At 61.3% G+C, this 57,539-nt stretch carries 49 protein-coding genes and 2 tRNA genes (2 of these 51 cut by a window edge); 34 read left to right on the top strand and 17 right to left on the bottom strand.

Features of this window, described 5'->3' with window-relative positions; translation table 11 throughout:
* The 5 genes from ASD83_RS01345 to ASD83_RS01360 form a co-directional block, all read left to right on the top strand.
* Positions 1-635, top strand: partial view of a PhzF family phenazine biosynthesis protein gene (locus ASD83_RS01345; protein WP_056307213.1) — the 3' portion only. Its footprint begins 250 nt before the window's first position; 635 of the gene's 885 nt are visible here — the last part of the coding sequence; its start codon lies beyond the left edge, outside the window; its stop codon occupies positions 633-635.
* Positions 636-768: 133 nt separating this feature from the next.
* Positions 769-891 (top strand): hypothetical protein, encoded by a 123-nt coding sequence (locus ASD83_RS21430; RefSeq protein WP_274532556.1) that lies wholly within the window; start codon positions 769-771, stop codon positions 889-891.
* Positions 892-1,008: 117 nt separating this feature from the next.
* A complete protein-coding gene (locus ASD83_RS01350) occupies positions 1,009-2,568 on the top strand; it encodes a 2-isopropylmalate synthase (protein ID WP_056307215.1) in 1,560 nt (519 codons plus the stop codon).
* A gap of 91 nt (positions 2,569-2,659) precedes the next feature.
* Positions 2,660-3,109 carry a GNAT family N-acetyltransferase gene (locus ASD83_RS01355; protein WP_056307217.1) on the top strand — a complete coding sequence of 150 codons (450 nt, stop codon included), beginning with the start codon at positions 2,660-2,662 and terminating at the stop codon, positions 3,107-3,109.
* Positions 3,110-3,134: 25 nt separating this feature from the next.
* Complete coding sequence (locus ASD83_RS01360; protein ID WP_056307219.1) at positions 3,135-4,085, top strand: endonuclease/exonuclease/phosphatase family protein; 951 nt, start codon at positions 3,135-3,137, stop codon at positions 4,083-4,085.
* On the opposite strand, the gene ASD83_RS01365 is transcribed toward ASD83_RS01360, so the two are convergent.
* Entirely contained in the window at positions 4,070-5,182 is a 1,113-nt protein-coding gene (locus ASD83_RS01365; protein WP_056307221.1) for a pyridoxal phosphate-dependent aminotransferase, read from the bottom strand. The two genes, ASD83_RS01360 and ASD83_RS01365, sit on opposite strands and share 16 nt — an antisense overlap.
* Before the next feature lie 282 nt (positions 5,183-5,464).
* Between ASD83_RS01365 and ASD83_RS01370 the strand changes: the two genes are divergently transcribed.
* The 6 genes from ASD83_RS01370 (at position 5,465) to ASD83_RS01395 (ending at position 9,684) form a co-directional block, all read left to right on the top strand.
* Positions 5,465-5,662: a hypothetical protein gene (locus ASD83_RS01370; RefSeq protein WP_056307223.1), complete on the top strand. Its 198-nt coding sequence runs from the start codon at positions 5,465-5,467 to the stop codon at positions 5,660-5,662.
* Positions 5,663-5,846: 184 nt separating this feature from the next.
* Positions 5,847-5,922, top strand: a tRNA-Lys gene (locus ASD83_RS01375).
* A 155-nt stretch (positions 5,923-6,077) separates the two neighbouring features.
* Positions 6,078-6,153 (top strand) — tRNA-Lys (locus tag ASD83_RS01380).
* A gap of 220 nt (positions 6,154-6,373) precedes the next feature.
* Complete coding sequence (locus tag ASD83_RS01385) at positions 6,374-7,075, top strand: YjbE family putative metal transport protein (protein ID WP_056307225.1); 702 nt, start codon at positions 6,374-6,376, stop codon at positions 7,073-7,075.
* Between the two features lie 117 nt (positions 7,076-7,192).
* Positions 7,193-8,365 carry a lipid II:glycine glycyltransferase FemX gene (locus tag ASD83_RS01390; protein WP_162249107.1) on the top strand — a complete coding sequence of 391 codons (1,173 nt, stop codon included), beginning with the start codon at positions 7,193-7,195 and terminating at the stop codon, positions 8,363-8,365.
* Positions 8,362-9,684 (top strand): lipopolysaccharide biosynthesis protein, encoded by a 1,323-nt coding sequence (locus ASD83_RS01395; RefSeq protein ID WP_056307229.1) that lies wholly within the window; start codon positions 8,362-8,364, stop codon positions 9,682-9,684. Before ASD83_RS01390 ends, ASD83_RS01395 begins: the two co-directional genes overlap by 4 nt.
* Positions 9,685-9,689: 5 nt before the next feature.
* Here ASD83_RS01395 and ASD83_RS01400 read toward each other — a convergent pair whose 3' ends face one another.
* The gene (locus ASD83_RS01400) at positions 9,690-10,256 is read right to left on the bottom strand and encodes a hypothetical protein (protein WP_056307231.1); all 567 of its coding nucleotides are present in this window, start codon (positions 10,254-10,256) and stop codon (positions 9,690-9,692) included.
* Between the two features lie 151 nt (positions 10,257-10,407).
* Here ASD83_RS01400 and acs point away from each other — a divergent pair, with 151 nt between their 5' ends.
* From acs to ASD83_RS01430, 6 genes are all read left to right on the top strand, one after another.
* Complete coding sequence (gene acs / locus ASD83_RS01405; protein WP_056307233.1) at positions 10,408-12,357, top strand: acetate--CoA ligase; 1,950 nt, start codon at positions 10,408-10,410, stop codon at positions 12,355-12,357.
* Between the two features lie 279 nt (positions 12,358-12,636).
* Positions 12,637-13,728: a glycoside hydrolase family 3 protein gene (locus ASD83_RS01410; RefSeq protein ID WP_156385683.1), complete on the top strand. Its 1,092-nt coding sequence runs from the start codon at positions 12,637-12,639 to the stop codon at positions 13,726-13,728.
* A gap of 65 nt (positions 13,729-13,793) precedes the next feature.
* Entirely contained in the window at positions 13,794-14,594 is an 801-nt protein-coding gene (locus ASD83_RS01415) for a UDP-2,3-diacylglucosamine diphosphatase (protein WP_056307238.1), read from the top strand.
* A gap of 89 nt (positions 14,595-14,683) precedes the next feature.
* A complete protein-coding gene (locus ASD83_RS01420) occupies positions 14,684-15,745 on the top strand; it encodes a glycosyltransferase family 4 protein (RefSeq protein WP_056307240.1) in 1,062 nt (353 codons plus the stop codon).
* A 124-nt stretch (positions 15,746-15,869) separates the two neighbouring features.
* On the top strand, positions 15,870-17,078 hold the full coding sequence (locus ASD83_RS01425; protein WP_056307242.1) for an MFS transporter: 1,209 nt from the start codon (positions 15,870-15,872) through the stop codon (positions 17,076-17,078).
* A gap of 56 nt (positions 17,079-17,134) precedes the next feature.
* Positions 17,135-18,325 (top strand): MFS transporter, encoded by a 1,191-nt coding sequence (locus ASD83_RS01430; RefSeq protein WP_056307244.1) that lies wholly within the window; start codon positions 17,135-17,137, stop codon positions 18,323-18,325.
* Positions 18,326-18,592: 267 nt separating this feature from the next.
* On the opposite strand, the gene ASD83_RS01435 is transcribed toward ASD83_RS01430, so the two are convergent.
* Positions 18,593-24,031 (bottom strand): hypothetical protein, encoded by a 5,439-nt coding sequence (locus tag ASD83_RS01435; protein ID WP_056307246.1) that lies wholly within the window; start codon positions 24,029-24,031, stop codon positions 18,593-18,595.
* Positions 24,032-24,385: 354 nt separating this feature from the next.
* On the opposite strand from ASD83_RS01435, the gene ASD83_RS01440 reads away from it, so the two are divergent.
* From ASD83_RS01440 to ASD83_RS01485, 10 genes are all read left to right on the top strand, one after another.
* Complete coding sequence (locus ASD83_RS01440; protein ID WP_056307248.1) at positions 24,386-24,781, top strand: Hpt domain-containing protein; 396 nt, start codon at positions 24,386-24,388, stop codon at positions 24,779-24,781.
* A gap of 138 nt (positions 24,782-24,919) precedes the next feature.
* Positions 24,920-26,521 (top strand): peptide chain release factor 3, encoded by a 1,602-nt coding sequence (locus ASD83_RS01445; protein ID WP_056307249.1) that lies wholly within the window; start codon positions 24,920-24,922, stop codon positions 26,519-26,521.
* A complete protein-coding gene (locus ASD83_RS01450) occupies positions 26,518-27,687 on the top strand; it encodes a class I SAM-dependent methyltransferase (RefSeq protein WP_056307251.1) in 1,170 nt (389 codons plus the stop codon). Before ASD83_RS01445 ends, ASD83_RS01450 begins: the two co-directional genes overlap by 4 nt.
* Before the next feature lie 96 nt (positions 27,688-27,783).
* A complete protein-coding gene (locus ASD83_RS01455; RefSeq protein ID WP_056307254.1) occupies positions 27,784-28,104 on the top strand; it encodes a 2Fe-2S iron-sulfur cluster-binding protein in 321 nt (106 codons plus the stop codon).
* 311 nt (positions 28,105-28,415) lie between these two features.
* The gene (cysG, locus tag ASD83_RS01460) at positions 28,416-29,810 is read left to right on the top strand and encodes a siroheme synthase CysG (RefSeq protein ID WP_056307256.1); all 1,395 of its coding nucleotides are present in this window, start codon (positions 28,416-28,418) and stop codon (positions 29,808-29,810) included.
* Complete coding sequence (locus tag ASD83_RS01465; protein ID WP_056307258.1) at positions 29,807-30,136, top strand: DUF2849 domain-containing protein; 330 nt, start codon at positions 29,807-29,809, stop codon at positions 30,134-30,136. Before cysG ends, ASD83_RS01465 begins: the two co-directional genes overlap by 4 nt.
* On the top strand, positions 30,123-31,781 hold the full coding sequence (locus ASD83_RS01470) for a nitrite/sulfite reductase (protein ID WP_056307260.1): 1,659 nt from the start codon (positions 30,123-30,125) through the stop codon (positions 31,779-31,781). Before ASD83_RS01465 ends, ASD83_RS01470 begins: the two co-directional genes overlap by 14 nt.
* Positions 31,768-33,042 (top strand): phosphoadenylyl-sulfate reductase, encoded by a 1,275-nt coding sequence (locus ASD83_RS20555; protein WP_082560894.1) that lies wholly within the window; start codon positions 31,768-31,770, stop codon positions 33,040-33,042. The genes ASD83_RS01470 and ASD83_RS20555 overlap by 14 nt, the downstream gene beginning before the upstream one ends.
* A 154-nt stretch (positions 33,043-33,196) precedes the next feature.
* Positions 33,197-34,222, top strand: coding sequence for an NAD(P)/FAD-dependent oxidoreductase (locus ASD83_RS01480; protein ID WP_056307261.1), 1,026 nt, complete (start codon positions 33,197-33,199; stop codon positions 34,220-34,222).
* Between the two features lie 185 nt (positions 34,223-34,407).
* On the top strand, positions 34,408-34,731 hold the full coding sequence (locus ASD83_RS01485) for a 2Fe-2S iron-sulfur cluster-binding protein (protein WP_056307263.1): 324 nt from the start codon (positions 34,408-34,410) through the stop codon (positions 34,729-34,731).
* Between the two features lie 27 nt (positions 34,732-34,758).
* On the opposite strand, the gene ASD83_RS01490 is transcribed toward ASD83_RS01485, so the two are convergent.
* Positions 34,759-35,334 carry an NADPH-dependent FMN reductase gene (locus ASD83_RS01490; RefSeq protein ID WP_056307265.1) on the bottom strand — a complete coding sequence of 192 codons (576 nt, stop codon included), beginning with the start codon at positions 35,332-35,334 and terminating at the stop codon, positions 34,759-34,761.
* Positions 35,335-35,430: 96 nt separating this feature from the next.
* Between ASD83_RS01490 and ASD83_RS01495 the strand changes: the two genes are divergently transcribed.
* Positions 35,431-35,856: a winged helix-turn-helix transcriptional regulator gene (locus ASD83_RS01495; RefSeq protein ID WP_056307267.1), complete on the top strand. Its 426-nt coding sequence runs from the start codon at positions 35,431-35,433 to the stop codon at positions 35,854-35,856.
* A 12-nt stretch (positions 35,857-35,868) separates the two neighbouring features.
* Here the strand turns inward: ASD83_RS01495 and ASD83_RS01500 are convergent, their stop codons facing one another.
* The 4 genes from ASD83_RS01500 to ASD83_RS01515 form a co-directional block, all read right to left on the bottom strand.
* Entirely contained in the window at positions 35,869-36,885 is a 1,017-nt protein-coding gene (locus ASD83_RS01500; protein ID WP_056307269.1) for a YcjF family protein, read from the bottom strand.
* A complete protein-coding gene (locus tag ASD83_RS01505; protein WP_056307271.1) occupies positions 36,882-38,333 on the bottom strand; it encodes a YcjX family protein in 1,452 nt (483 codons plus the stop codon). The genes ASD83_RS01500 and ASD83_RS01505 overlap by 4 nt, the downstream gene beginning before the upstream one ends.
* Positions 38,334-38,428: 95 nt before the next feature.
* Positions 38,429-39,340, bottom strand: a complete 912-nt coding sequence (locus ASD83_RS01510; protein ID WP_056307273.1) for a homoserine O-succinyltransferase — start codon at positions 39,338-39,340, stop codon at positions 38,429-38,431.
* A gap of 66 nt (positions 39,341-39,406) precedes the next feature.
* Complete coding sequence (locus ASD83_RS01515) at positions 39,407-40,273, bottom strand: hypothetical protein (protein ID WP_056307275.1); 867 nt, start codon at positions 40,271-40,273, stop codon at positions 39,407-39,409.
* 430 nt (positions 40,274-40,703) lie between these two features.
* Here ASD83_RS01515 and ASD83_RS01520 point away from each other — a divergent pair, with 430 nt between their 5' ends.
* The 3 genes from ASD83_RS01520 to ASD83_RS01530 all read left to right on the top strand — a co-directional run bounded on the left by ASD83_RS01520 (position 40,704) and on the right by ASD83_RS01530 (position 47,130).
* Positions 40,704-42,821, top strand: coding sequence for a flagellar hook-basal body complex protein (locus ASD83_RS01520; protein ID WP_056307277.1), 2,118 nt, complete (start codon positions 40,704-40,706; stop codon positions 42,819-42,821).
* 215 nt (positions 42,822-43,036) lie between these two features.
* Positions 43,037-44,899 (top strand): flagellar hook-associated protein FlgK, encoded by a 1,863-nt coding sequence (gene flgK, locus ASD83_RS01525; protein ID WP_056307279.1) that lies wholly within the window; start codon positions 43,037-43,039, stop codon positions 44,897-44,899.
* Between the two features lie 14 nt (positions 44,900-44,913).
* Positions 44,914-47,130, top strand: coding sequence for a hypothetical protein (locus ASD83_RS01530; RefSeq protein ID WP_056307281.1), 2,217 nt, complete (start codon positions 44,914-44,916; stop codon positions 47,128-47,130).
* A 294-nt stretch (positions 47,131-47,424) separates the two neighbouring features.
* Here ASD83_RS01530 and flaF read toward each other — a convergent pair whose 3' ends face one another.
* The 3 genes from flaF to ASD83_RS01545 all read right to left on the bottom strand — a co-directional run bounded on the left by flaF (position 47,425) and on the right by ASD83_RS01545 (position 51,131).
* The gene (flaF, locus tag ASD83_RS01535; RefSeq protein WP_200946441.1) at positions 47,425-47,766 is read right to left on the bottom strand and encodes a flagellar biosynthesis regulator FlaF; all 342 of its coding nucleotides are present in this window, start codon (positions 47,764-47,766) and stop codon (positions 47,425-47,427) included.
* Entirely contained in the window at positions 47,738-48,175 is a 438-nt protein-coding gene (flbT, locus tag ASD83_RS01540) for a flagellar biosynthesis repressor FlbT (RefSeq protein ID WP_056307285.1), read from the bottom strand. The genes flaF and flbT overlap by 29 nt, the downstream gene beginning before the upstream one ends.
* A gap of 205 nt (positions 48,176-48,380) precedes the next feature.
* A complete protein-coding gene (locus ASD83_RS01545; protein ID WP_082560895.1) occupies positions 48,381-51,131 on the bottom strand; it encodes a flagellin in 2,751 nt (916 codons plus the stop codon).
* Between the two features lie 516 nt (positions 51,132-51,647).
* Here ASD83_RS01545 and ASD83_RS01550 point away from each other — a divergent pair.
* Positions 51,648-52,751 (top strand): flagellin, encoded by a 1,104-nt coding sequence (locus ASD83_RS01550; RefSeq protein WP_056307289.1) that lies wholly within the window; start codon positions 51,648-51,650, stop codon positions 52,749-52,751.
* Positions 52,752-52,959: 208 nt separating this feature from the next.
* Here ASD83_RS01550 and ASD83_RS01555 read toward each other — a convergent pair whose 3' ends face one another.
* The 4 genes from ASD83_RS01555 to ASD83_RS01570 form a co-directional block, all read right to left on the bottom strand.
* On the bottom strand, positions 52,960-53,286 hold the full coding sequence (locus tag ASD83_RS01555; protein ID WP_056307290.1) for a hypothetical protein: 327 nt from the start codon (positions 53,284-53,286) through the stop codon (positions 52,960-52,962).
* Between the two features lie 249 nt (positions 53,287-53,535).
* Positions 53,536-54,006 (bottom strand): hypothetical protein, encoded by a 471-nt coding sequence (locus tag ASD83_RS01560; RefSeq protein ID WP_056307292.1) that lies wholly within the window; start codon positions 54,004-54,006, stop codon positions 53,536-53,538.
* A complete protein-coding gene (locus ASD83_RS01565) occupies positions 54,006-54,326 on the bottom strand; it encodes a rod-binding protein (protein WP_056307296.1) in 321 nt (106 codons plus the stop codon). Before ASD83_RS01565 ends, ASD83_RS01560 begins: the two co-directional genes overlap by 1 nt.
* Entirely contained in the window at positions 54,326-55,450 is a 1,125-nt protein-coding gene (locus ASD83_RS01570; protein ID WP_056307298.1) for a flagellar basal body P-ring protein FlgI, read from the bottom strand. The genes ASD83_RS01565 and ASD83_RS01570 overlap by 1 nt, the downstream gene beginning before the upstream one ends.
* Positions 55,451-55,696: 246 nt before the next feature.
* On the opposite strand from ASD83_RS01570, the gene ASD83_RS01575 reads away from it, so the two are divergent.
* Both ASD83_RS01575 and dksA read left to right on the top strand, forming a co-directional pair.
* Entirely contained in the window at positions 55,697-56,116 is a 420-nt protein-coding gene (locus ASD83_RS01575) for a flagellar assembly protein FliX (RefSeq protein WP_274532557.1), read from the top strand.
* Between the two features lie 230 nt (positions 56,117-56,346).
* Positions 56,347-56,763 carry an RNA polymerase-binding protein DksA gene (dksA, locus tag ASD83_RS01580; RefSeq protein WP_056307304.1) on the top strand — a complete coding sequence of 139 codons (417 nt, stop codon included), beginning with the start codon at positions 56,347-56,349 and terminating at the stop codon, positions 56,761-56,763.
* Between the two features lie 43 nt (positions 56,764-56,806).
* Here dksA and ASD83_RS01585 read toward each other — a convergent pair whose 3' ends face one another.
* Positions 56,807-57,226: a YciI family protein gene (locus ASD83_RS01585; protein ID WP_056307307.1), complete on the bottom strand. Its 420-nt coding sequence runs from the start codon at positions 57,224-57,226 to the stop codon at positions 56,807-56,809.
* Between the two features lie 143 nt (positions 57,227-57,369).
* On the bottom strand, positions 57,370-57,539 hold the final stretch of the coding sequence (locus ASD83_RS01590; RefSeq protein WP_056307308.1) for a hypothetical protein. Its footprint extends 238 nt past the window's final position; 170 of the gene's 408 nt are visible here — the last part of the coding sequence; the start codon falls outside the window, past its right edge; the stop codon is at positions 57,370-57,372.

A 57,539-nucleotide genomic window follows, 5' to 3' on the forward strand; every position in this document is an offset into this window, starting at 1 on the left:
TGCTCGGCTTGCAAAACGACCGGACTGCGGTTCGCCTGGAAGAAAAAATCGGTCTCGTGACCGCGCTTTTCGAAAAGGCTGACAAGCGCTCGGGCGAGGCGCGCTTTGCGCTGCCGCGCTTGCCGACCAAGGTGGCTGACCTGACGGACAAGCTGGGCATCGCGCAGGCGCTCGGCATCGAGGTCGAGGAGATCGGCTGCGATGTCTTCGCGCCGGCCGTTTATACGGCGGGGGTGACGTTCCATCTCATTCCGGTGCGTGATGCGGGTGTGTTGGCCCGCGTGCGCGCCAACATGGCGATGTTCGAGGATGTTTTCTTCCACGATCATAACTCGGCTTATGTCTTCACACTGACGCCGGAAGAGCCGGAGAACGATATTGCCGCGCGCATGTTCAGCATAACTGCGGGGGAAGATCCGGGTACCGGTTCGGCAGCCGCTGCACTGATCGGGCTTTTGTCGGACAAGGCGGATTTTGGGGCGGGGCAGGCGGATTATGCGCTGCGCCAGGGCAAGGAGATGGGGCGGCTATGCCGAATCTCACTGCAATTGCGTCGCGAGGGTGAGGTGCTGACGCGCGGCGCGATTGGCGGGCACGCGGTCATTGTGGGCGAGGGTGTGCTGGACCTGGGGTAGCCCAGTAGCCCTCCTCCCGAGGTGAAGAGGTCTACTGGCTTACGATCCGATAAAATCACACCAATTGCCGCTTCGAGGCTTGCACGATGCGGCGAATTCGATCATGCTGTTGTCAAATTAGAGAGTTTTCTCCATGCAGCGCCGTCGCGCCAAAGCTATCGCCATCACTCAGCAGCAGGTCCTCAAGACCCGGATGCTGATTGCTGCTGGCATGCTGCTTTTGCCCGCGCTTCTCCTCCTTCTTATCAGCCCCTGATCACCGGCAGCTCGGATTAGCGAGCGGGTCGTCAGGGGATATCGCCATAAACCGAACATCTAGATATGTCCGGTCCAGCGAGCCATTGCCTCGGGGCCGATAGGAAAGAATAGAAAAATGTCCGTTGCCAGCAACAGCAACAAAGAACGCGTCTTCATTTTCGACACCACGCTGCGTGACGGCGAGCAATCGCCCGGCGCGACGATGACGCTGGAAGAAAAGCTGCAGGTTGCCGATGCGCTCGACGAAATGGGCGTCGATATCATCGAGGCCGGTTTTCCGATCGCTTCCAATGGCGACTTCGAGGCTGTCGTCGCCGTCGCCAAGCAGGTGAAGAACGCAACTGTGGCGGGTTTGGCGCGTGCCATCACCGCCGATATTGACCGCGCTGCCGAGGCCGTGCGCCACGCGCAAAAGGGCCGTATCCATACGTTCGTTTCAACCTCGCCGATCCATCTGGCGCACCAGATGAAAAAGACCGAGGACGAGGTGATCGAGATCATCGCCCGCACCGTGGCGCAGGCGCGCAATCTGGTCGAGGATGTCGAATGGTCGGCGATGGACGCGACCCGCACGCCGCTCGAATTTTTGAAGCGCTGCGTCGATACCGCGATCAAGGCCGGGGCGACGACGATCAACCTGCCCGATACCGTGGGTTATGCGGTGCCGGAAGAGCATTTCCAGATGTTCAAGACCATCATCGAAAGCGTACCGAACGCCGACAAGGCGATCTTCTCGGTGCATTGCCACGATGACCTCGGGATGGCCGTCGCCAATTCGCTGGCTGGTGTGGCTGGCGGCGCGCGGCAGATCGAATGCACGATCAACGGTTTGGGCGAACGCGCCGGTAATGCGGCGCTGGAAGAAGTGGTGATGGCACTGCGCACCCGCGGCGATGCCATGCCGTTCTTCACCGAAATCGAAACCACGCAGCTCTCGCGCGCCAGCCGCATTGTATCGGCGGCGTCGAATTTCCCGGTGCAGTACAACAAGGCCATCGTGGGCAAAAATGCCTTCGCGCATGAAAGCGGCATCCATCAGGATGGCATGCTGAAGAATGCCGAGACCTATGAAATCATGACCCCGGCCAGCGTCGGCATCAAGGAAACTACCTTGGTGATGGGCAAGCATTCGGGTCGCGCCGCCTTCAAGGACAAGTTGAAGGAACTGGGCTATGAGGTTGGCGACAATGCCTTCCAGGAAGCTTTCCAGCGATTCAAGGATCTGGCTGATCGCAAGAAGCATGTTTACGACGCCGATATCATCGCTCTTGTGGATGACGAAGTTGGCTCCGCCGGCGATCGGATCAAGCTCGTGGACATGGAAGTCGTCAGCAAGACGGGCGGCGTGCACCGCTGCAATATGATCCTGTCGGTCGATGGCACCGAAACGTCTGTGACCTATGATGGTACAGGCTCGGTGGACGCGATCTTCAATGCCATCAAGGAGGCCGTTGGGCAGGACCCCAATCTGGTTCTCTATGCCATCGACGGCGTGACCGGGGGAACCGACGCGCAGGCATCGGCGCATGTGCGCCTCGAAATGAACGGGCGGATCGCCTCGGGCAATGCGGCTGAACCGGACACGCTGGTGGCTTCGGCCCGCGCCTATCTCAACGCGCTCAACCGCGTGATGATCGAACGCGGCGCAGCCGCGCAGGGCGCACTGGCCGGCTGAGATATTGCCCGGCAGACAGCTTTGACTATTGTGATACTGCCCGGCATCGCCGGGCAGTTTTTTGTGATGTTGACGCTGGGGTGGGTTGCCGATGGACTACGCGCTTGTCGCTGTCGAAGAGCCGCTCGACTGGATCAATTTCCATGCCATTCGGCGGGTTGAACTCTTCGAGGCCAAAGGCCGGTTTGGGGTCTATAACGATAAGCACGCCGACGACTATGCGGACTTCGCGCATCCCTACTTGTTGACGCTGGATGGACGGGCGCTTGGTACGGCGCGGCTTGACCTTCTTGGCGCTGGCAGGGCCGCGATCCGCCTCGTTGCCATCACGGCTGGCGAGCAAGGACGCGGACACGGCCGTGTGTTGGAAATGCTGGTGTCGGAGCGGGCCCGGGCGCTCGGGGTAGCGGTGTTGCTGGTCAATGCGGCGGAAGACGCAGTGGGATTTTACCGGAAGACGGGTTGGGAGCCCTTCGACTGGGACGCTAGCGAACTTGTCAACAGCGCGGTGTCTTGCGTGCAGATGAGGAAGCTGCTCTAGCCTTTGTCCGAAGAGAACGGGGGCTATGATGCTGAGCAAGGCAGAGTTTCGGGGCGCTGTCCTCGCCCTTGGCGGCGTTCTCGCGCTCATTCTTGCCATCACTTCAGTTACGCCGGGCCTGCCCGGCGAACTCTTGTTGCAGACCCTACGGTTTCATCTCGTGGGGCTGGGGTTGGTGCTCACCTTCTTCATGGTGCTGTTTGGCGCCAGGTGGCGGGCGCTGCTTTTCGTGGGCGTGCTCGCTATCGCCTTTGCTCATGGCGCTTATTACATCTGGGAGTTTCAGGCGCGGCGAAATGAGCCGGTCGGCGCGCTTCGGGCCGAGATGACCTTCCTCAACTACAATGTGCTGAGCGGCAATCGAACGGCGAAGGACGTGGCCGATTTTATCGTGACAAGGGCGCCCGATGTGGCGCTGATCATGGAAACGCCTGGCGTCGTCGAATATATCCCTGAGATCGAGGCGGCGTTGCCCTATCGACTGGGCTGCGAGCGGGTTGCGACCTGCGATATTTCGCTGTTTTCACGGCACCCCATAACGGACGGGAAAGTGCTGGAGATTCCGCCCTTCCGGCGTTCGCGGCTGGTGGTGGCGCCGATGGCTATCGAGGACGTGAGCCTTACCGTAGTCGGCATTCACCTCTCAAAGCCTTATTTCGACGAGGCTTCGATGCAGGAACTGGGATATCTGCGCTATGTGCTCTCGCAGGTGACCGGGCCTGTTGTCGTGGCGGGCGATTTCAACTCGGCCCTATGGACGGCGCCGATCGCCTGGCTCGGACGGGCGCAGAACCTCGTTCCCGGGCCGACTTATCCCGCGACCTGGCCTGTGGAGCTTGGGCCGCTGGGTGTGCCCATCGACAATATTTTTACGCGCGGCGATGCGCGAATTATCGATGTTGCGGTGGGCGAAGACAGCTTTGGGTCCAACCATCGCTATCTCTTGGCGCGCATTGGACTTTACGCGCCGCTCTGAGCCGCGCGGATGGCCTTGGGCAGGGATTCTGCGAGGAGGGCCATGTCCGGCTCGGGGCCGACGCTGATGCGGATGTGCTTATCGAGCCCGGGCGCACCGGGTTTGCGGATGAAGACGCCAAGCAGGGCCAGTTCTTCGAGAATTTTCGTCGCATAGGCGCCGTCGCGGCCGCAATCGACGGCGACAAAATTGGTCGCTGAGGGCAGGGCGGTGAGGCCGTTGTCTCGGGCGATGCCGGCGATGCGGGTGCGGGCAGCGGCGATGTTGGCTTTTGCCTCGCGCAGATAGTCCTGATCGGCCAGGGCCGCCATGGCGGCGGCCTGGGCGAGGCGATTGACGCCAAAATGGTTCCGCACGCGGTTAAAGGCGCCGATGATCTTCTTGGGGCCGATGGCGTAACCAACGCGGATGCCGGCAAGGCCATAGGCCTTGGAAAAACTGCGGAGACGCAGGAGATTGCCCTTGCTGGTGTCGATGGGCGGCAGGGCGTCGTCGGGCGCCAATTCGCCATAGGCCTCGTCGAGCATGATGAGGGTTTCTTCGGGCACGGCGGCGATGAATTTTTCGATGTCGGCCGCCGGCCAGTAGGAGCCCATGGGGTTGTCCGGATTGGCGACATAGACGATGCGCGGCTTGAGGCGCTGGGCGGCCTCGGCGAGGGCGGTCAGGTCCTCGTGTGCCCCTTGGTAGGGCACGAATTCAAGGCGGCCGCCATGGCCGGTGACGTGATAGTTGAGCGTCGGATAGGCGCCGAGCGAGGTCAGCAGCACATCGCCTTCGGCCATGAAGAGGCGCACGATCAGGCCCATCAGGCCATCGACGCCTTCGCCAATGGCAACCTCATCGGGGGCAATGCCGTGGAAGTGGGCGAGGGCGGTGCGCAGGTCGTAATTTTCCGGGTCGGGATATTTCCAGATGCCTTCGGCGGCCTCGCGAATGGCGGCCAGAACTTTTGGGCTGGGGCCGAAACCGGATTCGTTGGCGCCGATTCGAGCTCGAATTTTCACCCCGGTCTTGCGCTCGATGGCCTCAGGGCCGACGAAGGGGACGGTTTCGGGGAGTTTTTCGGCGATTGCCGTGAGTTCGGGCAGAGGCAATTGAAGGCTCCGACAAGAGGTCGGTTGTTGTTTTATCGCATCTCTGCGCCCAAGCCAGCGATAGATCGAGACATCGCCGCGAAGTTCTCAACAGCCAGATTAGATGTTCAAAACCGGCAGAGGCCCTTGGGCCGGGGCTCTCGCGGGGGACTTCGGGGTCGGTGGCATTTGAACTAAATCGCAATGAAGTCAGCAAGTAGCCGACAACTATGCGCGTTCACCCTTGGTCATGCGCCGATTCCATCGGCCGTCTCCACTAAGCCCACTTACAAGGAGCAAAAAGTGAACCCCACCTATTTGCTTGCTCGCGATCATCTGCAGCGTGCTGCAGTCATCCTGCAAGGCGCCGACCAGCAATCTCGCCAACTGCGTCACATCATCGAGCGGACAATCGGCCTGATGGACGATTTCCGGCCCGAAGGTGGGCCGCAGGGCGACAACGTGTTCGAACTAAACGCCTACCGCCACCTGCGGTCGTGAAAATCTGCTCTCCTGGCCAGAAGGGCCGGGATTGAGCAGGATCGGTTGCGGCGACTTGTCAGGCCGCAAGAAGGGGATCCAGAAAGATCCCGGAAGTTTATCCACATATTGTGACGCAAGAGGCTGGACAGCGGAAAAGTCGCTTGGTAGAGAGGCGCCACTTTGGTGCCGGTCTTGCTAAGACGGGCGCATAGCTCAGATGGTAGAGCAGCTGACTCTTAATCAGCGGGTCCAAGGTTCGAGCCCTTGTGCGCCCACCAAAGTCTTCCTTGTTTACAAGGATCTACGAGAGGCGACCTTCGGGTCGCCTCTGTCGTTTCAGCCCTGAAAACGGACGGTATGGACGGCGCAACAGACTAGACAGCGGAAAACTCGCTTGCTAGAGAGGCGCCACTTTGGTGCCGTCGTCAAAGACGGGCGCATAGCTCAGATGGTAGAGCAGCTGACTCTTAATCAGCGGGTCCAAGGTTCGAGCCCTTGTGCGCCCACCAAATCCAAAACATGACAATGCCTTAAAACAGGGCGCCGCCAGTCAAGCGGCGCCTGTTTTGTTTGTGGTTGACGAGGATCAGGCGGGGCTTTGCGTGTCGCGAGATCAACTCTGGCCCGAGAGCACAACTATCCATTGTGTGTACGGAACAGACGCTATCTTCCTTCCCTCAAGCATCGTATAGCCGCAGAAGATTTTTCTGAGTGGAAGGCGCCTCCTTCATGTTCGGTATCGATCCGAGTTTCTTCAGCTCGCTGCTTCAGGTCATCCTCATCGACCTGGTGCTGGCGGGAGACAATGCTGTCGTCATCGGCCTCGCTGCTGCCGGACTTGCGTCCGACATGCGCCGCAAGGCTATTCTGATCGGCATCGCGGCAGCGACCATACTGCGTATCTTCTTTGCCTTGATCACCACCCAGCTGCTGTCGCTGGGCGGCGGTCTGCTGATCGCTGGTGGCGTGCTGCTGCTCTATGTCTGCTGGAAAATGTACCGCGAGCTGGCGGTCAGCCACGAGGAAGAGGGCGAAGCGACCGAGGCGCTGGCTGGCCACGATCTCAATGCCGATGGCACTGTCGCTGGCAAGGCGCCGCGCAAGACGCTGCGTCAGGCGGTCATCCAGATCATCATCGCCGACGTTTCCATGTCGCTCGACAACGTGCTGGCCGTGGCCGGTGCGGCGCAGCATCACTTTGAAGCGCTAATCTTTGGGCTGGCGCTCTCCGTCGTGATGATGGGCGTCGCGGCGACCTTCATTGCCCGCCTGCTGCATCGCTTCCGCTGGATTGCCTGGATCGGCCTCGCCATTATCCTCTTTGTTGCCGTTCGCATGGTGCTCGAGGGTGCGGGGGCGTTCATCACTATCCCGGAAATCCCGCTGCTCTACACGCCGCACGCGCCGGCTGCTGCTGCCGCAGCCCATTAAGGCTTGAGCATTCGCTAACCAATGCCCGCGATTGCAGGCATTTGGTGTGGTGAGATAGGGATTTGCTCACTTCGAACCTTTAGCCTCCCCGCAGATGAGCAATCTGCGGGGATTTTCATGTCCACTATCGCCGGGGAGATGATGGAACCAGCGCGGGCGGCGAATGCCCCCGCGGGCACGCATGGCATTGTGCTGGCGACGAAACGGGTTTCCGGCGCCGATTGGGATGCGATCATCGGTGGTTTCGACGAAGTCTGCCAGGAGCAGATGCATGCTTTTGCCGCGACCCGCTGGCCGGGTGTGGGGCAGGAGCCTGTGGTTTTTCAACGCGGCAACACCGTCATTGGCGGCGCGCTGGTTATGATCCAGCCTTTGCCCCTCAAACTGAGCCAGATGGCCGTGGTCAAATGGGCGCCTATGCTAGCAGTGGCGAGCGCGCCCGATGCCGAGGCGCTGCGGGTGGCCATGGTGGATTGCCTCGTTAGGGAATATGCCGAAAAGCGCGGCATGATGCTGTCGGTGCTGCTGCATGCTTCGCCGGGGGAGACGCACAGGGGCTATCGGGCGCTGCGCCAGCGCGGCTTCAAGCGCGGTTCGACGCTGCTGTTTCCCAATCGCTATATGGTGAAACTGCGCCTGTCCGATGACGAGTTGCGCAAGAGTTTTCACCAAACCTGGCGGCGGCAGCTCAACAAGGCGGAAAAGTCGGGGCTCGAATTCGAGCGGGTCGAGGCGGATCAGATCGACGCGTTCAAGACGCTCTATGCCTCGATGACCGAGCGCAAGCAGTTCCCCGACCATTCGGCTTATGAAACGCTCGATGCGCTGATGGCCCTCGACGAGCCGTTGCGGCCGGAACTGTTTTTCGTGCGTCACGAGGGCGAGACGGTTGCGGGGGCGCTGGTCTTCAAAGCCGGCGAGCGCGCCGTCTATCTCTATGGCGCGACCAATGACAGGGCATTGCCGCTACGGGCGGGCTATTTCCTCCACTGGCAGGTGATCCGCTGGTTGCGCGATCATACGCGGGCGCAGTGGTATGACCTCGGCGGTACCGACGGGTTTCAGGGGCTGCACCAGTTCAAGAGCGGCATGGTGGGTACTGCGGGGGTTATTCGCCCGGTGCCGCCCGTGCTGAATTTTGCGGCGTCACCCTGGGCGGGTTTCGTCGGCAATGCCGCTTTTAGGGCGCGCGATGTGGTCCAGCATACGCGACGGAGGATCGACTGGGTGTTGAGCCGCAAGGCGCGACCGGACCAGGCGCCGCATGTCTGGGACGCGGATCTAGAATGAGCCTTGCCCGGAAACTTGCCTCGCAATCTTCCATCATTTTTGCGGCCCGCATTTTCGGGGCCGGCTTCATTTTCGTCGCCCAGGCGCTGATTGCGCGGCTCTGGGGCGCCGACCTGCTTGGTGAATTTCTGCTGGTGGTCGCCAGCGTCAACCTGGTCTCGGTGGTGATGCCGCTCGGCTACCACACGGTCGGCACCTATTTTGCCGCTGAGTACCGGGCGCGGGGCAATCGCCGGCAATTGCTGGCCTTTCTCACGCGGTCCTATGGCTTTGTGGCGCTGAGTTTTGCCGGGCTGATCGTCATTGGCCCCTTGCTGCTCGAAGCGATCGGGCAGGGGCAGAGTGCCGTGGCGCTGCATTTCGTGCCCTTTGCGCTGCTGACGCTCGGCACAGCGGTCGTCTATGTGAACAGCGCCACGCTGATCGGGCTTAAGCGGCCGTTTGCTGGATTTTTTGCCGATACGCTGTTGCGGCCGATGATCGTGTTGGCCTCGTTCCTCGTGGCGCTCGGCGTGGGCGTTCCCGAGGCGGGCTTTACGCAGATGCTATGGTGCATCGGCGTCGGCTACGTGGCCGTGTCGCTGGTGCAGTTCGGCTTTGTGGTCACGAGCCTGCCGAAAATTCCGGTGGGTGAGGACGATATGCCGGCGGAGAGCCGGCGCTGGTGGCGCTTCGCATTGCCCTGGGTGGTGATCAGCCTTGCGACCGACTTCTTCTTTGATATCGATCTCTTGCTGTTGAGCCATCAGCTGGGCCGCGAGGAACTGGCGATCTTTGGCGTTTGCACGCGCATCTTCTCGCTCGTGTCCTTTGGCGTGGCGGCGGTCTATGCCGTGACCATGCCGGACATGTTCGAAAGCGAGGCCAAGGCCGATCGCGGCGAGTTCAACCGCAAGGTGGGCGAGGCCAATCTGGTGGCGAGCGGGGTGGCGCTGCTGCTGTTCGGCGTAGCCGTGGTTGGAGCACCATTTGCACTGATGCTGTTCGGGCCGGCCTTTGCCGCCGGCGCCGCACCGCTGGCCATTCTGTGCCTGTCGCTGGTGGTTCGCTCGGCTATGGGGCCGGCTTCGATCGTGCTGTCGATCCATGATCGGCCGTGGGCGAGCCTTCCGGCCATTGCGCTCGGGATTCTGAGCCTGTTTCTCGGCAATCTGCTGCTGGTGCCGGGATTTGGCCTCGTTGGCGCGTCGCTTTCGGCGATTCTGGCGATCAGTATCTGGTCGGTGGCGCTATGGCTGACAGCGCTGCATACGGCACATGTCGATGTGTCGATCATGCAGTGGTTCCGCTCACGGCGGCGGGTGATCGCGGCGGAGTAGGGTGCTCAGGCGCCCACAAGACCTTTCAGCCGATTCTTCAGGCGTCCGAGGCGGCCGATATTGACGCCGCTATCATAGCCTTCTTCTTCCTTGGTGTAGAATTTCTCGATCAGCAGATAGTCCTGTCCGAAAATGTGCTGCTCAAGGAGAACCGTTTCCTTGTAGCCGTAGCGCTTGAGCAGCATGCGAGCGACCTCGTTGTCCGGGCGCACGAAGGTGAAGGCCTTGTGGAAACGCTTCTTGTCCCAGTGTTCGTCGAAGGCGCGCATGCCGAACATGCCGAGCTTGGTCTGGCGATGTGAGGGGAATACCCAGCTCCAGTAGCGAAACACGGCGCCGCATTCGGGACCCGACACCATGGCGCCGCCGGGAACTCCATCGGCGCACATGATCATGATGTGCCAGGGGTCGATGGCAAGGAGGTTGTGGAGAAAGGTCTTGTTCAGGCGCCCCATTTCGTGAGCCTTGAAGCGATCGCTATAGTGCGGCGAGTTCGCGATCACATCCATGAGTTCGGTATGGATCAGCGGCACATCCTCGGGCTTGGCGGCACGGATGGTCATTTCGGCCATGGATCGCTCCCTTGCGCAAATCTCCTACTTTTAATGTAGCGCGAGGCCGTTAATGAGCCGTGGCCTTCCACTTCAGTCGTATCGTCAAGGGCTTGCGGCGGATAGATCGGGTCACTAGAACGTTTCTCGGGAGAGACCAGGGAGGATGACAATGAGCGAAGAGCTCTTGTTCCAGCCAAGTGCGGCCGCGATCGCGCATACCCAGACGACGGGCGAGCAATATGCCGCCCAGTACGAGCGTTCAGTCACGGATCCGAATGGATTCTGGGCCGAGCAGGCCAAGCGCCTCGACTGGGTGACCTTTCCCAAGACCATCAAGAACACCACGTTCGAATATCCAAACGTGTCGATCAAATGGTTCGAGGACGGGGTTCTGAACGTCTCATATAACTGCCTCGACCGGCATCTGGAGACGCGCGGCGACGATGTCGCGATTATCTGGGAAGGCGATACGCCGGGCACGGACGACAGGGTAACCTATCGTCAACTGCATGATCGCGTCTGCCGCTTCGCCAATGTGCTCAAGGCCAACGGCGTCAAGAAGGGCGACCGCGTCACCATCTATATGCCCATGGTGATCGACACCGCAGTGGCCATGCTGGCCTGTTCGCGCATCGGCGCGGTCCACTCGGTGATCTTCGGCGGCTTCTCGCCCGATTCGATCGCCGGCCGCGTGACCGACTGCGGCAGCAAGATCATCCTGACGGCCGATGAAGGCCGGCGCGGCGGCAAGACCATTGCGCTCAAGAAGAATGTCGACGAGGCGCTGACCAAGGTTTCAGGCGTCGAAAAGGTGATCGTCGTCAAGGTCACCGGCAATGCGGTGAACATGAGCGAGGGCCGCGACGTCTGGTATCAGGACGAAGTCGCCAAGGTGGACGCCAATTGCCCGCCCGAGCCGATGAACGCGGAAGACCCGCTCTTCATCCTCTATACCTCCGGCTCGACCGGCAAGCCCAAAGGCGTTCTGCACACGACCGGCGGCTACCTTCTTTATGGCTCGCTGACGCATCAGCTCACCTTCGACTATCGTCCGGGCGAGGTTTTCTGGTGCACGGCCGATGTGGGCTGGATCACCGGGCACACTTATATCGTCTATGGGCCGCTCGCCAACGGCGCGACGACGCTGATGTTCGAGGGCGTGCCGAGCTATCCCGATGCCAGCCGATTCTGGCAGGTGGTGGAAAAGCACAAGGTCAATATCTTCCACACTGCGCCCACCGCCATCCGCGCGCTGATGGGCGCGGGGCATGAATTTGCCGACAAATACGACATGCCGAGCCTGCGTCTCCTGGGTACGGTGGGTGAGCCGATCAATCCCGAAGCCTGGCTCTGGTATGCCAAGCATGTCGGCAAGGATCGCTGCGGCATTGTCGATGCATGGTGGCAGACCGAGACCGGTGGCCACATGATCGCCCCGTTCCCCGGCGCTTTCCCGACAAAGCCGGGTTCGGCAACCAAGCCATTCTTCGGCGTGCAGCCAGTTGTGCTTTCGCCTGAGGGCATTTTGCAGGAGCAGACCAAGGCCGAGGGCGTCTTGGCCATCAAGGATAGCTGGCCGGGCCAGATGCGCTCGATCTATGGCGATCATCAGCGCTTCATCGATACCTATTTCACCCAGTACAAGGGCTATTATTTCACCGGCGACGGCTGCCGGCGCGATAGCGAGGGCTACTACTGGATCACCGGCCGCGTCGACGACGTACTCAACGTCTCCGGCCACCGGCTGGGCACGGCGGAGGTCGAAAGCGCGCTTGTGGCGCATCCGAAAGTCAGCGAAGCGGCCGTGGTCGGGTACCCGCACGATATCAAGGGGCAGGGCATCTATTGCTATGTGACCCTGATGGCGGGCGAAAGCAGTTCCGATGAGTTGCGTGCCGAGCTCAAGAGCTGGGTGCGCAAGGAAATCGGGCCGATCGCGACGCCGGACCTGATTCAGTGGGCGCCGGGCCTGCCCAAGACGCGCTCGGGCAAGATCATGCGCCGCATTCTGCGCAAGGTCGCCGAGAACGATTTTGGATCGCTGGGCGATACGTCCACCCTGGCCGATCCGGCTGTAGTCGATGATCTGATTGCCAATAGGCAAAACCGGGCGAGCTGAGGCCAGGTTCCTGTCCGCAATACATGCCCTCGGGTTCTGCCCGGGGGCATTTTCTTTCAGTAGCCCTCATGGTGAGGTGCGGAGCGAAGCGTAGCCTCGAACCACGAGGGCGTGGCATTGCAACACCGGGGCACGCCCGCGTGGTTCGAGGCTTTGCTCTGCAAAGCACCTCACCATGAGGGCTACTGGGATTTCGGACACTCCCTCTTAATTCTCAGTCATTGTCTCGCCAGCTTTTCGTGACCACTGTGCAGGACAGATTCGCCCCGGAGCTTCATCTTGCGTTTGATTCTTGCCGCAGCCGTCGCATGCCTCGCCATCGCCGGGCCCGCTCATGCCGCTACGCTCGAGGAAATGGCGGGGCAGATGATCGTCATTGGCTTTGAGGGCGATGGTGCCGGGGATGCGAGCGTCAAGGCGATCAGCGACGAGTTGGCGGCGGGCCGGCTCGGCGGCGTCATGTATCTCAAGAAAAATGTCGCGAGCCTTGCTGCCGTCGCCGCGATGAACGCAAAGTTCCGTGCGGCCTCGCCGGACCTGCCGCCCTTCATCACCATCGACCAGGAAGGCGGCGCGGTCGAGCGGCTGACCAAGGATGTCGGCTTTACCGAAATTCCCAATGCGGCGACGATCGCGGCGCGCGACACGCCGGAAGAGGCCGAAGCGATCTATGCTGAAATGGCCAAGGGTATTGCAGCGCAGGGGTTTACGGTCAATTTCGGGCCGGTGGCCGATCTCAATACCAATCCGAATAATCAGGTGATCGCCAAGTTCGGCCGCGCTTTTGGCGCTAACCCGGCGACGGTGATCGACTATGATCGCGCCTTTATCGAGGGGCATCATAAGGCCGGTCTCGCCACGGCGCTGAAGCACTTTCCGGGGCATGGCTCATCGACGGCCGATAGCCATGAAGGCTTTGTCGATATTACCAAGACCTGGTCGGAGGACGAGCTGAAACCCTATGAAGAGCTGATCGGCGAGGGTGTGGTCGACATGGTAATGGTCGGCCATCTCTATCACGCCGACTATGCGGACGGCGACGGCCAGACGCCGTCTTCGCTATCGGCCCGCTGGATCGACGGCGTATTGCGGACCGATCTTGGTTTTGATGGCGTAGTGATCAGCGACGACCTCGAAATGGGCGCCATTCGCGATCATTTCACGCTCGAAGAAACTGTGGTCGAAGGCGTAAAGGCTGGGATGGATATCCTGCTTTTTTCCAACACTGCCTATCAGCGGCCCACGCTGTCGCGCGAGGTGTTGGATATCCTCGTCAAACATGCGGGGGCCGACCCCGCCTTTGCCGCGCGGATCGAGCAGAGCTACGATCGGGTCGTTGCCCTCAAGAAGCGGCTTTCCACCTCTTTCTGACGAAGCCGGTTTCCTCCGTCGCGCTCCGAAGATAAAGTGGGGCAGTAACTTGGAGACCAGAGGCAATGACGGATGACCGAGAGGTGCGGCGCGTAAGGGCGTTGTTCCTGTCCGACGTGCATCTGGGCATGAAGCCGACCCGGGTGAAGCAACTCATCGAGTTCCTGCGCCTGCATGACGCCGAGACCATTTATCTGGTCGGCGATATTCTCGATGGCTGGCGGCTGGCCAAGGCCTGGCACTGGCCTGAGGATTATAATGTCCTGACGCAGATCCTCCTCGACAAGGCGATGGCCGGTACGCGGGTCGTGTACCTGCCGGGCAATCATGACGAGTTCCTGCGCGAATATCTCGGTACCTATTTCGGCGAAATCGAATTGGTGGATCGTACGATCCACACCTCGGCAACGGGGCGCACCTATCTGGTGATCCATGGCGATCAGTTCGACGTCGTGGTCATGAATGCCAAATGGCTCGCCCATGTAGGGGATTGGGCCTATAACTTCGCGTTGCGCGTGAACATTGCCATCAACTGGGTGCGACGCCGGCTGGGCCTGCAATACTGGTCGCTCAGCGCCTGGGCCAAGCAGAAGGTGAAGAACGCCGTGTCGGTGATCGGGCGCTTCGAAGAGGCGCTGGTGCATGAGGCCAAAGAGTCGGGTGTGCATGGTGTCATCTGCGGCCACATCCATTTTGCCGACATGCATGACCGACTCGGCATTCACTACATCAATACCGGCGATTGGGTGGAAAGCTGCACGGCCGTGGCCGAGAATCACGATGGCGAGTTCGAGCTGATCAAGTGGACGGAGATGGTGGTGGGCGAGCCGCGACGGGCAAAAATCCGTCGTCCGGTAACGGAATAGGCTGTCGCCGCTCCGTCGCAATATCGTCACGGCAACGCAAATTGGCGGGAGCAGGCTGATCTGGCCTGAACCAGCCACGCGGTGCCGCCATGGCCAATACCGTTTCGTTTCCCGCCGCCCGTCGCATCGTCATTGTCACTGACGCCTGGCGCCCACAGATCAACGGCGTGGTGCGCACGCTCGAAAGCGTCGGCAAGGTGCTTCGCGAGTGGGGGCATAGCGTCGACTATCTGACGCCGGAAGCCTTCTGGACCGTGCCGGTGCCGACCTATCCCGAGATCAGACTATCGCTGGCCTCGCGCCGGGCAGTGTTTCGCCGCCTTGCCCATTCTCGAGCGCACCATATTCACATCGCGACGGAGGGGCCGCTGGGGCTGCTCGCCCGGCAATATTGCATCGAGCGCGGCAAGGGTTTTTCGACGAGCTTTCACACGCGCTTCCCGGAATATGTTTCGGCCCGGCTGCCGGTGCCGCAGGACTGGAGCTACGGCTATCTCCGCTGGTTCCACGAGCCGGCGGGCAATACGCTGGTGCCGACGCCATCGCTGCGCGACGATCTCGCCTCGCGCGATTTCAGGCACCTTCACCTCTGGGGCCGCGGCGTCGATATGGAGCGCTTCCAGCCGGGGAAGTCCGATGTCTTCGCGCATCTGCCGGGGCCACACCTCCTCTATGTCGGGCGGGTCGCGGCCGAGAAAAATGTAGAGGCTTTCCTGAGCCTTGATGTGCCGGGCACCAAGATCGTGGTCGGCGATGGGCCGGACCGGGCGCGACTCGAAAAACTTTATCCCGACGCTGTCTTCTGCGGCTATCGCCATGGTGATGCGCTGGTCGAGGCCTATCAGGGGGCCGATGTTTTCGTCTTCCCGAGCCGTACCGATACCTTTGGCAATGTGATGACCGAGGCTCTTGCTTGCGGCACGCCGGTCGCGGCTTATCCGGTGACCGGGCCCAAGGATATTCTTACAGATGGACGGGCAGGGGCCATTCATGTGGATCTTGGCGTCGCGGTGCGCCGGGCGCTGATGCTTGATCGGCGCGATGCCAGTGCGCATGCGCAGAATTTCACCTGGGCGGCCAGCGCGCGGCAGTTTGTCGATGGCCTCGTGCCAGCGACCGTAAGGCTGCCGCAACTGGCCAAGGCGGGCTAGGCAGTACCCGAAAGGACGCACGGATTTAGAACGTTGCAGTTCGCCTCCATTTGGGTCTTGCATTGTGTGACACTGCAAGGCACCAAGGCGAGCGGGGCGCTGATTTGCGCCCGGAGTCTTTTCCATGTCTTCCGTTCTGTCGCGCTTCGATACCCCCGAGGCGCGAGCATCGCTTTATCAATTCACGGTCTACCTTCCGGGCGCAGTGGCGTCGGTTTTTCTCGGCATCTGGTTGAGCCTCCATGGCATTCCGGCCGACCAGATCGGCTTGATCAATGCGCTGCCCATGCTGGGCCTGCTGCTCCTCAACATGATCATCGGCCGCATCGCCGACCGGGCGGATGACTGGCGCACAGCGATCATCGCTATTTCGCTGGTTTCGGCCGTGGCGCCGCTGGGGCTTTATTTCATTTCTGAATTCTGGGGTATTCTGCTCGTCTGGGCATTGGTGGCTATGTCCAACGGCCTCGTCGCCCCGATCATCGATGCGGCGACCGTGCGTATGACGCGCCGCAATGGCACTGATTTCGGCGCGGTGCGGGCCTGGGCGACCATCGGCTATGTCGTGGGCGCTGCCGGTATCGGGGGGCTGCTTACCGTCGTCGGGCCGGGCTCCTTCGTGACGCTCTACGTCGCCATGACCGTGCTGCGCGCCGTTATAGGTTTCCTGCTGCCGCGCTTTCGGGCGCCAGCACAGGAGGCGACCCTTGCCAATGTGCAGGGCACGCCGGCGCAGCGGGTCAAGCTGCGGGATTCGTTAAAACCGTGGTTTGTGCTGCCGCTGGTCGCCTTTGCGCTGGTCAATGCCAGCAATGCGGTGATGGGCAGTTTTGGCGCTCTGCTCTGGCACCAGCAGGGGATTCCCGATCATTTCCTGGGTCCGTTGCTCGGCATAGCGGCCGTGGGCGAGGCTGTCCTGATGTTCGCGTGGCGCCGGTTCGGGGGGCGGGTCACGGCACGCAACATGATCCTTGTCGCCTGCGTGGCGGGGCTTGTCCGCTTCACTATCCTCGCCTTCGCGCCGCCTGTGGAAGCGCTGTTCTTCCTGCAATTGCTGCACGCCTTCAGTTTCGGCATGGGCTATTTCGGCGTCGTGCATTTCATCGCCAACTGGACGCACGAATCCAACGCTGCCGAAGCGCAGGGCTTTGCCAATATGCTCAACCAGGGCGCCGCCATGGTCATGCTGGTGACGTTCGGGTGGCTGGTGGAATGGTTCGGCTCATCGGCCTTCTTCGCCTCGACCGTGACCTGCTCCATCGGCATCGTCTGCGTTCTGGTTTCGCTGCGCATGCGTCCGCCCAAGGATGCGACGCGGCCCGCCCTTTCCTGATGTGCGGAGGGGCGATGTTCCGCTCCTCCCGTTCTTTTCCTTCCCAGGTTGCTTGAATGAGCCAGAGCCTTGCCGGCCGCGTCACGCCCGAAATGCGCACTTCGGCCTTTTATGCCAGTTTTTTCACCGGCAGCGGCGCCGCTGTAATGTTCCTGCCGATCTGGCTGTCGGGCCAAGGCATCACGCCTGAGCAGATCGGCATCATCAATGCCGTGCCTATCGTGGTGATCCTTCTGTTCAACCTGGTGATCGGTCGCGTGGCCGATCGGGCTGGCGACTGGCGGCAGGTGATCGTCATTGGCGCGTTGATCGGCGGCATCGTCCCGATCGGCCTGTTTCTCGTCAATGAGTTCTGGGGCATTCTGCTGTTCTGGACCCTCGCCTGTCTTCCCGGCGGCGCTGTGGGGCCGGTGCTCGACGCTGCCACCATGCGGCTGGCGCGGCGGAATGGCACCGACTACGGCGTGATGCGCGCCTGGGGCACCGTGGGCTACATGCTGTTCAACGGGCTGACGGGCTATCTGGTCGTCTGGTTTGGCGCCGGTATCTTCGTGCCGCTCTTTGTCGGCATGGCCATCTTGCGCGCGCTGGTCTCGCTGCAATTGCCGGCATTCCGGGTGCCGGTCGAACAGAAGACCATTGCCGCGGTGACAGAGCCGGCCCCGGCCGCGAGACGGCTGCGCGACGTGGCAAAGCCGTGGTTCATCTTGCCGCTCTTCGGTTTCTGCATGGTCTTTGCCACGCATATCGTCCTCAACGCCTTTGGGTCGCTGCTCTGGAAGGAGCAGGGCATTCCGGAAAACGTCATCGGCCCGCTGATTGCGCTGGGCTCGGCTTCGGAGGCCGCGATGATGTTTCTCTGGAAGCGGTTCGGTGGGAAGATTTCGGCGCGCTCGGTGATGCTGATCTCCGCCGGCGCTGCCGCTTTGCGCTGGTGTGTGATGGGGCTGGAGCCGGGCATCGCGATCCTGATCGTGCTGCAACTGAGCCATGGCGTTACCTTTGCCATCGGTTATCTCGGCTGTGTGCATTTCATCGCCAACTGGACCGACGAAAACATCGCGGCCGAAACGCAGAGCCTTTTTGTCGTGGGGCAGCAATTGCTAACGGTCATGTCGGTCATCGGCTTTGGCTGGATCGTGCAGGGCTTTGGGGCGCATGCGTTTTTCGCGGCAGCCGGAATGGCGGCGCTGGGTGGGGCTTGTATTTGGCTATCGCTGCAGATGCGGCCGGCGAAGGGGGCTTAGTGGGCGGGGCAATCGGTTCGTAGTAGGCCTCATGGTGAGGTGCGAAGCGCAGCGTAGCCTCGAACCACGAGGGCGTGCCCAGATGCTTCAATGCCACGCCCTCGTGGTTCGAGGCTTTGCTCTGCAAAACACCTCACCATGAGGGCTACTGGGCACGGAGGTCGAGATTCCCGCTTTCGCGGGAATGACGCCGCACTGGCCAAACACCCCGAAATACAAAAAGCCCCGGAGCGATCCGGGGCTTTTTCATGTCGTTATATCCAAGCCTTAGCTCAGGCGGCCGCTGGCGTGGGCGAGGGTGGTGTAGACCTTGCCGCGATCGGAGAGCAGGTATTCGCGGGTTTCGGCAGCGGGGCGCGGGCCGGCGGCGGCGCGCTTCAGCAGCTGTTCGAAATCGCTCATATAGGCCTGGGCGGTGCGGGCGAATTCCGGATCGCGCTGCAGGCGCTTGCGGACCTCGTCATAGGTACCCTGGCCGGTCAGCGAATAGATGCGGCGCGAGAAGACGTTGGATTCGCCGGCCTGATAACGGCCCCAGGCGTCAGCCAGGGCATTGTCGTCGATGGCGTTGGCGATTTCTTCGGTCAGCGTCGAGAGGCCCTGGGTCGGCTGGCCGGCCTGGCTGGCCGAGGCATTGCGCAGCACGTCGCGTAGCCAACCGCCTTCACCGGCTTCGGCTTCCTGGCGCTGCGGGGCCGGAGCGGCCTGGCGGGCGACGGGAGCAGGCTGGGGCTGCTGGACCGGAGCCGGAGCCGGCTGCTGGGCCTGCACGACGGGGCGGGCAGGGGCGCGTGCCGGTTCGGCCGGGCGCGCCGTGGTGCGGATCGGATCGACGAGAGTCTGCGCTGCAGGCTCAGGGCGATAGGCTTCCGGTTCCGGCTGGCGCGGCGGCTGGTAGGGAGCCGGTTCGGACTGGCGCGGCGCGGCGGCGCGGGGCTGGTTGCCACGGCGGTCGGTAAGGTCGTGGGTGGCCGGCTGGCCGCGCACGATGGCGTTGAGTTCGCTGAGGGCTTCGATCTGTTCGGCAACGACGCGGCGCATGGCGGCGGCGCTGGCGCGGGTTTCCTCAGGCAGTTCGTTGACGCCGCGGGCCAGTTCGGCGCGCGTCGATTCGAGTTCGTGGCCGACTTCGCGGGCCGTTTCGCGCATGGCGCGAGCGGTCTCGGCAAAGCGCTGGGTGGCTTCCTCGATCGCCTGCTGCATTTCGCCGGCAAGGCGGCGCTGGGCTTCCTGCAGGGCGGCATTGGTGCGGCGGCTTTCGCCATCGGCGGTTTCGCGGAAGTCGCCGAGGCGGGTGGAAACTTCTTCCGTCGTCTGATCGAGCGTCTGGCGGAAGGTCGAGGTCGATTGGTCGAGGGCCTGACGCAACTGGCTCGTATTGGCGGCAATGGTGTTGCGCACCGAGCTGGTGGTGTCGGTGATGGTGTCGGCCAGCGAGCTCGTGGTCGAGGTCAGAACATCGGTCACGCTGCCAGCGGTCGAGGCGAGGAGATCGCTGACGCGGTTGGCATTGTCCTCGAGGTTGGCATTGACCTGTTCGGACTGAGCGGCGAGGGCGGCGCGGACCGAGGACGAGGTCTGAGTGAGCGCTGCGGCGGCAGCCTCGGCGGCGCGCTGCACGGCGTTGTCCACCTGCGAGGAACGCTCGTTGAGGGTCGAGGTGAAGCGCTCATTGGTAACATAGAGCGCGTCGTTGACGCTCGCGGTCGCATTGCTGAGGGCTTCGGCGACGGTGGTGCTGGTCGAAGACAGTGCTTCGTCCATGGCGCGGCGGGCAGCAATCATGCGGCGTTCGGTATCGTTGACCGTATCGGCGATTGACTGGGCGAACATGCGCATGCGGCCGTCGATATCGTCGGCGCGGCTGGTGAAGCTCGTTGCGAGCGCATCCATGGCGCCACGGCGTTCTTCGAGCGATTCCAGCGCATTGGTGCTGGTGGCTTCGAGAGCGCGCGAGGCCTGGGACATGCTGACGACTTCGATATCGAGCTTGCCGAGGACTTCGGCAAATTCGCCCACCATGGCCTGGATGGTGTTCTGGAGTGCACCGACATGGCGGCTGACCATGACGCCAGCCTCTTCGGTCTGGCCCATGGCGTCGCGCATGGTGCCGGCATAGTTGGCGGTCTGCTGGGCAATCGAGGTTTCGAGCGTAGCCAGGTTGGTGGTCGAGGCGTCGAGAACGCGTTGCAGCAGCAGATTGGAGTCGTTGAGCTTGTTGAGCGCAGCGGTGACATCGGTGAGAATCCGGCTCGAGGAGACGGACATGATTTCCTCGGCATCGCGGGCATTGCCGGCGAGGGCTTCGCGCAGGAGATTGCCGTGGCTGCGCAGGGCCGACTGCAGTTCGTCGGATTTTTGATCGACGAGGGCGGCAAACTGCGAGGTGTGGCCTTCGACCGACTGGTTGATCTCGCTGAGACGCTGCTCGATCGAGTCGACGGTCTGCACGGCCTTGACCGAAACGATCTGGTCGATGGAACCGGCGGCGATGCGGATCTGGTCGAGCGCGGTGCGAACGGCCGAGTCCATGCGATCGGCCGTGGCGACCACGTCCGAAGAGATCGCGTGGGTGGCGGCCGTGATGCGGGTCGAAATGGTTTCCTCGATGCGGTCGGCGCCGGCTTCGAGGTCGGCCATCGACTGGGTGATCGAGGTATTGATGGATGTATTGAGCGCTGCGAGGCGTTCGGCGGTGATGTCGGCCCGGGCCGTGATGGCTTCGGGGAGGCTGCCGAGACGCTTGTCGACGAGATCGACCATGGAATTGCGGGCGGCTTCGACGCCGGTTTCCACGATCTGGGTGGCCTTGCGGACATTCTCGTCGAAGCTCAAGCTAGCCGCGTCGATGCGCGCGGTGACACCGGTCTGGGCTTCATCGACACGCGACAGGGCGGTGTTGAGGTTCTCGGTCATCGCCGTGCCGATTTCGGCGACCTTGCCGGCAACGGTGGACGACATATCGCCGAGGCGGTTCGCCATGGTTTCGGAAACGGTGCGGAGCGAGGCGTCGATGGATTCGCGCGCCGCGGCGCTGTGCTGGTCGAGCGTCTGAGCGAGCTCGGCAGTGTGGAGGCCGACGGTTTCGCCCATCGAGCTTGTCTGGGTCGAGAGCATGTCGGACAGCGCTTCGGTGCGCGCGGCGAGGGCGTTCGAGAGCTGGCTGGTGCGCGTGCCGACGGCGGCGGCCAGTTCCTGCGTGCGGGCGTCGAGCGCTTCGGTGAGTTCGCCGGTGCGGCGATCAAAGGACGCGTTGAGTTCGCTGGTGCGCGTATCGAGCGCGCCTGCCATGGCAGCCGTGCTGGCTTCGAGGGCACCGGTCATGGCCGCGGTGCGTGCGTCGAGATCGCCCACGAAGCGGCCCGCACGTTCCTCGATGGCGGCGGCAAACTCGGTCTGTTTTTCGTCGAGGGTCGAAGCGAGGGTCTGCGTGCGTTCTTCGAGCTGACCGGAAAGGGCGCCAGTGCGGCTTTCGATTTCGAGCGACAGGGTATTGGTGCGCTCGGAGAGCGTATCTGCAAGGCGCTGGGTGCGGCCGGCAATGGCTTGATCAAAGGCCTGGGTGCTGGTCGTGAGGGTCTGGCCCAGTTCCTGCGAGCGAACCCGAATGGCTTCGCTGAGCTCGGTGCTACGGCCGGTCAGGGTCTGCTCGATGGCCTCGGCGCCCGCTGCGATCGCCTGGCTGATTTCGCCGACTCGGCCTTCGAGGTTGAGGTCGATGGTCTGCGCGTAGGAATCAAGGCGGTTGGCCAGTTCGTGCGAACGGCTGTTCAGCACCTCATCGATGCGGCCGGTGCGGCTGTCGAGATCGACATTAAGCGTCTGGGCATAGGCATCGAGACGGCTCGCCAACTGCTCGGAACGGCCCGAAAGAACGCTGTCGATGCGGCCGGTCTGGTTGTCGAGCGATTCCGTGAGCGTTTCGGCATAGGTGTCGAGACGCTCGGAAATTTCGCGGGTGCGGTTGGAAAGGCTTTCGGTGATGGCGGCGGCCTTGGCGCCGATCACTTCGTTCATCTCGCGGGTGCGATCACTGACGATATCGTTGAAGCGGCCGGATTCTTGGTTCAGCGCCATTTCGAGAACATTGGCGCGGGTCGCAAAGCTGGTGCCGTGCTGGTCAAGGCGCGAGAGCAGGCTATCGCCCTTTTCGCCAACGACATTGTCGAGGGCGGAAAGGCGCTCGTCGAGGAGGCCAGTGATTTCGCCAAGGCGCGCATCGAACTGGCCCAGGGAATCCTGACCGGCGGTCGACAAGGTAATGCGGGCACGTTCGGCGGTGTCGTCGAGGGCGCCATTGATCTCGATAAGAGCCGTTTGCAGACGGCTTTCCAGCGAATTGAGCTGGATCGATACGGATTCATCGAGTTGGCGCGACAGGCCGCCAAGCATGGACTCGGCATCGCGAGCGCGGCTGGAGACGTCTTCGCCAATGCGGGTGCCGAGATATTCGAGCGCCTTGGTGACGATATCCCCACGTTCGCCGAGTTGATCGACGATCTTGCTGCCGCTGATGGCGAGCAGATTGGCGAGGGCGTCGGTTTTGTCCTCGATCGAGGTCGTCAGCATGACGGTCTGCGTGTCGAGCGTGCTGCCGATGGAGCCGGCGCGGCTATCGAGCGCTTCGGTGAGGGTATCGATGTGCCGCTCGATGGCGGCGGTAAAGGCGGCGGTGCGGCTGTCGAAATTGCTGGTGACGCGCGCGGTGCTGTCTTCGACGACGCCGGCAGTGCGATCAGCCGTGCTGTCGAGCGCGGCGAGGAAATCGGTCGTGCGATTGTCCATCAACTGGGTAAAATTCTCCGAGCGTTCGGAGAAGGCGGCGTTGAGGGCTTCGCCACCGCTTTCGAGGGCACGCGAGAGGCTGCCGCCGCTTTCGGTGATGGTGCCGGCGATGCGCTGGCTGATCATGTCGAGATCGAAGACGAGGCCTGTATGGCTCTCGGTGATCGCCTCGCGCACGCGTTCGGTATTGGTGAGCACGCTTTCGCGCTGGCTGGCGAGTTCGGCGATCAGCGCGCGCATGCGCGATTCATTGTCCGAATAGGTACGTTCGAGCGCGGTGACCTCGTTGTGGATCATCACTTCGAGTTCGCCGGCGCGGGAGAGGGCGCGTTCAAGACCATCGCCGAGGGCGTTGACTTCACGGCGCACGGCCTGGCCAACGGAAGCGACCTTGTCGGAGGCGGTAACTTCGGGCTCGGCGAGGCGAATGGCGGCCTGGGTAATCGAGGACGCGGCATTGCGCAGGTCCTGCGCGCGGCGGATCAGGGTCGCGACGGCAAAGAAGCCGAGAACGGGCAGAACGATGATCGCCACGATGGCGATGAATTCGATGCTGCCGGCAAACTGGCCGAAATTGGCCATTTCCGGGCCATAGCGCAGCACGGAAGCTGTGCCGGCGGCAGCAACCCATAGAACAGAGAGAACAGTCGCCAGCCAGGTCGGGGTGGCGGACGAGCGGTTCTGCAGACCATAGAGCAGGCGCGCGGCGGAGGCGCGATCGTCATTGGCAACGGCACCAGCCTGCTGCGCGATCTTGTCGGCGGCACGCAGGCGTTCGGAACGCGGGGGCGTCGGCTCGGGCTTTTTTTCGGCCTTCTGGCGGCTCGGTTGATCCAGGCTGAACACCGATTCCTTGAGCGCGTCTTCTACTGCCGAAAAAGCCAACGCGGCCGGATCGTTCTGGTTCTGATTGTTGGCCATACTCTCTACAACTCTCGCGTCCGCACTCTAGCGACAAAGCGGGCTTCTGGAAGAGACTAGCCCCGACCCCTTTAAGGGGCCGTGGTCAAATCGGAACAATTCGATGCAAATGCACCGCGTTCCAGTACCCTCCGCCGCCGCACGCTGGCTCACCGTTCACTATTACATTCAATTTGATGCAATCCGAACAATTTCCTAGCGAAAGGTTAATTTTCGCGTGGAAACGGACGGCACTAAACCGCAAACAAAGGCAAAGTTGGGGCTTAATGGCCTGTTCATGAGGTCGCTCTAGGCTTGTTCCCCAAGCGAATTGTTCCCTTGCCCATGCGAGCGAACGTGTACGGAGTATTCGTCATGGCCCCCGGCGGCACCGCCCTTAAAGCGGAACCCCATTCCGATATCCGCACCCGGACCATGCGCCCGGTCGATCTGGTTCACCTCGCCAAGCAGTGTCTTGGCGACGAAGCGCTGGAGCTCGAAGTGCTGCGGCTCTTCGATACGACGCTGCGGGATTATTACAGCCGGCTGAAAATGGCGGCCAGTTTCGACGATCTGACCCTGGTGCTGCATTCAATCAAGGGCGCGGCGGGCGGCGTCGGCGCCTGGGCCATTGCCGACCTCGCCAAAGCCATGGAACACGAAATCCGCAGCGGCCGCCCGCTGACGCCGGAGCGCATCGACGACCTCGGCCTCGTGGTCGAAGATGTGCGCAGCTTCATTGGCCGCATGGTGGCGAACGAGGCGGTTTAGCCGCTCTGGATTGGACCGGACGGCGCCAAGTCGGCAACGCGCGGTTTGACCGCGCGGTTGTCAGAATCTATAGAGCGCCCATATGAAGTCGGTCCTCGCGGCGCCAATGCGTCGGCGACACAGCATTCAGCAGTTTCCATGTCCCTGTCTTCCGCCGCCGAGGTTTCGCCTCGGGCTCATCTTGAACCGTTCCGCACCCGTCGTACCTTTGCGATCATTTCGCACCCGGACGCCGGCAAAACCACGCTGACGGAACGGCTGCTCGCTGCGGCCGGGGCCATTCAGCAGGCTGGTGCGGTGCGCGGAAAATCGGGCGCGCGCTCGACGCGGTCGGACTGGATGGAAATGGAGCAGCAGCGCGGCATTTCGATTTCATCCTCGGTGATGACCTTCGAATTCGACGGGCTCACGATGAACCTGCTCGATACGCCGGGCCACTCGGACTTTTCCGAGGATACCTATCGTACCCTGACGGCCGTGGACGCCGCGATCATGGTGATCGACGCTGCCAAGGGCATTGAAAGCCAGACGCTGAAACTGTTCGAGGTGTGCCGCCTGCGCGACATTCCCATCATCACCTTCATCAACAAGGTGGATCGCGAGGGCCTGGCGCCGCTCGACCTGATCGACGAAATTCAAAGCAAGCTCGCGCTCGACCTGACCCCGGTGCTGTGGCCGATCGGGCAGGGCGTCGATTTCAGGGGCTATATCGATCTCCTCGAAAAGCGCGTGGTGACGCCGCAGGGCAAGACGCTGGCCGAGTTTGACGCCATCGACGATCTGCTTGAGGTCGAAAGCCTCGTGGATGATCCGGTTTTCATGACGGCGCTCGAAACGCTGGAACTGGCGCGGGCGATGTTGCCCGAGTTCGATCTGCAGATTTTCCATGCGGGACATATGAGCCCGGTGCTGTTTGGCTCGGCGCTCAAGGGCATTGGTGTGGCCGAACTGCTGCGCACGCTCGGCGATTGGGGCCCGGAGCCGCGGCCGCAGCCGGCACTACCAGCGCCGATTGCGCCTGATGAAAAGAAAGTCTCTGGCTTTGTGTTCAAGGTGCAGGCGAATATGGACGCCAATCACCGCGACCGCATTGCCTTTGTGCGCCTCTGCTCGGGGACGTTTACGCGCGGCATGCGCCTCAAGAATGTGCGATCGGGCAAGGATATGGCCGTGGCCAATCCGATGTTCTTCTTCGGCAACAATCGTGAGCTGGCTGAGGAGGCCGTCGCCGGCGATATCGTTGGCATTCCCAACCATGGTACCCTCTCGGTGGGCGATACGCTAACCGAGGGCGCAACGATCAATGTCACCGGCATTCCGAACTTTGCGCCCGAAATCATCCGCCGCGTGCGCCTGATCGACGCGATGAAGACCAAGCAGATGTCCAAGGCGCTGTCGGATCTCGCCGAAGAGGGCGTCACCCAGGTGTTTCGCCGCATGGTCGGTGCCGACTGGATCGTGGGCGTTGTCGGTCAGCTGCAGCTTGAAGTTTTGGCGAGCCGCGTTGCCAAGGAATATGGCGTTCCCATCACCTTTGAGCCCATGGGCTTTGAAGTGGCGCGCTGGGTGGAAAGCGACGAGCCGGAGGAGATGAAACGCTTCATTACGGCTCAAAAGACCAATATGGCCGAGGACCGGAACAATGCGCCGGTGTTTTTGGCGCAGAACGCGTGGTGGGCGGACCGGGCCAAGCAGGATTGGCCGAAAATCCGGTTTCTCACCACCAAGGAACGGCATTGAGCGCGCCCGACCGCATAGAGGAGTTTGTCCTCGCCCTGCAAACCGGCTTTATCGACGGATCGATCACCAAGCTCAAACTCGGCGGCTATCATGGCGCCGAGGCGGACCTGAAGAGCGTCGAGGCCCGAAAAGTGGCGCTGAAAGCCGGCGAGCGGATGAGCTTTGTTTCCCGCTACAAGACGCGCGATATCACCAAGAATTTGACCGTGGACGAGGCCATGAGCTTTGTGCGCGAGGGGCTGTTGAATGAATTCCGCAGCGCGCGGCTGGAGACGACGGATTTCGATCTGCAATTCGAGCGACAGGGCGACAAGATCAGGTTGAAGAAGACTGAAGTTGCCGGGCGCGAGGCTGTTCAGGCTGGGCACGACCGGACCAAGAACCGGCCGCTGAGTTCAGGCGATAAGGTCTGGATGCAGGCGCTGGGGATTTCCGGCGCCGATGGCAAAGTGCTTGCGGCTTCGCAGGATAAGTTTCGACAAATCAACAAGATGGTCGAGATTTTTGCGCCTTTGATTCAGGAGCTTTCGGCCAAAAAGCCACGCATTGTCGATATGGGCGCGGGCAAGGGCTATCTCGATTTTGCGCTGTTCGATTATCTCAAATCCGAAGGCAAAGAAGCCGAGGTGATCGGCGTCGAGATGCGGCCAAAACTGGTCGAAGATGGCAATCGGCTGGCTGACAAGAGCGGGTTCGGAACGCTGCGGTTCGTTCCGGCCTCGATCCTCGACTACGACGCCAGCGGCGCCGATGCGGTCATTGCGCTCCATGCCTGCGATACGGCGACGGACGATGCGATCTTCAAGGGCATTTCGGCGGGCGCCGAGCTGATCGCTGTGGCGCCGTGCTGCCACAAGCAGGTGCGGCGGCAGATGGAGGCGGGGGCTTCGGATAACCGCCTCGATTTCCTGCTGCGCCACGGCACGTTCATGGAAAAGCAGGCCGAAATGGTCACCGATGGGCTGCGCGCGCTGTTGCTCGAGGCTTCGGGCTATCGGACCAAGGTTTTTGAATTCGTCTCGGACGCGCATACGCCCAAGAACAACCTGATCGTGGCGCAAAAGGGCAAGGCTGGGTCACGCGACGCGGTGCTGAAGCGCGTCGCCGAAGTGAAGGCCATGTTCGGGATCGAGAAGCACTATCTCGAAGGTCTGCTGGGGCTTTAGTGGCACGATTTGGTGAGGCAGCCATGCCGAACCGCGCCTTCCTAAGCACACCGGGAAGGTCTATATCCCCTTGGTACAGCAAGCCAAAAAAGACATATGACCAAGATCACCTTTGTTACGCCTAGCGGCGAACGCATTGAAACCGAAGCGGAAAATGGTGCGACCGTGATGGAAACGGCCATCATCAACGGTGTGCCCGGCATTGTCGCGGAATGCGGCGGCGCCTGCACCTGCGCCACCTGCCATGTCTATGTGGAAGAGAACTGGCGCGAAACCGTCGGCGGTCCGTCCATGATGGAAGAAGACATGCTCGACTTCGCCTTTGACGTGAAGGACTCGAGCCGGCTCTCCTGCCAGATCAAGGTTCGGGATAATCTCGATGGGCTGGTTCTGCACGTCCCGACGCGTCAGGGCTGATCTGTCTTCCCCTCTACCCTGAGGAGTAAGCGAGGTTGAGGGCCCCTACTAAAAGTGTCCGGGACCACCGCAAAAAATTCTCTGCGTGGGTCAAACTTCGGACGGTAAATTCCGGCGGGTTGGGCCGGTTTCCGATGCAACTTTGCGTCGAATGGCGGGCGCCTGGATTTTTTTGCCCGTCTTTGCTTTGCCAATCTGGTGTCATTCTAAGGTAATCGCCGCCAGGGAAATATAAAAGCGATTGAATTTCAACGCCTTGCTCCAATCCCCAGCATTGGAATATTTTGCCTCATCGTTGGAATAGGACTGTTATGACTCGTCTCAACACATTTCCGTTGAGTTTCAAGGTCAAGGGCAAACGCATCATCATCGTCGGCGGCACCGACGAGGCCCTGAACAAAGTCCGGTTGGTCGCAAAGACGACTGCTTCAATAGAGATTTACGCGCGACAGGTTGAGACGGATTTTTCCGGCTTTGACGTGACCGTTTTCGAGCGCCCGCTGGCCGTTGGCGATGTGGATGGCGCGGCGATCGTTTTTGTCGCTGACGAAGGGCCGGACGGCGCTTTGGCCATGGCAGAGGCCCGTCGGCTGAACATTCCGCTCAATGTCGTCGACGTGCCCGCCGAGTGCGATTTCTACACGCCGTCCATCATCGATCGCGCGCCGCTGAGTGTGGCGATTTCGACTGAGGGCGATGCGCCTGTTCTGGCGCGGTTGGTGCGCGCGCAGATCGAGGCGCTGCTGGCGCCTGGTCTGGGCAAGATTGCCGGGCTAGCTGGCAGTTTGCGCCACAGGGTAGAGAGTCTGATTCATGATGGTGCCGCGCGTCGGCGCTATTATGAGGAACTGGTGACCTCAGCTTCGGTTGAGCGCGCGCTTGAAGAAGGTCGTGGCGAAGCCGAGGCGGAGAAGCTGCTGGCTGCGCATGCGCAGAACGGTGCGGCAGAGGGTGTAGTCTGGTTGATCGGCGCAGGGCCGGGCTCGGCTGATCTTCTTACCCTGCGGGCACAACGGCTGCTGCAGCAAGCCGATGTGATCGTTCATGACCAGCTTGTCCCGGCCGAAGTCGTCGAAATGGGCCGCCGCGATGCCGAGCAGATTTGCGTTGGCAAGGCCAAGGGACATCACTCGTTTTCGCAGGCGCAGATCAATACGCTGATCGTGCGGCTGGCGGCCGAGGGCAAGAAGGTAGCGCGGCTCAAGTCAGGCGATCCGATGATCTTCGGGCGTGCCGGCGAGGAAATCGAGGCGCTGCGCAAGGCCGGGATCGACTATCAGATAGTGCCGGGCGTCAGCGCCGCACTGGCCGCTGCCGCGGATACGGCGACGCCTGTGACGCTTCGAAAGGTGTCGAGCGGGCTCGTGGTCGCGACCGCGCATGGCGCTGATGACGGCGAACTGGCCCACTGGGCTGCTCTGGCCGGAACCGGCCTGACGCTGGCGCTCTATATGGGCAAATCGATTGCTGCCGAAACAGCGGGACGGCTCGTGGCGCTGGGCGCTGCGGCCGATCTGCCGGTTGGCATAGTGGTCAATGCGGGACGGGCCGAGAGCCGGTCCTATGCGGGTAATTTGGGTGATCTCGCGCGTGGCGCGGTCGAGTTCGATGATGGCCCGGCCGTCATCCTGATCGGCCGGGCCGTGGCGCATGGCGATTGGGTTGAGGCCGTCGCCAGAAATGCGGAAAGTTTTAAAGTAGCATGAGCAAGGAAATTCTCACCGGCAACGAGCTGACTTCGGGGGCGGCGGTCTATCTGTCGGCCACGGGCGAGTGGGTCGAGCCGCTACAGGCGGCGCGCCTGTTTGCCAAGGAAGACGTTGCCGAGCGCGATGCTGCGCTGGCCGCGACCAAGGCAAACGGCCGGGTCATCAGCCTTGAAATCGAAGAAGTCGACGAAGTCGACGGGCAGATCGTGCCCAAGCGGCTTCGCGAACGGATCAGGGCGGCGGGCCCCACCGCGCCTTTGACGCTTAACGGGCAGGCTTACGACCGCCAACACCTGGGTGAGGACGGTCATGTATCGATATGACGAATTTGACGCCGCGTTCGTCGCGGGTCGCACTGCACAATTCGCCGATCAGGTGAAGCGCCGCCTTTCGGGCGAACTGAGCGAAGACCAGTTCCGTCCGCTGCGGCTGATGAACGGGCTCTATCTGCAGCTGCACGCCTATATGCTGCGCGTCGCCGTGCCCTATGGCACGCTGTCGTCCAGGCAAATGCGCAAGCTGGCGCACATCGCGCGGGTCTATGACCGCGGCTATGGCCATTTCACCACGCGGCAGAATATTCAGTACAACTGGCCCAAGCTGAAGGATATTCCGGTTATCCTCGACGAGCTGGCATCCGTGGAAATGCACGCGATCCAGACTTCGGGCAATTGCATCCGCAATGTCACGACCGACCAGTTTGCCGGCGCGGCCGCCGACGAGATCATCGATCCGCGTCCGGTCGCCGAAATCCTGCGCCAGTGGTCGAGCTTGCACCCCGAATTTTCGTATCTGCCGCGCAAATTCAAGATCGCCATTACCGGCGCGCCGCAGGATCGCGCGGCCATCCGTTTCCACGATATTGGCTTGCAGGCCGCTGTGAATGGCGCAGGCGAGATTGGCTGGGAGGTCTGGGTTGGCGGCGGCCTTGGTCGCACGCCGATGATCGCCAAACTGATCAACAGCTTTGTGCCCAACGAGCATCTGCTGGCCTATCTCGAAAGCATCATGCGCGTTTACAACCGCTATGGCCGCCGGGACAACAAGTACAAGGCGCGCATCAAGATCCTGGTGCACGAAGAGGGCCTTGAGACCATCAAGGGCCAGGTCGAAGCAGAATTTGCCGAAGTGCGCGGCGGCGTGCTGACGCTTCCGAGCGAAGAGGTCGATCGCATCAGCGCGTACTTTGCGCCGCCTGATTTTGCGCAGCAGAGCCTGACCAAGCTCGATGTGGCCTACGAATCCATCATCGATCCCGCTTATGGCCGCTGGCTCGACAACAATATCAATGCCCATAGCCAGCCGGGCTATGCTTCGGTGACCGTGTCTCTGAAGCCGGTGGGGGGCGCGCCGGGCGATGCGACGGATACGCAGATGGAGGTCGTGGCCGACCTTGCGGAAACGTACTCCCATGACGAGCTGCGCGTGACCCATGAGCAGAACCTGGTTCTGCCCCATGTTGCGCTGGCCGATCTGCGGACGGTCTATGATGCGCTGGTCGCGGCGCAGCTTGCCGATGGCAATACCAATACCATTGCCGACATGATCTGCTGCCCGGGCCTCGATTTCTGCGCTCTGGCCAATGCCCGCTCGATCCCGATCGCGCAGGAAATCTCCAGGAAGTTCGCCGAGCCGGCCCGTCAGCAGGAAATCGGCGAGCTGAAGATCAAGATTTCCGGCTGCATCAATGCCTGCGGGCACCACCATGTCGGCCATATCGGCATTCTGGGCGTCGAGAAGAAGGGCGGCGAGCTCTATCAGATCACGCTGGGCGGCGACGCGACGGAGCACGCTTCGGTCGGCAAAATCATCGGGCCGGGCTTTGAGGCCGAGAACGTGCCTGACGCCATCGAGAAGCTGGTCGATTTCTACATCGCCCAGCGTCAGGGCACCGACGAGACGTTCATTCAAGCCTATCGGCGTCTTGGGGAAGCGCCCTTCAAGGAGGCCCTCTATGGGACTGCCTAAACTCGCCCCCGCTCAGGCGGCACATGACAAGCTGAAGGCGCTGGGCATCCTCGCGCTCAACGGCATGTTCGACGAAATGGACGCGCTGAGCGTGCTCCGTTACGCCGTCAGCGACGTATTGCCGGGCGATCTTGCTATTGTCTCGTCCTTCGGGGCCGACTCGGCGGTGCTGCTGCACATGGTGGCGCAGGTCGATCCGTCGATGCCGGTCTATTTCCTCGAAACCGGCAAGCATTTTGCGGAAACGCTCGATTACGTCGAGACGCTGAAAAAGCAGCTGGGCCTGATCAATGTCCACGCCATCCACCCCAGTTCGGATGACGTGAAGCGCTTCGACCCCAATGGCGATCTGTGGGAGACGGATCCCGATTCCTGCTGCCACATTCGCAAGACCGAGCCGCTGGAGCCGGTGACCGAACAATATGGTGGCTGGGTGACCGGGCGAAAGCGCTACCAGACCTCGGAGCGTGGTGTGCTGCCGCATTTCGAGCTGACGAGCGATGATCGCATCAAGGTCAATCCGCTGGCCTATTTCTCCGACGCCGATGTCGTCGAATATCGCCAGAAGCACAGCTTGCCCGAGCATCCGCTCTATGCCAAAGGCTACAAGTCCATTGGCTGCGCGCCCTGCACCTCGATCGTTGCCGAGGGCGAGGATCCGCGCGCCGGACGGTGGCGCGGCCTCAATAAAAAGGAATGCGGCATCCATTATGACTTTAGTGGAGCGATCGCTAATCCGATGACTGCTGCTGCCCGCCATACGCTCTGGAAAGACGGCGCCTTTATCGCCGACCCGTTCAAGGAATGGGTGGAAGGCACCGCGCCATCCGAGGCCCGCTATACCCATGTGCCGCTGCGGGAATTTTTGGCCAATCGCGCCGATTATCTCGCCAGCCAGCATCCGCTTGGGCTGATGATCTCGCCGGGCGAGAAGATCGAGGATGTGGTCGAGGACCTATCGCGGTTCGCCTCGATTGCCATCAAGTTCCCAGCCTTCTCGGATGGTCGTGGCTATTCGACGGCTCGTCTTTTGGTTGAGCGCTTCAAATATGCCGGTGAAATCAGGGCTGTAGGCGACGTTCTGCAGGATCAGATTCCGCATATGCGCCGCTGCGGGTTCAACGCACTCGTTGTCACCCACGAGCCGAGCCGCCAGGCGCTGATCGAAAACCGCCTGCCGGAAATGGCCCTGTTCTACCAGCCTGTGGGCGTCACCGAAGTACCGCTTGGTACGCGCCCCTTCCTTCGCCGCGTCTCCTAGGATAAGTGGAGCGCGTTAGTCGCCTTTTCTGAGGCAAAGCCGGGGGCGCTGGTGACAGCGGCAGTTCCCATTCATCGAGCGGGGCAATGGGGCCCCGATGGGACCAATTTTTCCGGAGCCGCAGCGGCTCCGGTGTCGAACGGACTTTGAAAAAATGAGCACTGAGATCACCACCGACGTTGTCGTCATCGGCGCGGGCCCCTGCGGTCTGTTCGCGGCTTTCGAACTCGGGCTCCTCGATATCAAATGCCATTTCATCGACATTCTGGACCGGCAGGGCGGCCAGTGCGCCGAGCTTTATCCGGAAAAGCCGATCTATGACATTCCCGGCTTTCCAATGGTCACCGGCCAGCAGTTGACGGACAATCTGATGGCGCAGATCGCTCCATTTGCGCCGGAGTTTCATTTCTCGCGCATGGTCAATTCGATCGAGAAGCTGGAAGACGGCTCGTTCAAGCTGCAGACCGATGCCGACGAGACCTTCTACACCAAGGTCGTGGTGATTGCGGCCGGTGGCGGCTCGTTCCAGCCCAAGCGCCCGCCGGTGCCCGAGATCGAGCAGTTCGAAAACAAATCGGTCTTCTATGCCGTGCGCCGGATCGAAGATTTCCGCGGGCAGGACGTCGTCATCGTCGGCGGCGGTGACTCGGCGCTCGATTGGACGCTGAACCTGCAGCCGATCGTGCGCACGCTGACGCTGGTGCACCGTCGCGACGCTTTCAAGGCGGCGCCGGCTTCGGTCAACAAGATGAAAGAACTGGTTGCCGACGGTAAGGTCAACTTCCAGCTCGGCCAGATCGCCAAGCTCGATGGCGAAAACGGACAGATCAACCATGTGCACCTGACGACCGATGCCGGCGATCTCTCGATCCCCGCCACGCGCTTGCTGCCGTTCTTCGGTCTCACCATGAAGCTCGGTCCGGTCGCCGATTGGGGCCTTGAACTCAACGACAACACCATCGTCGTCGATACCGAGAAATTCCAGACCTCGGTGCCCGGCATTTTTGCCATCGGCGACATCAATTACTACCCCGGCAAACTCAAGCTGATCCTCTCGGGCTTCCATGAGGCCGCACTGATGGCCCAGGCCGCCAAGGCGATCATCTCGCCGGGTGAACGCGTGGTGTTCCAGTACACGACGAGTTCGACCAAGCTGCAGAAGAAGCTGGGTGTGGCGTAAGGGGCCATTTGCCCCAACGCGCCGCGTTGTCCAACCACCGCGTCATCCCCGCGAAAGCGGGGATCTCACTGGGCCCTTGTTGAGATTCCCGCTTTCGCGGGAATGACGCCGTGGCAAGAACGAATGTCCTACTTGCCTTGCCGCCTCATAGAAGGCTAAGCACGCCCCGCTGTTGAGGAGCGCCCATGAAGATCACCGTTACCGACCAGGCAGGCGAAGTGCACGAGCTCGAAGGGCTCGAAGGCTGGCGTGTGATGGAAGTCATTCGCGACTGGGGGCTGAATATCAAAGCCGAATGCGGCGGGGCGCTGAGCTGCGCCACCTGCCATTGCTACGTCGATTCCGAATGGCTGGACGCTGTTGGCGCGCCGAGCGATGAGGAAGAGGACATGCTCGACAGCGTGGGCGACGTGAAGTCGAACTCGCGGCTGTCGTGCCAGATTCTATGCTCCGATGCGCTCGATGGCCTTAAGCTGACCCTGGCGGGCAGTGCCTCCAAGGACACGTAGGCCGGCCCCAGAGGGCCGGCACTTCAGTTATTCAGCCGCGATCGCCGTTGCCTTGTCGATGCCATAGCGCTCGATGAAGGCGCTGAATGTTTGTACCCAGCCATTGAGAAAGGCGAGGGTCGTGTCGTCGGTCACTTCGAGATCGTCGGTGATCAGGCCCGGCTTCATGTTGAAGTAAACTTCCGGCTGCCCCATGACAAGCATGCCATAGATGGGCAGGACCGAGCGAAGATGGCCCTGTCCGGCAGCCGTGCCGGTGGTGCCGGGGGTGGCGCCGACAATGGCGGTCGGCATGTCTTTCCATGAACTCTGCGCATAGGGGCGCGAGGCCCAGTCGAGGGCATTTTTCAAGACGCCGGGAAACGAGCGGTTGTATTCCGGGGTCACGATCAGAGCGGCATCCGCGGCCTCGACCCGGCGCTTCAGGTCGGTCACGACGGAGGGCGGGTTCGCCCAGAGGTCGTTGTTATAGTGGGGCAGGCCTGCCAGATCGAGATAATCAAACTTCAGTTTGCCCTCGGCAAGCTTTTCCAGCGTCTGGGCAAACTGGCGATTGACCGAGTTGGCGCTCAGGCTGGCGACGAGAACAGCGACATTTTTCATTGGAACAAACCGTGGTATCTATTGGTAACTGACGCTATATGAGTGACTGTCCTGCCACGCGCAAGACCGCACTTTTTTGATACCTGAGGCACCAAAATGAAACCGATCGCCCACGAAATCACCAATGACTGCCGGCCCGTGGGTGAAATCCTCAACCAGATCGGCGGCAAGTGGACGGTTCTTATCATCAACGTGCTGAGCGGCGGGTCGATGCGGTTTTCCGAGATCAAGCGCGAGATTGGTGGCATCAGCCAGAAGGTGCTCACCGCCACGCTGCGCGATCTGGAAATGGACGGTTTTCTGACGCGGACGGTGACGCCTTCGATCCCGCCGCATGTCAGCTATGAGCTTACGGACCTGGGGCGCGACCTGCAGAAGCCTCTTCATGTGCTCGGGGCATGGGCCGTGAACAATCGCCCAAAGGTGCTCGAAGCGCGCGGCCGCTACTTTGCCGCGCATCCCGAGGCGATGCCGAAGCGCAAACCGCGGATCGCCTCGGCATTGCGGGTCGCCGCGGAATAGGCGCGGGCGCTTCTACGCGGCCTTGCCGGCGTCCTGCGTCACCTTCACCAGTTCGGGGATGAAATCTCGAACGGTTGGTTGTGGCAGCGTATCGAAGGGCAGGGGGCGAACCACCCGCATGGCGGCAATGCCGACGCGGACGGTCATCAACCCGTTGACCACGCCTTCGCCCAGCCGGGCCGACAGTTTTGCGGCGAGACCCTGGCCGATCAGTTGCTCCACCACGCCATCGGTGAGCACCAGGCCGCCGGTGACGGCAAGATGCGCCAGCACCGCGCCTGTGAGCCGCCAAAAGCCGAAAAAGCCCGGGCGGGCGCCGTAGAGCGCCGCAATGGCGCCAGCGAGCCGGATGCTTTCATAGATCACGAAGGCCACATCGATCAGCGCGCGCGGCGATACGGCCGTCACCAGCGCTACGCGGCGGGCGGACGCCGCCGTCAGCGCCTTGGCGCGGGCATCGAGCGGGGCCATCAGGCTACGTTCGGCGAGGGTAATGATTTCGTTGCCATCGAAAAGATGCGGCAGGTTGGTTTTCACCACTTCGCGGCTGCGCGCCATGTCGGGGCGATCGGCATAGATACCTTCAAGGCGCTCGGCGACATGATGGGCCAACTTCTGGTCATTGTCGCGATGGGCGTGCGCGGCATCGGCCTTGAGGGCGTCGAGGACGCGCAAGCGCCGAAGGGCGAAGATTTCCCGCGCCACGAGGGCCAGCACCGCGACGACGAAGGCACCGAGCACCCCCAGGCCTGCCCAGCCGAGCCATTCGTAGCGCGCGAAGAGATCGCGGATCAGCCGATCGGCCGCCAGCGCCAGACCGGCGGAAACGAGAATGCTGCCCGCTGTCCAAGCGATGCGGCCAATCCAGCCCATGCGTTTTGGCGGCGGGCCGACGAGGTTCAGGTCGGGATCAGGCTCGAAAGAAGTTTCGACGATCTCGGCCTCGGTGGGCGCAAAGGCACGGGGGATGCGGACGGGCGTCGCCGTCTCGTCCTCGGTCCTTGTGGGGCGGGCGATGGGGCGCTTCATGCCATCCAGTCTCCGATGAGATAATCGAGCGCGCGGTCGAAGCGAATATGCGGCAGCACCGCTTCGCCATCCGCATTGGCCTCGAGTTTTTGCGGCGGGGTGAAGCGCAGGAAGTTCAGCGCCACGGGCTGGCCATTCTCGAACAGTGAATCCGGACGTTCCGGCAAGTCACCGGGAAACAAGGCGATTTCGGTTTTGCCGTCATAGACCGTGCCGTCCAGTTCCTCGCCGGCCTGCGGCGTGCCGATCAGCGTCGGCAGCGTCTCGCCCCCTTCGCGGATCGTGCCTTCGCTGGTGGCGCGAATGGCGGCGAGGGCGAGAGATTTCGTTTCGGCCCCGGCAAAGCGCGCCCGCTTGCTGGCATTGCCGACCAGGCGATTGAGAATGGCTTCGAGCCGGTCATGACTTGTGTGATGCACATGATCCGCCTTGGTCGCGGCGAACAGAATGCGGTCGATGCGGCGGCTGAAGGGGCGGAGCAGGGGATTGGCCTCGCCCTGGCGGAAACAGCCGAGAACGGCTGTCAGCGCGGTTTCGAGGTCGGCGACGGCGGCGGGGCCGGTATTCAGCGCCCGCAGCGTATCGACCAGCACCACCTGCCGGTCGAGCCGGGCAAAGTGATCGCGGAAAAAGGGGCGGATCACCTGCGCCTTATAGGCCTCATAGCGGTTTTCCAGCATGGCATAGAGGCTATTGCCGCGGATTGGTTTTTCCGGCCGCGGCAATGGCGCGAATGTCAGGGCGGGCGAGCCTTCGAGGTCCCCCGGCAGCAGGAAACGGCCCGGTGGCAGGGTGGACAGCGCGCCATGCTCGCGGCTGCGGCGCAGATAGGTGGTGAAGGCCGAGGCCAGCCGTTCGGCATCGGGATCGTTCGCGTCTTTTAGCACATCGGTGCTGTCCAGTTCGGACAGGAAAGTCGCCGCCTCATCCGCATGTCCCGGCTGCCGCGCGCGCTCCAGCGCTTCTGCGCTCCATTCGGCAAAACTCTTGCCGAGCAGCGGAAGGTCGAGGAGCCATTCGCCTGGATAGTCGACGATGTCGAGATTGAGCGTGGCCGGGCCCGAAAATCCGGCCCACCATTTGGCCGACTGGAATTTCAACACGATCCGGAGCTGCGAAATCCGCCGGGTGCTTTCCGGCCAGGTCGCCGTTTTCCCCGTCAGCGCCGCCATATGCTGCTCATAGGCAAAGCGCGGAATGGTCGCGTCCGGATATTCCGCCAGCTTTGCGCCGATGAACCGGCCTTCGGCCAGCGGCGAAAAGCCGGGCAGGCGGCCCTGCGTGAGGAGGTTATGGATCAGCGCGGTAATAAAGATGGTCTTGCCAGCCCGGCTGAGGCCGGTCACGCCCAGCCGCAGGGTCGGGGTGAGAACGCCCGTGGCGCTGTCGGCAAGGTTGGACAGGGCAATGCCCAACTCGTCAGTAATCGTGGTGGGCGGTTGCGGCAAAGCTCATTTCCCCATGCGTCCCTGCAAGTTAGGGACTGGGGGGCCGTTTGCAAGGGCGAAGGCGGCGCGACGCTGACGCACCGCCTCGCAAAGTGTTATGGCCTGCCGATCTCGCTGAGATCGTAGGGCGTCGTTTGGTAGATCTCGTTGATCCAGTTCTGGAACAGCAGATGGGCGTGGCTGCGCCAGCGGTTTTCCGGTTCGGCTGACGTATCGCCGTTGGGGAAAAGATTGGCGGGCGCCACTGGGTCGAGCCCGGCTTTGACATCGCGCTCATATTCATCGGCCAGCGAGCGGTTGTCATATTCGAGGTGATTGAGGAAATAGACCGACTTTCCGGCCTTTTCGCCAAGCATGCAAAGGCCGATATCGCTATCGACAAGCACTTCGAGATCATCCCCGACGCTGGCGCGGTCGATATCGTTATAGCGCGAGACCGGGATCATCGGGCTATCCGACAGGCCACGGAGGAATGGCGAGCGCGCGTTGACGATGCGATGGCGGTAGACGCCAAAGGCCTTCTCGTCCATGCGATAGCGCTTTACGCCGTGGAAATGGTGTAGGGCGGCCTGTGCGCCCCAGCAAATGAACATGGTGTGGTGCACATTGGTGCGCGTCCACGCCATGATTTCCAGCATCTCGTTCCAGTAGCGCACATCCTCGAACGGAATATGGGCGATGGGGGCGCCGGTGACGATAAAGCCGTCGAACTTGCGTTCCTTCACCTCTTCCCAGGTGTGGTAGAACGTCTTCAGATAGTCTTCGGACGTGTGCTTGGACTGGTGTTCGGTGATGCGCACGAGCGAGAGGTTGATCTGGAGCGGCGTGGCCCCGATCAGCCGCGAAAACTGCGTCTCGGTGCGCTCCTTGTTCGGCATCAGGTTCAAAAGGCCGAATTCGAGCGGGCGAATATCCTGCCGCGAGGCGCGGCTGGTATCCATGACGTTGACACCCTCGTCTTCGAGGATTTTGCGGGCAGGCAGATTGTCGGGAATGCGAATAGGCATGTGAGCCTCTAGAAGGGCAAAGAAAAGCGGAGTTCAGGCATGTGGCGCGTCCCCTTGGGGCACGCGCTAACGCATTCGCTTTTCGATGGCGGCGGCGACCAGATCGACGAATTCGTCTCCGTCGCGCACCATGGCCAGGTCCGAAGCCTCGACCGTATAGCCAAAATTGTCGGCCAGCGCCTGATAGCGCGGCAGGCGATTGTGCAGCAGCGCCTCAAACCCCCAAGCGCCGAACTGTGCCGGGTCAACGTCGTCGTCTGCGCTGATGTTGTTCATCTTTTTGAACTCGGCCCATTTCTCGACGAGGAAGGAGGGCCGGTAATACATCGGCTTGGGGCTCTGCTTGAAGCGGCGCACCAGTTCGTCCGTGTCCTTGTCGGTGCCGCGAATATAGAGCAGCAGCGTATTGTCCGCGAGCGCCTTCACCACAGGGTCTTCGGCGTTCTCATGGTCGATGACCTCGATCAGCGAGCCGCCGGTATCGGCGATGAAGTCATCGTAACCATAGAGCGTCTTGGCGCGCTCGATGAAGTGGCGGACATCGAGCAAGGCGGAAATCTCAGCCACACGATGCTGTTCCTGCCGGCGCTGATATTCGCTGAGCGGCAGGCCGCCGAGCTTTGGATCGCCGGGCGTGCCGAGATAGCTCGAAAGCGGGTCGAGATTGTCGAAGGTGATGTTGGACGAGATATAGATCGAGTCCGAGCGCAAGAGCTGCGCCAGGAACGGCACCTTCATGGCCTCGGCCTTGAAATTATCGACGATGAACTCGCCCATGTGGCGCGTGCCGATGCGATAATCGACCGAGTAGTGGAACCAGCGGTTCTTTCGCAAGAGGTTCGACAGCCGTGTTTTGCCCACGCCAGCCATGCCGAAAACCGTGATGGCACGGCGCTGCGCATTGATGAACTGGTCGGGCGTTTCAAACAGCATGTTTCTGGCTTCTCAAGTCGGGCAGGCTTTAGAGCAATACCCGTATTTACACAAGGTTGTGCAGGTATTTGCGCGGCCTTGCGGTCCATTTCAGGTTTGAACCGTGGCCCCACAGTATCCCTCATGGTGAGGTGCGCAACGCAGTGGAGCCTCGAACCACGAGGACGTGCCCCGATGCTGCAACGCCACGCCCCCGTGGTTCGAGGCTTTGCTGGCGCAAAGCACCTCACCATGAGGGCCACGAGGCAACGGCGCGAAGGCGGCATTTTTTTCCATACGCCGCGCCCTTTTCTGCCGACCGGCAGGGTGGGTGGCTCTCTCCAGAGTCCAAAACACTAGTTAATTCATATGGTTAACAAGTTGGCATTGCCCTTGCATTGCTTAGGGCAAACAGGCGCTTGCCTCGTCTTTTGGGGAACTGGAGTTTTAAATGGGTATTTTTGGCGCTCTTCAAAGTGCGGTGTCCGGCCTCAAGGCCCAGTCGCATGCGATGGAGAACATTTCGGGCAATATCGCCAATTCGCAGACGATTGGCTACAAGCGGATCGACACCAGCTTTGTCGATATGATCCCCGACGCGCCCGTCAAGCAGCAGATTGCCGGCGCGGTCTCCTCCTATTCGCGCTCGATGAATACGCTGCGCGGCGACATCCAGAACGCCGAAACCGAAACCTACATGGCCCTCAACGGCAATGGCTTCTTCGTTACCGAAAAGGCCGATGGTTCGGGCGGTACTTTCTATACACGCCGCGGTGACTTCGACATCGATCGCAATGGTTACCTCGTCAACGGCGCAGGCTACCGCCTGACCGGCCTTGATATGGAGAATGGCGTCGTGACCGGTTCGGTCGCCCAGGCGGTCAAGATCGACAACGCCTTCCTGCCGGCCAAGCGCTCGACCACCATCAACTACCAGCTCAACCTGCCGCAGACGCCGAAGACGGCGACCTATGTCTCGACGACGCCGGGCAGCGAACTGCTGAAGCCCTGGAGCTATTCGGGCGACGTGCAGGGTTCGCCCGTCGCGCCCAAGATTACCGGTACGCCGGTCGCGCCGACCACCATCCCGGCCTATGGCTACGGCAATATCGTGACTGGCTCGGCGTTGGCCTCGACGTTGGTAGGCTTTGGCAACACTCTCGACGTCAACATTAACGGCGTTCCCACCACCTTTACGTTCGATACGACTGGCCTTGGTGGCGCAACGGATGTGGACGCAACTGGCACTGTGGCTGATATGCTTGCCGATATGCAGGCTCAGCTGCAAGCTGTTGCTGGTCAGGGCACTGCCAAGGTTGGCATCAAGGACGGGCGCGTTTTCGTTCAGTTGGCGCAGGGCAACACGGATCCGATGTCCTTTACTGGCACCCCTGCGGGTCTCCTGGGCTTGAGCTCGGTCACCTCCGCCGTCACCACCGGCAACGTCACTGCCGCCAATATGCCGGCCGACCTGATGGGCATTCATGGCCAGCAGCTGGAAATCACCGTCGGCGGTGTCACCCGCAAGTATATGCTCGATGCGACCGGCACGCTGACGGCCGGCTCGGGCATCGTCAAGGTCGATGCGACCGGCACGCTCAAGGAAATGCTCGACGTTATCCAGGCCGATCTGCGCGCTTATGGTGGCCCAGGCGCCAGCGGTGCGACCGCCGCGTGGGATCCTACCGGCGGCCTCGTCGTTGACTTCCCGGGCAATTATCGCTCCGACGTCAATATTGCCGGTCCGGCCGCGACGACGCTTGGTATCGCGCAGTCCGTCGCCGCCTCGACCGGCACGCTCTCCACTGTCTCCGCTGCCAATTCCGAACTTTTCGTCAAGGAATCCATCTCCGGCGGCGGCATCACGGTCTATTCGCAGACCGGCGAGCCGGTGAACGTGCAGATCCGCTGGGCCAAGGTTTCGGACGAGGCTGGCATTGCCACCTGGAGCATGTTCTACGCCTCGGACTCCGCGCCGGGCGCCACCAATGCCTGGACCAAGTTGGCTGACTACACCTTCGACGAAGGCGTGCTCTCGGGTGTGGCCGGTGGTTCCGGGGTTACTGTCAGCGGCACCGAACGTCTGGCGATCAGCAACCTCACGGTCAATGGCCGCAGCTTCGGCTCGCTCACCATGGATCACGGCCTCAAGGGCATGACCCAGTTCGCCGATAATTCGGGCATGGCTTCCACCACCAAGTTCACGCAGGACGGGTACGGCGCTGGCGAGTTCATCTCGGTTGGCGTGTCCGACGAAGGCCAGGTGATCGCATCCTACACCAACGGCGAAACCCGTGCCGTGGCGCAGATCATCACTGCCAGCTTCTCCAATCCTAATGCCCTAAAGCGCGGCGATGGCGGCACCTACACGGCCACCACCGAATCCGGCGAGCCGATCATCAACCAGTCGGGCGAAGGCATCGTGGGTTCGTCCACCGAAGCTTCCAACACTGACATCTCGGAAGAGTTCACCAAGCTGATCGTCACCCAGCAGGCCTATTCGGCCAATACCAAGATCGTGACCGCAGCCGACGAGATGCTCAAGCAAGCTCTCAGCATGATCCGCTGAGGCCCCGAAATGCTTTTGGAATGCGGCACATCTACCTACCGGCCTTTCGGGCTGTCTGGCCGGTTAATGCCCTGCCTGGGCGGGGAGAACCGCAGCATTCCCTTTTTATCCATGGTCCCGGCGCATGCGCCGGGACTCGCCATTTCTCAGATTCGCCGTGTCTTCGGCCTGGCCACTAGTGCCTTGCAGAGGTTCGGCGCCAAAGGAGACCCGCTATGGGTTTGACGGTTGCAATCGGGAATGCGCTTTCCGGCCTCAAGGCCAGCCAAACGGCGCTGGAAGTCATTTCCCGCAATATCTCGAATGCCGGCACGCCCGGCTATCACAAGCAGACGCTCAACGTCGTCGAAGTCGGCCGCGGCGACAATTCCTATGTCCGCGCCGGCAATGTGAACCGGGCCTTCGACTCCATCCTGCAGAATTACTACACCAAGCAGGTGCCGGAGACGGCCTATTCGGTGACGCGCGCCACCTTTATGGATCGCATGCAGACCGCGCTCGGTAAGCCGGGCAGCCCCGGTTCGCTCGACACGATGCTCGGCAAGTTGCAGACGTCGCTCGATGCATTGGGCACGAGCCCGGACAATTATGCGACCCGCGCCGATGTGGTGACCAAGGCCACCGACATGGCCAATACGCTGAACCGGCTGTCGCAGGAAGTGCAGGGGATGCGCCGCGAGGCCGAGACCCGCATGGCCTCGACCGTCGATCAGGTCAATTCCATGCTCACCTCGCTGCGCGATGTGAACCTGGTGCTGGCCGACTATGGCGTCGACCAGAACACGCGCAATAGCCTGCTCGATCAGCGCGATCGTCTCGTCTCCGGTCTGTCGGAAACGATGGACCTTCGGGTCGACTATAATCCCGACGGCACCGTGCGCCTCGCTACGCGCTCCGGTGCCTCGCTGCTCGACGTAAAGCCCTCGCTGCTGGTTTTCGAACAGGCCGGCTCGCTGACCCCGACCACCGAGTTCAACGTCGATGACGCCAAGAATGGCGTTGGCAAGCTCATCATCGAGACGCCGAACGGCACCCGCATCGACCTGATCAAGGACGGCGCGATCCGCTCGGGCACCCTCGGCGCCCTGATCGAACTGCGCGATACGACCCTGCAGGACGCGCAGCGCCAGCTTGACGACATTGCCGCGGCCCTCGCTCAGGTCTTCTCGTCGGTGAAAGAAGCCGGCACGGCCGTCGCCGGTCCGCCGTCGGGCTTCGACATGGATCTCTCCAAGCTCCAGGATGGTGACGATTTCACCGTCAAGTACCGGGGCAATGATGGCGTCGAGCGCACCGCAAAGGTCGTTCGCGTCGATGATCCGGCAAAACTGCCGCTGACCAGCCCCGATAGTTTCGGCAATCAGGTCGTCGGCGTGCGCTTTGCCGGCAATGGTGTCGCCGGCAGCGTCGACATGTCCTACATCACCAGCGTGCTCAACTCGTCGCTGACGGTCGGTCCGACCTTCTCGGGCACGGGTTCGACGCTGGAAGTGCGCGCCAACGGCAACGGCACGCCGATCAATGCCTCGACCCGCTGGACCGCCACCGACCTGCAGGGCGGCCAGCTCGGTATGCCGCTCTTCCTCGATGCCGAAGGCAAGCCCTTCACCAATTCGCTGGCCGGAAATGGTCAGCGTCTCGGCTTTGCCGGTCGCATCGTCATCAATCCCGCCGTCGTCGCCGACAATACGCTCCTGGTCAATTACAACGCGACCACGGCTTCGGGCGACAACAAGCGCGCCGAATACATCACCGAGCAGTTCAACTCCATGCGGTTCGGGTCGAACTCCATGGTGGGTGCCAAGAATGGCGGTTTCCGCCTCTCCGGTTCCCTTACCGACATGATCTCGCAGGTGATGGAATATCAGGGCAGTACCATCCAGACGGCACTGTCCGCGAGCCAGACCAATAGCCAGACGCTCGATGCCATCACCTCGCGCATGGAAGAGAGCTACGGCGTCGATATCAACGAGGAAGTTGCCCGGCTGATGGAGTTGCAAAACGCCTATGCCGCCAATGCCCGCGTTGCCTCGGTTGTGCAGGAATTGCTCGACACCCTCATGCAGTCGTTCAAGTAAGGGGCCGCGTTCAGATGCTGATCAATAAATCCATGTATCCGGTCAAGGCGGGCTATAGCGCCATCTCGACCATGCAGAACCAACTCGGCAAGCTCCAGACCCAACTCGGGTCTGGAGAAAAGGCGCAGACCCTGGCCGAAATGGGCTTTGACCGCTCCGTGTCGCTCGCGACGCGCAACCGGCTGACCAAGCTCGATTCCTTTGCCGCCAATATCAACACGGTCAACCTCCGGCTCAACTTCCTCGACCAGGGCTTTACCTCTCTCGCCAAGCTCAAGTCGGAAACCCGGACTTCGGCGACGCCGACCAGCTATGGCGAGAACAATCTCACCATGGTGAGCTTGCAGAAAGACTCGCAGAACCGCCTGTCGCAGCTGCTCGAAACGCTGAACCTCAGCGTCGCCGGCCGCTATCTCATGGGCGGCAACAAGACCGACAGCGCGCCGGTCGCCACCTATGATCAGATCATGCACGGCGAGGGCACGGCCCAAGGTTATCTCGGCGTTGCCGAAGAACGCCGTAAGGCCGATCTTGGTGCTGACTCCGCCGACACCCTCGGCAATGTCGGCCTGCCGCGCTCGACCGTACTTGGCCCGTGGAAGAACAAGCTGGTCGTCTCGTCGTCCGAGTTCGAACGGTTCGGCTACAAGATCATGTCGATCTCGGGCAATTCAGCCACGACTCAGACGTCCGGCCCGACGGCCGACCCGCTGGCGCCCACCGTACAGGTCTCGACCCAGCCCGCCGATGGCGACGTCGTCACCTTCAACATGACCCGCCGCGATGGCACGACGCAGACCTTTACGGCCAAGGCCGTCGCCCCGCCGACGGTGCCGAACGACAGTGCCACGCCGCCGGAATATTCCATCGGCGCCACGCTCGAAGATACCGCCGGTAATCTCGAAGGGCTGATGGGCCAGAAGCTCGGCAATCTCGAGAACTTCAAGATAATCAGCTCCTCGGATGCGGATGTGAAGGTGATCTCGTATTCGGACGGGATGGAATCCGTGTCGGTCACGTTCGGCAAGCAACCGGCCGATGGCGAAATGCTCACCATCGGCGTCAAGAACGGCGATGGCGTGACCCAGGACTTCCAGTTCAAGGCTGTCACCGGTACACCGGATCCGCTGGCGACCAATCCGCGCGAATACCAGATCGGCGTCAATCGTGAGGAATCGCTCAAGAATCTCCAGGGCGCGATCGAGACCAGTATCGGCGCGCTCGATGCACCTTTGAAGACGGGCCGCCTGACCGCGGGCACCATGGCGGCGCCCAACGACACCACCGTGCGTCTCGAAGAGCAGTCCCCGCCGACCATCTTCGGCTACAAGCTTGCTTCGGCTTCGACCACCAGCAGCCAGATCAATGTCAGCGCCGTGGCCGGCAATCCGGCCAATATGAGCGTTGAGTTCATGGGCAACCCGCGCGCCGGCGAGTCCGTGACCATCAACCTCAAGATGCCCGATGGCACCAGCACCCCTATCGTGCTGCAGGCCGTCGATCGGCAACCGGTCAATGGCCAGTTCGTCATCGGTGCCACGCCCGAGGAAACCACGGCGAATTTCGAAGCGGCCCTTAAACTCAAGCTCGACCAGACCAGCAAGACCGAACTGGTTGCGGCCTCGAGCTATGCCGCGGCCGACGACTTCTTCACCACCGACGGGGTGGCGCGCCGTATCGATGTGTCGGGCGGCAATCCTGAAACCGCGACGGTTTTTGCGGCACCCAACACCCGTGAGACCGTCAAGTGGTATACCGGCGAAGTCGGTACGACAGGCGATAATCCACGCCTCTCGGCAACTGCCCAGGTCGATGATTCTACCAAGGTCGGCTACGGCGTCCGCGCCAATGAAACCGGCCTTCGTGAGCTGGTGAAGACGCTGGCCGCCATGAGTTCGCAGGAATACGACATCAACGACACGACTTCGAAGGCGCGCTTCAGCGCCATGGTCGAGCGGCAGATGGCGACGACCTCGAGCGCCACGGCGACCAACAAGGGCTCGATCGAGCAGATCGGCCTCGAACTGGGCGTGGTTCGAGCCACGACGGGCGGCGCAGCGGCCCGTAACACAGCCGCTGCCGGTCAACTCGAAACGCTGCTGAGCGAAGTCGAGACGGTGAGCATGGAAGAAACGGTAATGCAGCTCCTGGCGCTCAAGACGCGCCTTGAGGCGAGCTACCAGACGACGGCAACGGTCGCCAATCTGAGCCTCGTCAACTACCTCAAATAGACGCCAGAAGGCATCGCAAGGGGCCAGAAGGCCGAAACGAATACGGGGCGCGAAAGTGCCCCGTTTTGTTTTTGGGGTGAGCTTTTCATGAGGTTCTTTCGCCCACCGCTGTCACCCCTGCGAAGGCCGGGGTGACATGATTGGCCGGGATGGGGTTCGTCGCTCAAGAACTGGCCTCTAACCCTTGGCGCCATCGCCTGGAGGCTTCGCACTATCGGCAAACAAAAAGGCCCCCGGTTATTTCCGGAGGCTCTTGTCATCGCATCTAGGCGAACTTGTCGGCGCTGGCCTTATTCAGGCTTCTTCTTTGCCACGCAGGCCGGCAGCGAGCTGACGGTTGATATTGATCAGCGGCAGGAGCTTGGCCTGGCTAGGCTCCATGTGAAGCTCGCGCGTCTCGTTCATGACGAACAGACCCAGATTGGCAATGTTCTGGCGAACCTGAGGAGGAAGCGGGTTGTCTTCACGGGTAACCGAGGTGAGGAAGATATTCCAGATGCGGCGGTTATAGAGCAGGGCCTCTTCGAGGGTGTCCTGCTTCAGTTCCCAGGCGTCGTGGATAAGCTGGAGATTGGCAGCTGCGCGTGACAGCAGATTGGCTTCACGATCACGCGGCGCTTCCGTTTTGCGGGCCACCTGTTGGTATGCCTGCGCTCCCTGATGGTACATTTGCAAGAAGGTCCTGTTCGTACTGAATTAACTTGCGGGCTGCCTTGAGAGCTTTGTACAGCTGGCCGGTTAAAATCTCGTTGTTGATCCCATTTATGAGAGAAATCATTGAGGGAGCAGCATGGATTATGTCGTTGACAAGACGGAAGTATTCGTCGCGCAAACGCGCCGTGTCGTCCTCGAGATACATCAGTTGCACGGCCAGGTAGATGCGCTTTGCGGGCGTGTCGGCCGTAGTGATCGTCAGGATATCCTTTTCGCGCAGGATAGGCGCCTTGCCGTCGATAAAGAGCCGTGTCCGCTGGTCGGAATTGGTGATGATGCACTGCCCGATGATGAGACGTTCGCCGGGCTTGAGTTCGACTTTCAGGGACATGGGCTCTGGTTTCCTATTCTGGGAATGCCGCCGCTCGTCTGGCGGGCTTAGGGATGGATAGCAGTCGCGGCCGATGGACGCCAGCGACTCGAGCGTTAAAGGGCGGAGCGGGCAGGGGGAATCGCCCGCGCATACCAACCCACTTCGCCAAAAGAAGAAGGCGGGCTTGTGGCCCGCCTTCCGTTTATCACGATGTGACTTGCGATTAACGCAGGAGCTGCAGAACAGCCTGGTCCTGCTGCGAAGCCATCGACAGAGCCGACGAGGAGAGCTGCTGGCGGGTCTGGAGAGCCAGAAGGTTCGCAGCTTCTTCGTTGGTGTCAGCCAAGGTCAGGTTCGCCGCGCCGGTTTCGAGCGTGTTGATCATGTTCTTGGTGAAGGTCTGACGATTTTCGACCGACGACAGGTTCGAACCGAAGGCCGAAGCCTGGGAGCGAAGTTCCGTCAGGGCCGAAGACAGCTTGCCGAGGAAAGCGTCGATTGCTTCATCGGTGTCGAGATCTTCAGCAACCAGGCTTTCGACGCCGAGGTTCGAGGCGTTGATCGAACGAACGTTGCCGTTCGCGTCACGTGCCTGGATATCGATCGCCGAGGTGCCGGATTCGTTGAAGGTGATCTTCAACTTATCGCCACGCAGCAGGTTGATGCCGTTGAAGGAAGAGTCGTCAGACAGCTTGTCGAGCTGGTCACGCAGTTCGTTGAACTGCTTGGACAGGTTCGCACGGACCGTGTTGCCATCGATCTTGAGGGCAGTGACGGCATTGTTGCCATTCAGATCGACACCGATATCGAGTTCCTGGGTCGACAGGTTTTCGATACGCAGCTTGCCGTTGTCGTTAGAAGCACGGACCTTGCCCGCATGATCGCGGTTGATCAGTTCGACGAACTTGTCGACGGTCTTGGTTGCGTTCAGCTGGCTCTTTTCGGCAACGCCGGTGTTCACACCATTGGTACCGAAGAGTTCAACTGCGTCCGCACCGGAGACAGCCAGGGTCTTGGCTTCAGCGGTCTTGCCGACCAGCTGGAACTTGCCATCGGCGTCGAACTTGGCTTCGACACCGGTGATGCCAGCGGCTTCAAGATCGGCATTCACGGCCGTTACGGTCGCATCCTGCCAGTTCTTGATGTCGAGAGCGTTCACAGCCGAACCAACACCACCCTTCACGCCGCCGATCGAAATGTTGGCAGTCTTGCCATCATACGAGACGGTGAAGGTGTTCTTTTCTGCAGCAACAGTTTCAACCGAGGAACCAGCAACCGTTGCAGTAACGGTCTGGAGACCATCGACTTCAGCGACGAGAGCGGTACCGTTGGTGCCAACCGGAGCGACGCTGATACCCGAAGATACCGGCGTACCGTTGGTCACTGCGAGAGTACCAGCAGTGGCGCCAATGGCGGTGCCAAAGGTGCCGCCTGTCGAGATGTTGAAGTCTGCGCCGTCTGCACGAGTGATCGTGAAGCCCGTAGCGGTCAGGCCGACAGCGTAATCGCCGGAAGTCTGAAGCGCAGTCTGCAGAGCAGCGGCCTGGCCGGCAGCAGCACCGGTGAAGGTATAGCTGTTACCGCCACCAAGGTCGATCGTCTGGCCCACATAGGCAGACAGGTCGGGGTTGGCGGTGAAGTCGGTCGCAGCCAGCAGCGAGCCAGAAGTGCTGGGCGTTGCCGCAGCAGTGTAGGTCTTGTCGGACGTGACGGTTGCCGCAGTCGCAGCACCGGCGGTCTTTGCCGTCAGGGTGAAGCCAAACGAACCGTCGCTGGTGATATCGTAAGCAGCGGCAAGGTTGGTGTCAGCCTGAAGAGCAGCGAGAACGGTGGCATCGGTTGCGCCGTTGGCAACGGCGATCGGGCCGGTGGCACCAGCGATGGTCAGGTTCTGGGCGCCATTGGCAGTGTTCAGCGTGAAGGTGGTGTTCGCCTTCGTCGCTGCGGTGCCAGCAGCATAGGTCGGGACGCCGGACACGGTCGGCACAGCACCACCCCACTGGGTGTTGGTGAGCGTGATGTCCTTGGTCGTGCTGTCGGAAACGACGGTGTAGCCGCCGGCTTCGGCACCAGCCTGAAGGTTGGCAACGAAATCGTCGAACGAAGCGCCGGTTGCAATCGTCTGGCCACCAGCGGTGATCGAAGTGCTCACAGCGGAGTAGTTGAACGAAACGGCACCCTTGGTCGCGGCACCAACGCCAGTCGCGGCATTGTTGTCGGGGTCAAGGTTGATGGCAGCAGCCGGGGCAGATGTATCAACGGATTCGATGATTATCTTGCCGGCATTGTCGCCGGTACCAACCGACACGCTGTATTTGCCAGCGGTCGAGGTGCTGCCGGCCAGAGCGGTCTGGATCGACGAGGTGAGACCGGAAGCGGTGACATCGGCGCCGGCAGTCACGGTAACGCCAGCAACGGTAAACTGGTCACCGGTGGTGAAGCCGCCGTTGATGGTGATCATCGAGCGAGCGCCTGCGCCCTGAGCGGTGCCGGTGCCGGACTGCGGACCAAGATAGGCGGCCGCAGCATCGGTCGTGATCTGGGCCTTGACGCCGGGAACCGTTGCCGTTGCAAGGCTGATGTCAGCATTGAGATCGCCGAACTGACCGCCACCGAGGTTGATCTTGGTGTTGTCGTTGACTTCAAACGACTTGGTCTGGAACGACTTGTCCTGGCGAGCCTGGCGCAGCGTCGACTGCATGGATTCCAGGTTCTTGGTCAGGGCAGTGATGCCGTTGTTAGCGGCTTCGATGACCTTGATACCCGAGGCCATGGAATCGAGCAGGTTGCTCATGTCGGCAGCGCGGCTGTTGAGAGCCGAGGCAGTGAAGAAGCTCGACGGATTGTCGAGAGCCGAGTTCACCTTGTTGCCGGTAGCAAGACGGTTCTGCGTCTTGTCCATCATGCCGGCGGTATTCTGGAGGCTCAAAAGGTTCGCGCGAACGGCCTTTGAGAGAGAAACATCGGAACCCATACTAGGTTTTCCTTCTGGACGTGTGGTGCTTACGCCTCAATCCTTGAGACGTGATCAGAATGGCCCCGACTTGCTAAAAACTTCTTAAATTGCCGGCATCTTTACGTTTTCCGTAAAGCCTTCATTCACCACGGTTTTTCCCGGTTTCCCGGGAGTTTTCCCGCCTTTCCCGATTTCACTGCTGATTAAATTTTCGGCATGGAAAGTCCGGATTAACCGCGTCGATTAGGGAAGACGCTGCTGCCGAACGCCTAGCCCGGCAAGACTCCGGGCCGAGTCTCCCTTCGAGTCCCTCAAGGCCCCCCAACGCGCGCTCACGTATACGCGCGCGATTCGCTTCTCAACGGGGAGGGGGGCAAAAGCGGGCCAAATCCGGCCCCGCGGGAATTAGATAAAATTTGAAATAAATTGCGCGGTTTCCCGAGAGAGGGTCGCAGCAATTGGACACTAAACCTGATCTCGCCGGCAAGAAACGCCGGAAGAAAACAAAATCTCTGGAACAGGAAGTCCAAACAAATGAGCATCAATCTCTCGTCCAACGCCCGCACCGGTCTCACCGTTCTCCGTAACGTTGCAGAACAGATGGCAACCACTCAGAACCGTCTCGTCACCGGCAAGGCCGTCAACAGCCCGCTGGACAATGTCTCGAAGTTTTTTACTGCTTCTTCGATGGATACCCGCGCTGCTTCGATTGATGCTCTGATGGACAATATTAACGCTGCCCAGTCTTCCATGAAGGCCGCCTCCGAAGGCATCAAGGGCATCCAGGGCCTGATCAAGGAAGCCCGCGGCCTGACCAGCCAGGCGCTGACCTCCACCAAGACATCTGAAATCGCAACCGGTTCGGCGACCGTCACCAACGCAACGGCCATCACCGACGCCGACACGATCGTCGTGGCGACCGATACCGGCACCTACACCTACACCGCAGCTGGCGGCACGGGTTCGGTCGGCGACTTCATCACCAAGCTCAATGCCGATACGACCTCCGGCGTAAAGGGCTCCCTGGTTGATGGCAAGCTGACGCTGACCAGCTCCAAGAATGAAGCGATCACGGTCACCGGCACCGGTACCGGCATCAGCGCCACCGGCCTCCCGGGTACTTCCACCGCCGTGAACAGCACTCGTGAATCGCTTGCCAAGCAGTTCGACGTTCTCCGTGGAGAAATCGACCGGATCGCCAAGGACGCTGGCATCAATGGCCTCAACCTCCTGGCTGGCGACAAGATCCAGTTGCCGCTCAATGAAAACGGCACGTCGAGCACCGAGATCAAGGGCACGACTGTCTCCGCAGCAAGCCTGGGTGTGACCACGGCAGCCGGCAACTGGCAGTCCGACACGAACATCAACGCCTCGCTTGATGCGCTGATCGCCGCTGGTGACTCCCTCGAAGCAACCTCCGCCTCGTTCTCGTCGAACCAGTCGATCATCAATGCCCGTAAGGACTTCAACTCGTCCCTCTCGGACATTCTCAAGTCCAGCGCCTCGCAGCTGACTGCTGCCGATATGGATCAGGAAGCCGCGAACCTCGTCGCTCTCCAGACCCGCCAGCAGATGGCCACCACGGCTCTCTCGATCATGCAGTCGTCCGAAACGACCGCTCTTCGCCTCCTCTCGTAATCGATCTCGACCTTCACTGAACTTGGCCCGCCTCCTTGAGGCGGGCCTTTTTCGTTTGTGTGTGGCGGGCTCGAATTGTGCCGCCGCTAGCCCAGATGATCTTTTCCCGCCGGGGTGACAATTGAGTATGGACGCGGGGCAACGAACATCACTGCAAAAAGCCCGGGCCGATCGTCAGATCGGCCCGGGCTCATTCATTTCAGCAGTGTCAGATGGTCTTGTCTGTCAGCTTGAAACCGTATGTCGGCGGCGACCATTCGTTGCGCAGGCGCCGGGCCACCTCATAGGCGCTGGGCGGATCGAGTGCCTGCTGGTTGCCCAGAAGGGCGGCTTCGAAAATCGTTTCGGGCGGCAGACTGGCTTCTGTCGCCACGCCGCCGCGTCCCGCCGGCAGGGCTTGCGGCTCGGCTTCGTTTTGCCTGTGCTTGTCGGAGTCGTTCTGGTCCTCGCGCTTGTCTTGGCGAAGGAACCTCGGAAGGTGCGGCGAAAAGGCGATACCCATGGTATCGGCCCTCGGCGCGATTCTGGCGCTCATGTTCCTGTCCTGGAGCCACAATTGGCCAATGCCAGGCTATGAAGCCTTTCCTATCTCTCCCTTTGTTTGGACAGGACGATTTTAAGACACACCTCTGCATTTTGGAGGGATTGGGTAACCATGGGCTTTGCGCAACAAAAAGGGCCTCCGCTTCTGCGGAGACCCTGTAGCCGGTAGCGATACTGGCGCCCCTTCTGGAGAGCTCGCCCTGACTTTGGATTAGGCGGAGCGCCGCGGCGATTCTTGCCCCTAGAGCGCGCGGTTGACCGCGATGCCACGGGCTGAAGCCGCGCGCGGCATCTTCACTTCGCCGCTACGATCGTAGGTGCGGGTGTGATCCTTTGCACCGACCGTATCGGCAACGTCGCCGATCAGGTCTTCGGCAAGGTTCTTCGCCGTGGCGATGACGCGCAGGTTCTCGGCCATCTGGGTGGCGAGGGCGTCATGGTTCTGGTGCAGGCGGTCGAGCGAAACCGGCGCCTCGGCAACGAGGCGTTCGGTCTGGCGCTGCACCGAGCGGGCGAAGACCACATAATCCTGCGCGAGCTGGGTTTTCTGAGCGGTCAGGCCTGCGGCATCGCGAAAACGGCCGGCGCGGAGCAGGGTCGTTTCCTCGTTCATCATGGTGACGAGTGCCTGAAGCGCGGCCTCCGCCTGGGCACACAGATCTTCGGCCGGCAGGCTGTCGAGAAACGCAATACGATCGGCTGCTGCGGACATTAACGGTACACTCCTGATGGACGCATATTGTTCTGGTTGGCTTCTTGCAGGGTGATCATGTCACCCAGGATCTGGTCAGCGATGCCGAGGCCGCCATTCTGCGCCATGGTATTGGCGAGTTGTTCGGCCTGCATGGATCGCCAGGTGTCTTCACCAAAGCCGCCACCAAAACCGTTTTCCGATTTGGCTGTGGCGAACATTTCCTTGGTGAGAAGATTGAGGAACACGCCTTCGAGCTCCTCCGCCTGCTTCTTGAGCTTGTCGAGCTGGTGGGTGTTGAGATTGGTCTGGGTCTTTACGCCGTTGACATTGGTTTCCATCACAGCACCTCGATCTCGGCCTGGAGAGCCCCGGTCGCCTTGATGGCCTGGAGGATGGCGATGAGGTCGCGGGGCGAGATGCCGAGCGCGTTGAGCCCATCGACCAGTTCCTGCAGCGTCACGGATTCCTTGATCACCTGCAGCGCCGTGTCGGTCTGGGTTACGCTGAGGTCGGTATTGGGTTCGACCGCCGTCACGCCCTGGCTGAAGGGGGCCGGCTGCACCACCTCTGGATTCTCGGCGATGCTGACCGTCAGGTTCGACTGCGCTACCGCCACGCTCGACACGCGCACATCCTTGCCCATGACGATAATGCCGCTGTTTTCGTCGATGACGATCTTGGCGGACTGGTCCGTCTGGATGATCAGCTGTTCGATATCGGTGAGCAGATCGACGATATTGCCGTTGAAGTTGACCGGCAGGGTCAGGCGCACCGTGGCGGGATCTTCCGGCACGGCGGTCGGGGCGCCGATGAAATCATTGATAGCCATGGCGATGCGGCGTGCCGTCGTCAGGTCGGAATTGCGCAGCGTCAGGCGCAGCGAGTGCTGCGAACCGAGGTCGAAGTCGATTTCGCGTTCGATCAGCGCACCCGAGGAGATGCGGCCGGTGGTCGGTACGCCCGACACGATGCTCGCCGCGTCGCCTTCAGCCCTGAAGCCGTTGATCGCGACCGGACCCTGAGCGATGGCATAGACCTCGCCATCGGCGCCGAGCAGCGGCGTCACGAGCAATGTGCCGCCTTGCAGGCTCTTGGCATTGCCGAGCGAAGCGATCGAAACGTCCATGCGCGATCCCTGCGCAGCGAAGGGCGGCAGGCTGGCCGTCACCATCACGGCCGCGACATTGGCGGTGCGCACATTCTCGCCCTGGGTATTCACCCCGAGCCGTTCAAGCATGGATTGCAGCGACTGCTTGGTGAACGGGGAATTGTTGAGGCTGTCGCCCGTACCGTTGAGACCGACGACCAGGCCATAGCCGACCAGCTGATTCTCGCGGACGCCCTCGACATAGACGATGTCCTTGATACGGGCAGGAGCGGCGGCAGCCTGGGCTATGGGCGCTAGAGACAGTGCTGCGCCGAGCGCTGCAGCAAGGCCTATGCGGAAGAATTTGTTCGGCATGTCTATCCCCGGTACGAAGCTGCACCATCCCCATGGCGCCGCGGTCGCTTTCGGTAATGCGAGAAGCGTGCCAAATCGCGAAAATCTTCGTAAAGGCTTCAAATCAAAGGATAATGCGCCTGAGCAGGGAGGCTGGCTGGTCGATTAAATGTGCCGGTGTGCAAATCTTGCCGGGGTCATTAAGTCGTCATTAACCATGTAGGGCAGATTTTGCCTGCAACAGGAATCTCGGGGGCGAGTCAGTCAGTGCGTATAGAATCCGCCAATCGGATGAGCAGTGTAGCGTCGCGCGCTTCCGTCGGGAAATACGCGCCGGGCCAGTCCTTCACCATGGCCGACGTGTCCGCACCGGCGCGCGTGGCGCGGACTGCTCCTCTCGCGCAGGTCACCCCGCTCGATGCCATCCTTGCCATTCAGTCCGTTGGCGACGCCATGGGTGGCAAGCGCAAGGCGGTCAAGCGCGGCACGAACCTGCTCGACATTCTCGATGGTATCAAGGCCGATTTGCTGGTCGGTATCATCACACCAGAGCGCCTCGACGCACTGGTCGAAGAACTTAGCGTCTATCGCGATCGCACCGACGAGGGCCTCGATGCCATCCTCGATGACATCGAATTGCGCGTCCGCGTCGAGCTTGCCAAGCAGGGTAGATATCCCGACTTTTGAGCCAGACCACGATCGGGAAAGTGGATGGCGGTTTTCCGAAAAGATCGCGCGCCCGTTCAAATTGTGGACAAAGAGGGGCCGAAGCTTCATCAAAATGTTGTCAGAATCGCGCTATGCACCTGAACCGACGTGGCTTTTCATAGTTAAGGTTCTTTAAGAACTTCACTTGCTCGGGCTTGACCTGCGGCATATACAGGCCGCCGTGGGGTGCATTGGAGTTGAGTCTGCTGATGTCTTCGGTTGAAATGATTGAATACCGGCCGAGTGAAGACGAGCCGTTCATGAACCCGCGGCAGCGGGAGTATTTCCGAAACAAGCTTCTGGCCTGGAAGGATGAGATCCTGCGCGAAAGCCGCGGCACGCTCGAAAACCTCCAGGAAGAAAGCCAGAACCATCCTGATATGGCCGACCGGGCAAGCTCGGAAAGCGACAGGGCGCTGGAACTGCGGACGCGCGATCGTCAGCGCAAGTTGATCGGCAAGATCGATTCGGCGATGAAGCGGATCGAGGATGGCACTTACGGCTATTGCGAAGAAACCGGCGACCCCATCGGTCTTGCCCGGCTCGACGCCCGCCCAACCGCCACGCTGAGCCTTGAGGCGCAGGAACTGCACGAGCGGCGCGAGAAGGTCTACCGCGACGAATGAATAGAAGCCCGCTGCGAAGCGGGCTTTTTTGTTGCCTTGTAGTTCAGCTTTCGAGGCGCGAACGATTGCGCTCGTGGATGGCCTCGGCTTCGGGTGACATCTGCTCGGCAAAATCTGCCATTTCGAAGACGGGGCGGATTTCGATCTCGCTATCGGCCAGCATCGGGTTGGGGCAGCGCTTCACCCATTCGACGGCTTCGTCCATGTCGCGGACTTCCCAGATCCAGTAACCCGCCACCAGTTCCTTGGTCTCGGCGAACGGGCCATCGACAACGGACCGGCCAACGCCGCTGAAAACGACGCGCTTGCCATATTTGCTCGATTTCAGCCCGTCACCGCCCAGCATGATCCCGGCATCGACCAGTTGCTCGTTGTAGCGGCCCATTTCCTCGAGCAACTGGGTCTCGGGCATGATCTCGGCTTCGCTATCGACAGTGGCTTTCACAAAAACGACGACACGCATTTGTCTCTCCTTGTTGGCAGCGCCTGATTGCCTGCTCGTCTTGGCGACGATCCTAGCCGGGCTGCTTCGACATTTCCGAGACGAAAACGCAAAAATGACAACGGGGCCTTTCGGCCCCGTCGGCATGAAATGGTGAGTTGAGTTCAGAAACCGAAAACGGTGGTGATGCCGCTCTGGCCGTTGCCGTTCTGCTGGCACTGGGCATTGGTCGCTTCGCCGAACTGGAAGAGGCCGCAGGTATTGTTATTGCCGTTCTGACTGATCGTGCCGTTATGGCCATTGCCGTTCTGGACGATCAGGCCCGAATTGTTGG

The organism is Devosia sp. Root685, assembly GCF_001427875.1.
Taxonomy (GTDB): Bacteria; Pseudomonadota; Alphaproteobacteria; order Rhizobiales; family Devosiaceae; genus Devosia.

What these genes read in the sequence shown, in the direction of transcription:
- ASD83_RS01415 (WP_056307238.1), top strand. Translation starts at nt 13,794, where the DNA reads ATGACGGATGACCGAGAGGTGCGGCGCGTAAGGGCGTTGTTCCTGTCC.
- ASD83_RS01515 (WP_056307275.1), bottom strand. Translation starts at nt 40,273, where the DNA reads ATGCTGTTTGAAACGCCCGACCAGTTCATCAATGCGCAGCGCCGTGCC.
- ASD83_RS01465 (WP_056307258.1), top strand. Translation starts at nt 29,807, where the DNA reads ATGAGCAAGGAAATTCTCACCGGCAACGAGCTGACTTCGGGGGCGGCG.
- ASD83_RS01500 (WP_056307269.1), bottom strand. Translation starts at nt 36,885, where the DNA reads ATGAAGCGCCCCATCGCCCGCCCCACAAGGACCGAGGACGAGACGGCG.
- ASD83_RS01360 (WP_056307219.1), top strand. Translation starts at nt 3,135, where the DNA reads ATGATGCTGAGCAAGGCAGAGTTTCGGGGCGCTGTCCTCGCCCTTGGC.
- dksA (WP_056307304.1), top strand. Translation starts at nt 56,347, where the DNA reads ATGTCTTCGGTTGAAATGATTGAATACCGGCCGAGTGAAGACGAGCCG.
- ASD83_RS01440 (WP_056307248.1), top strand. Translation starts at nt 24,386, where the DNA reads ATGGCCCCCGGCGGCACCGCCCTTAAAGCGGAACCCCATTCCGATATC.
- ASD83_RS01470 (WP_056307260.1), top strand. Translation starts at nt 30,123, where the DNA reads ATGTATCGATATGACGAATTTGACGCCGCGTTCGTCGCGGGTCGCACT.
- ASD83_RS01545 (WP_082560895.1), bottom strand. Translation starts at nt 51,131, where the DNA reads ATGGGTTCCGATGTTTCTCTCTCAAAGGCCGTTCGCGCGAACCTTTTG.
- ASD83_RS01390 (WP_162249107.1), top strand. Translation starts at nt 7,193, where the DNA reads ATGTCCACTATCGCCGGGGAGATGATGGAACCAGCGCGGGCGGCGAAT.
- ASD83_RS01355 (WP_056307217.1), top strand. Translation starts at nt 2,660, where the DNA reads ATGGACTACGCGCTTGTCGCTGTCGAAGAGCCGCTCGACTGGATCAAT.
- ASD83_RS01485 (WP_056307263.1), top strand. Translation starts at nt 34,408, where the DNA reads ATGAAGATCACCGTTACCGACCAGGCAGGCGAAGTGCACGAGCTCGAA.
- ASD83_RS21430 (WP_274532556.1), top strand. Translation starts at nt 769, where the DNA reads ATGCAGCGCCGTCGCGCCAAAGCTATCGCCATCACTCAGCAGCAGGTC.
- cysG (WP_056307256.1), top strand. Translation starts at nt 28,416, where the DNA reads ATGACTCGTCTCAACACATTTCCGTTGAGTTTCAAGGTCAAGGGCAAA.
- ASD83_RS01490 (WP_056307265.1), bottom strand. Translation starts at nt 35,334, where the DNA reads ATGAAAAATGTCGCTGTTCTCGTCGCCAGCCTGAGCGCCAACTCGGTC.
- ASD83_RS01445 (WP_056307249.1), top strand. Translation starts at nt 24,920, where the DNA reads ATGTCCCTGTCTTCCGCCGCCGAGGTTTCGCCTCGGGCTCATCTTGAA.
- flbT (WP_056307285.1), bottom strand. Translation starts at nt 48,175, where the DNA reads ATGTCCCTGAAAGTCGAACTCAAGCCCGGCGAACGTCTCATCATCGGG.
- ASD83_RS01520 (WP_056307277.1), top strand. Translation starts at nt 40,704, where the DNA reads ATGGGTATTTTTGGCGCTCTTCAAAGTGCGGTGTCCGGCCTCAAGGCC.
- ASD83_RS01455 (WP_056307254.1), top strand. Translation starts at nt 27,784, where the DNA reads ATGACCAAGATCACCTTTGTTACGCCTAGCGGCGAACGCATTGAAACC.
- ASD83_RS01565 (WP_056307296.1), bottom strand. Translation starts at nt 54,326, where the DNA reads ATGGAAACCAATGTCAACGGCGTAAAGACCCAGACCAATCTCAACACC.
- ASD83_RS01400 (WP_056307231.1), bottom strand. Translation starts at nt 10,256, where the DNA reads ATGGCCGAAATGACCATCCGTGCCGCCAAGCCCGAGGATGTGCCGCTG.
- ASD83_RS01435 (WP_056307246.1), bottom strand. Translation starts at nt 24,031, where the DNA reads ATGGCCAACAATCAGAACCAGAACGATCCGGCCGCGTTGGCTTTTTCG.
- ASD83_RS01555 (WP_056307290.1), bottom strand. Translation starts at nt 53,286, where the DNA reads ATGAGCGCCAGAATCGCGCCGAGGGCCGATACCATGGGTATCGCCTTT.
- ASD83_RS01570 (WP_056307298.1), bottom strand. Translation starts at nt 55,450, where the DNA reads ATGCCGAACAAATTCTTCCGCATAGGCCTTGCTGCAGCGCTCGGCGCA.
- ASD83_RS01550 (WP_056307289.1), top strand. Translation starts at nt 51,648, where the DNA reads ATGAGCATCAATCTCTCGTCCAACGCCCGCACCGGTCTCACCGTTCTC.
- ASD83_RS01530 (WP_056307281.1), top strand. Translation starts at nt 44,914, where the DNA reads ATGCTGATCAATAAATCCATGTATCCGGTCAAGGCGGGCTATAGCGCC.
- ASD83_RS01430 (WP_056307244.1), top strand. Translation starts at nt 17,135, where the DNA reads ATGAGCCAGAGCCTTGCCGGCCGCGTCACGCCCGAAATGCGCACTTCG.
- ASD83_RS01385 (WP_056307225.1), top strand. Translation starts at nt 6,374, where the DNA reads ATGTTCGGTATCGATCCGAGTTTCTTCAGCTCGCTGCTTCAGGTCATC.
- ASD83_RS01495 (WP_056307267.1), top strand. Translation starts at nt 35,431, where the DNA reads ATGAAACCGATCGCCCACGAAATCACCAATGACTGCCGGCCCGTGGGT.
- ASD83_RS01585 (WP_056307307.1), bottom strand. Translation starts at nt 57,226, where the DNA reads ATGCGTGTCGTCGTTTTTGTGAAAGCCACTGTCGATAGCGAAGCCGAG.
- ASD83_RS01510 (WP_056307273.1), bottom strand. Translation starts at nt 39,340, where the DNA reads ATGCCTATTCGCATTCCCGACAATCTGCCTGCCCGCAAAATCCTCGAA.
- ASD83_RS01350 (WP_056307215.1), top strand. Translation starts at nt 1,009, where the DNA reads ATGTCCGTTGCCAGCAACAGCAACAAAGAACGCGTCTTCATTTTCGAC.
- ASD83_RS01420 (WP_056307240.1), top strand. Translation starts at nt 14,684, where the DNA reads ATGGCCAATACCGTTTCGTTTCCCGCCGCCCGTCGCATCGTCATTGTC.
- flgK (WP_056307279.1), top strand. Translation starts at nt 43,037, where the DNA reads ATGGGTTTGACGGTTGCAATCGGGAATGCGCTTTCCGGCCTCAAGGCC.
- acs (WP_056307233.1), top strand. Translation starts at nt 10,408, where the DNA reads ATGAGCGAAGAGCTCTTGTTCCAGCCAAGTGCGGCCGCGATCGCGCAT.
- ASD83_RS01425 (WP_056307242.1), top strand. Translation starts at nt 15,870, where the DNA reads ATGTCTTCCGTTCTGTCGCGCTTCGATACCCCCGAGGCGCGAGCATCG.
- ASD83_RS01560 (WP_056307292.1), bottom strand. Translation starts at nt 54,006, where the DNA reads ATGTCCGCAGCAGCCGATCGTATTGCGTTTCTCGACAGCCTGCCGGCC.
- ASD83_RS20555 (WP_082560894.1), top strand. Translation starts at nt 31,768, where the DNA reads ATGGGACTGCCTAAACTCGCCCCCGCTCAGGCGGCACATGACAAGCTG.
- ASD83_RS01395 (WP_056307229.1), top strand. Translation starts at nt 8,362, where the DNA reads ATGAGCCTTGCCCGGAAACTTGCCTCGCAATCTTCCATCATTTTTGCG.
- ASD83_RS01480 (WP_056307261.1), top strand. Translation starts at nt 33,197, where the DNA reads ATGAGCACTGAGATCACCACCGACGTTGTCGTCATCGGCGCGGGCCCC.